Annotated in this window: 53 protein-coding genes, 2 tRNA genes and 3 rRNA genes (1 of these 58 running past the window's edge); 28 read left to right on the top strand and 30 right to left on the bottom strand. The window is 46.9% G+C overall.

Translation table 11 applies throughout. The features are described from left to right. Nucleotides 1–1,067: the 3' portion of an NCS1 family nucleobase:cation symporter-1 gene (locus tag P253_RS00295; protein WP_016659832.1), read on the top strand. The gene continues 379 nt to the left of window position 1, outside the view; only the last 1,067 of its 1,446 coding nucleotides appear in the window; its start codon lies off the left edge, out of view; the stop codon is at nt 1,065–1,067. Nucleotides 1,068–1,354: 287 nt separating this feature from the next. Next, entirely contained in the window at nt 1,355–2,167 is an 813-nt protein-coding gene (locus P253_RS00290; RefSeq protein WP_016659831.1) for a tetratricopeptide repeat protein, read from the top strand. 57 nt (nt 2,168–2,224) lie between these two features. Here the strand turns inward: P253_RS00290 and P253_RS00285 are convergent, their stop codons facing one another. The 8 genes from P253_RS00285 to otsB form a co-directional block, all read right to left on the bottom strand. Beyond that, nucleotides 2,225–3,160, bottom strand: a complete 936-nt coding sequence (locus P253_RS00285; RefSeq protein WP_016659830.1) for an AEC family transporter — start codon at nt 3,158–3,160, stop codon at nt 2,225–2,227. A 59-nt stretch (nt 3,161–3,219) separates the two neighbouring features. Beyond that, nucleotides 3,220–4,344, bottom strand: a complete 1,125-nt coding sequence (locus P253_RS00280; protein ID WP_016659829.1) for an NADH:flavin oxidoreductase/NADH oxidase — start codon at nt 4,342–4,344, stop codon at nt 3,220–3,222. Nucleotides 4,345–4,517: 173 nt separating this feature from the next. Further along, nucleotides 4,518–5,198, bottom strand: a complete 681-nt coding sequence (locus P253_RS00275; RefSeq protein WP_016659828.1) for a glycosyltransferase family 2 protein — start codon at nt 5,196–5,198, stop codon at nt 4,518–4,520. Continuing rightward, nucleotides 5,195–5,809, bottom strand: coding sequence for an SAM-dependent methyltransferase (locus P253_RS00270; protein WP_016659827.1), 615 nt, complete (start codon nt 5,807–5,809; stop codon nt 5,195–5,197). Before P253_RS00270 ends, P253_RS00275 begins: the two co-directional genes overlap by 4 nt. Further along, nucleotides 5,790–6,584, bottom strand: coding sequence for a PIG-L deacetylase family protein (locus tag P253_RS00265; protein ID WP_016659826.1), 795 nt, complete (start codon nt 6,582–6,584; stop codon nt 5,790–5,792). Before P253_RS00265 ends, P253_RS00270 begins: the two co-directional genes overlap by 20 nt. Then, a complete protein-coding gene (locus P253_RS00260) occupies nt 6,572–7,549 on the bottom strand; it encodes a hypothetical protein (RefSeq protein WP_016659825.1) in 978 nt (325 codons plus the stop codon). Before P253_RS00260 ends, P253_RS00265 begins: the two co-directional genes overlap by 13 nt. Nucleotides 7,550–7,742: 193 nt before the next feature. After that, nucleotides 7,743–9,173, bottom strand: coding sequence for an alpha,alpha-trehalose-phosphate synthase (UDP-forming) (locus P253_RS00255; protein ID WP_016659824.1), 1,431 nt, complete (start codon nt 9,171–9,173; stop codon nt 7,743–7,745). Continuing rightward, entirely contained in the window at nt 9,124–9,963 is an 840-nt protein-coding gene (gene otsB / locus P253_RS00250; protein WP_016659823.1) for a trehalose-phosphatase, read from the bottom strand. The genes P253_RS00255 and otsB overlap by 50 nt, the downstream gene beginning before the upstream one ends. A gap of 274 nt (nt 9,964–10,237) precedes the next feature. Between otsB and mutM the strand changes: the two genes are divergently transcribed. Then, the gene (gene mutM, locus P253_RS00245; RefSeq protein ID WP_016659822.1) at nt 10,238–11,098 is read left to right on the top strand and encodes a bifunctional DNA-formamidopyrimidine glycosylase/DNA-(apurinic or apyrimidinic site) lyase; all 861 of its coding nucleotides are present in this window, start codon (nt 10,238–10,240) and stop codon (nt 11,096–11,098) included. A gap of 5 nt (nt 11,099–11,103) precedes the next feature. Continuing rightward, on the top strand, nt 11,104–11,388 hold the full coding sequence (locus P253_RS00240) for a peptidylprolyl isomerase (RefSeq protein ID WP_005175832.1): 285 nt from the start codon (nt 11,104–11,106) through the stop codon (nt 11,386–11,388). A 113-nt stretch (nt 11,389–11,501) separates the two neighbouring features. Here the strand turns inward: P253_RS00240 and mscL are convergent, their stop codons facing one another. Then, nucleotides 11,502–11,939: a large conductance mechanosensitive channel protein MscL gene (mscL, locus tag P253_RS00235; protein ID WP_016659821.1), complete on the bottom strand. Its 438-nt coding sequence runs from the start codon at nt 11,937–11,939 to the stop codon at nt 11,502–11,504. 175 nt (nt 11,940–12,114) lie between these two features. Next, nucleotides 12,115–13,947, bottom strand: coding sequence for a translational GTPase TypA (typA, locus tag P253_RS00230; RefSeq protein WP_005175828.1), 1,833 nt, complete (start codon nt 13,945–13,947; stop codon nt 12,115–12,117). Nucleotides 13,948–14,120: 173 nt separating this feature from the next. Between typA and P253_RS00225 the strand changes: the two genes are divergently transcribed. The 3 genes from P253_RS00225 to P253_RS00215 all read left to right on the top strand — a co-directional run bounded on the left by P253_RS00225 (nt 14,121) and on the right by P253_RS00215 (nt 18,054). Further along, nucleotides 14,121–15,491 (top strand): uracil-xanthine permease family protein, encoded by a 1,371-nt coding sequence (locus P253_RS00225; protein WP_016659820.1) that lies wholly within the window; start codon nt 14,121–14,123, stop codon nt 15,489–15,491. A gap of 65 nt (nt 15,492–15,556) precedes the next feature. After that, on the top strand, nt 15,557–16,591 hold the full coding sequence (locus tag P253_RS00220) for a class I SAM-dependent methyltransferase (RefSeq protein WP_016659819.1): 1,035 nt from the start codon (nt 15,557–15,559) through the stop codon (nt 16,589–16,591). Continuing rightward, nucleotides 16,591–18,054, top strand: a complete 1,464-nt coding sequence (locus P253_RS00215) for an amino acid permease (RefSeq protein WP_005175817.1) — start codon at nt 16,591–16,593, stop codon at nt 18,052–18,054. The genes P253_RS00220 and P253_RS00215 overlap by 1 nt, the downstream gene beginning before the upstream one ends. A 79-nt stretch (nt 18,055–18,133) precedes the next feature. Here the strand turns inward: P253_RS00215 and P253_RS00210 are convergent, their stop codons facing one another. Beyond that, a complete protein-coding gene (locus tag P253_RS00210) occupies nt 18,134–18,664 on the bottom strand; it encodes a hypothetical protein (RefSeq protein ID WP_035362888.1) in 531 nt (176 codons plus the stop codon). A 98-nt stretch (nt 18,665–18,762) separates the two neighbouring features. Continuing rightward, complete coding sequence (gene omp38, locus P253_RS00205) at nt 18,763–19,827, bottom strand: outer membrane protein Omp38 (RefSeq protein WP_016659817.1); 1,065 nt, start codon at nt 19,825–19,827, stop codon at nt 18,763–18,765. A 377-nt stretch (nt 19,828–20,204) separates the two neighbouring features. On the opposite strand from omp38, the gene P253_RS00200 reads away from it, so the two are divergent. After that, complete coding sequence (locus P253_RS00200; RefSeq protein WP_016659816.1) at nt 20,205–20,729, top strand: GspH/FimT family pseudopilin; 525 nt, start codon at nt 20,205–20,207, stop codon at nt 20,727–20,729. Between the two features lie 122 nt (nt 20,730–20,851). Next, nucleotides 20,852–22,027 carry a thiolase family protein gene (locus tag P253_RS00195; RefSeq protein ID WP_005175806.1) on the top strand — a complete coding sequence of 392 codons (1,176 nt, stop codon included), beginning with the start codon at nt 20,852–20,854 and terminating at the stop codon, nt 22,025–22,027. A gap of 201 nt (nt 22,028–22,228) precedes the next feature. Here P253_RS00195 and P253_RS00190 read toward each other — a convergent pair whose 3' ends face one another. From P253_RS00190 to P253_RS00175, 4 genes are all read right to left on the bottom strand, one after another. Beyond that, a complete protein-coding gene (locus P253_RS00190) occupies nt 22,229–23,215 on the bottom strand; it encodes a diaminopimelate dehydrogenase (RefSeq protein ID WP_016659815.1) in 987 nt (328 codons plus the stop codon). A 241-nt stretch (nt 23,216–23,456) separates the two neighbouring features. Further along, the gene (locus P253_RS00185) at nt 23,457–23,942 is read right to left on the bottom strand and encodes a DUF934 domain-containing protein (protein ID WP_005175797.1); all 486 of its coding nucleotides are present in this window, start codon (nt 23,940–23,942) and stop codon (nt 23,457–23,459) included. Further along, on the bottom strand, nt 23,935–25,578 hold the full coding sequence (locus P253_RS00180) for a nitrite/sulfite reductase (RefSeq protein ID WP_016659814.1): 1,644 nt from the start codon (nt 25,576–25,578) through the stop codon (nt 23,935–23,937). The genes P253_RS00185 and P253_RS00180 overlap by 8 nt, the downstream gene beginning before the upstream one ends. Before the next feature lie 277 nt (nt 25,579–25,855). Next, nucleotides 25,856–26,974, bottom strand: a complete 1,119-nt coding sequence (locus P253_RS00175; protein WP_016659813.1) for a CaiB/BaiF CoA transferase family protein — start codon at nt 26,972–26,974, stop codon at nt 25,856–25,858. A 217-nt stretch (nt 26,975–27,191) separates the two neighbouring features. On the opposite strand from P253_RS00175, the gene P253_RS00170 reads away from it, so the two are divergent. The 4 genes from P253_RS00170 (at nt 27,192) to P253_RS00155 (ending at nt 32,242) form a co-directional block, all read left to right on the top strand. Further along, a complete protein-coding gene (locus P253_RS00170) occupies nt 27,192–28,202 on the top strand; it encodes an AraC family transcriptional regulator (protein WP_034597576.1) in 1,011 nt (336 codons plus the stop codon). 181 nt (nt 28,203–28,383) lie between these two features. Beyond that, nucleotides 28,384–29,589: an acetyl-CoA C-acetyltransferase gene (locus tag P253_RS00165; protein ID WP_016659812.1), complete on the top strand. Its 1,206-nt coding sequence runs from the start codon at nt 28,384–28,386 to the stop codon at nt 29,587–29,589. An 11-nt stretch (nt 29,590–29,600) separates the two neighbouring features. Continuing rightward, nucleotides 29,601–31,733, top strand: coding sequence for a 3-hydroxyacyl-CoA dehydrogenase NAD-binding domain-containing protein (locus tag P253_RS00160; protein ID WP_016659811.1), 2,133 nt, complete (start codon nt 29,601–29,603; stop codon nt 31,731–31,733). A gap of 176 nt (nt 31,734–31,909) precedes the next feature. Then, the gene (locus P253_RS00155; RefSeq protein ID WP_016659810.1) at nt 31,910–32,242 is read left to right on the top strand and encodes a hypothetical protein; all 333 of its coding nucleotides are present in this window, start codon (nt 31,910–31,912) and stop codon (nt 32,240–32,242) included. Nucleotides 32,243–32,279: 37 nt separating this feature from the next. On the opposite strand, the gene P253_RS00150 is transcribed toward P253_RS00155, so the two are convergent. The 3 genes from P253_RS00150 to P253_RS00140 are packed head-to-tail and all read right to left on the bottom strand — an operon-like array spanning nt 32,280 to nt 34,661. After that, a complete protein-coding gene (locus P253_RS00150; protein WP_016659809.1) occupies nt 32,280–32,996 on the bottom strand; it encodes an endonuclease/exonuclease/phosphatase family protein in 717 nt (238 codons plus the stop codon). 5 nt (nt 32,997–33,001) lie between these two features. Next, a complete protein-coding gene (locus P253_RS00145; RefSeq protein ID WP_016659808.1) occupies nt 33,002–33,430 on the bottom strand; it encodes a GNAT family N-acetyltransferase in 429 nt (142 codons plus the stop codon). A gap of 10 nt (nt 33,431–33,440) precedes the next feature. After that, nucleotides 33,441–34,661 carry a class I SAM-dependent methyltransferase gene (locus P253_RS00140; protein ID WP_016659807.1) on the bottom strand — a complete coding sequence of 407 codons (1,221 nt, stop codon included), beginning with the start codon at nt 34,659–34,661 and terminating at the stop codon, nt 33,441–33,443. A gap of 107 nt (nt 34,662–34,768) precedes the next feature. On the opposite strand from P253_RS00140, the gene trhA reads away from it, so the two are divergent. The 3 genes from trhA to P253_RS00125 all read left to right on the top strand — a co-directional run bounded on the left by trhA (nt 34,769) and on the right by P253_RS00125 (nt 37,418). Further along, on the top strand, nt 34,769–35,410 hold the full coding sequence (gene trhA / locus P253_RS00135) for a PAQR family membrane homeostasis protein TrhA (RefSeq protein ID WP_016659806.1): 642 nt from the start codon (nt 34,769–34,771) through the stop codon (nt 35,408–35,410). Between the two features lie 143 nt (nt 35,411–35,553). After that, a complete protein-coding gene (locus tag P253_RS00130) occupies nt 35,554–36,873 on the top strand; it encodes an MFS transporter (RefSeq protein ID WP_016659805.1) in 1,320 nt (439 codons plus the stop codon). Between the two features lie 140 nt (nt 36,874–37,013). Beyond that, nucleotides 37,014–37,418, top strand: coding sequence for a hypothetical protein (locus tag P253_RS00125; protein ID WP_016659804.1), 405 nt, complete (start codon nt 37,014–37,016; stop codon nt 37,416–37,418). 18 nt (nt 37,419–37,436) lie between these two features. On the opposite strand, the gene P253_RS00120 is transcribed toward P253_RS00125, so the two are convergent. Beyond that, nucleotides 37,437–38,447 (bottom strand): metallophosphoesterase, encoded by a 1,011-nt coding sequence (locus P253_RS00120; RefSeq protein WP_005175772.1) that lies wholly within the window; start codon nt 38,445–38,447, stop codon nt 37,437–37,439. A 107-nt stretch (nt 38,448–38,554) separates the two neighbouring features. On the opposite strand from P253_RS00120, the gene P253_RS00110 reads away from it, so the two are divergent. Then, nucleotides 38,555–40,189, top strand: a complete 1,635-nt coding sequence (locus tag P253_RS00110) for a phospholipase D family protein (RefSeq protein ID WP_171066729.1) — start codon at nt 38,555–38,557, stop codon at nt 40,187–40,189. Between the two features lie 21 nt (nt 40,190–40,210). Here the strand turns inward: P253_RS00110 and P253_RS00105 are convergent, their stop codons facing one another. Next, nucleotides 40,211–41,026, bottom strand: coding sequence for a lysophospholipid acyltransferase family protein (locus tag P253_RS00105; protein WP_034597361.1), 816 nt, complete (start codon nt 41,024–41,026; stop codon nt 40,211–40,213). A 368-nt stretch (nt 41,027–41,394) separates the two neighbouring features. On the opposite strand from P253_RS00105, the gene hflX reads away from it, so the two are divergent. The 6 genes from hflX to P253_RS00075 all read left to right on the top strand — a co-directional run bounded on the left by hflX (nt 41,395) and on the right by P253_RS00075 (nt 45,581). Further along, complete coding sequence (hflX, locus tag P253_RS00100) at nt 41,395–42,753, top strand: ribosome rescue GTPase HflX (protein ID WP_034597358.1); 1,359 nt, start codon at nt 41,395–41,397, stop codon at nt 42,751–42,753. A gap of 35 nt (nt 42,754–42,788) precedes the next feature. Beyond that, nucleotides 42,789–43,160 (top strand): hypothetical protein, encoded by a 372-nt coding sequence (locus P253_RS00095; RefSeq protein ID WP_016659802.1) that lies wholly within the window; start codon nt 42,789–42,791, stop codon nt 43,158–43,160. Nucleotides 43,161–43,171: 11 nt separating this feature from the next. Continuing rightward, nucleotides 43,172–43,846 carry an LrgB family protein gene (locus tag P253_RS00090; protein ID WP_016659801.1) on the top strand — a complete coding sequence of 225 codons (675 nt, stop codon included), beginning with the start codon at nt 43,172–43,174 and terminating at the stop codon, nt 43,844–43,846. A gap of 91 nt (nt 43,847–43,937) precedes the next feature. Then, nucleotides 43,938–44,384 carry a DUF2147 domain-containing protein gene (locus P253_RS00085; RefSeq protein ID WP_016659800.1) on the top strand — a complete coding sequence of 149 codons (447 nt, stop codon included), beginning with the start codon at nt 43,938–43,940 and terminating at the stop codon, nt 44,382–44,384. A 153-nt stretch (nt 44,385–44,537) separates the two neighbouring features. Then, entirely contained in the window at nt 44,538–44,987 is a 450-nt protein-coding gene (locus tag P253_RS00080) for a DUF2147 domain-containing protein (RefSeq protein WP_016659799.1), read from the top strand. A gap of 144 nt (nt 44,988–45,131) precedes the next feature. Beyond that, nucleotides 45,132–45,581: a DUF2147 domain-containing protein gene (locus tag P253_RS00075; RefSeq protein ID WP_016659798.1), complete on the top strand. Its 450-nt coding sequence runs from the start codon at nt 45,132–45,134 to the stop codon at nt 45,579–45,581. Between the two features lie 78 nt (nt 45,582–45,659). On the opposite strand, the gene P253_RS00070 is transcribed toward P253_RS00075, so the two are convergent. Genes P253_RS00070 through pdxA form a run of 3 tightly spaced genes read right to left on the bottom strand, consistent with a single transcriptional unit; the run spans nt 45,660 to nt 48,321 of the window. Continuing rightward, nucleotides 45,660–46,502, bottom strand: a complete 843-nt coding sequence (locus tag P253_RS00070; protein WP_016659797.1) for a symmetrical bis(5'-nucleosyl)-tetraphosphatase — start codon at nt 46,500–46,502, stop codon at nt 45,660–45,662. Between the two features lie 7 nt (nt 46,503–46,509). Next, the gene (rsmA, locus tag P253_RS00065) at nt 46,510–47,322 is read right to left on the bottom strand and encodes a 16S rRNA (adenine(1518)-N(6)/adenine(1519)-N(6))-dimethyltransferase RsmA (RefSeq protein ID WP_005175739.1); all 813 of its coding nucleotides are present in this window, start codon (nt 47,320–47,322) and stop codon (nt 46,510–46,512) included. Nucleotides 47,323–47,352: 30 nt separating this feature from the next. Beyond that, nucleotides 47,353–48,321, bottom strand: a complete 969-nt coding sequence (pdxA, locus tag P253_RS00060) for a 4-hydroxythreonine-4-phosphate dehydrogenase PdxA (protein ID WP_016659796.1) — start codon at nt 48,319–48,321, stop codon at nt 47,353–47,355. Between the two features lie 330 nt (nt 48,322–48,651). Here pdxA and rplM point away from each other — a divergent pair, with 330 nt between their 5' ends. The 5 genes from rplM to P253_RS00035 all read left to right on the top strand — a co-directional run bounded on the left by rplM (nt 48,652) and on the right by P253_RS00035 (nt 51,569). Beyond that, on the top strand, nt 48,652–49,080 hold the full coding sequence (gene rplM / locus P253_RS00055) for a 50S ribosomal protein L13 (RefSeq protein WP_004857442.1): 429 nt from the start codon (nt 48,652–48,654) through the stop codon (nt 49,078–49,080). Between the two features lie 12 nt (nt 49,081–49,092). After that, on the top strand, nt 49,093–49,479 hold the full coding sequence (gene rpsI, locus P253_RS00050; RefSeq protein WP_004785251.1) for a 30S ribosomal protein S9: 387 nt from the start codon (nt 49,093–49,095) through the stop codon (nt 49,477–49,479). A 323-nt stretch (nt 49,480–49,802) separates the two neighbouring features. Continuing rightward, nucleotides 49,803–50,456 carry a glutathione S-transferase N-terminal domain-containing protein gene (locus P253_RS00045; protein ID WP_005175728.1) on the top strand — a complete coding sequence of 218 codons (654 nt, stop codon included), beginning with the start codon at nt 49,803–49,805 and terminating at the stop codon, nt 50,454–50,456. 9 nt (nt 50,457–50,465) lie between these two features. Then, nucleotides 50,466–50,894, top strand: coding sequence for a ClpXP protease specificity-enhancing factor (locus P253_RS00040; RefSeq protein ID WP_005175725.1), 429 nt, complete (start codon nt 50,466–50,468; stop codon nt 50,892–50,894). 21 nt (nt 50,895–50,915) lie between these two features. Then, nucleotides 50,916–51,569, top strand: a complete 654-nt coding sequence (locus P253_RS00035) for a hypothetical protein (RefSeq protein ID WP_005175723.1) — start codon at nt 50,916–50,918, stop codon at nt 51,567–51,569. Nucleotides 51,570–52,048: 479 nt separating this feature from the next. On the opposite strand, the gene P253_RS15830 is transcribed toward P253_RS00035, so the two are convergent. From P253_RS15830 to P253_RS00005, 6 genes are all read right to left on the bottom strand, one after another. Beyond that, nucleotides 52,049–52,444 (bottom strand): hypothetical protein, encoded by a 396-nt coding sequence (locus tag P253_RS15830; protein WP_016659794.1) that lies wholly within the window; start codon nt 52,442–52,444, stop codon nt 52,049–52,051. A 101-nt stretch (nt 52,445–52,545) separates the two neighbouring features. After that, nucleotides 52,546–52,660 (bottom strand): 5S ribosomal RNA (rrf, locus tag P253_RS00025). 191 nt (nt 52,661–52,851) lie between these two features. After that, nucleotides 52,852–55,741 (bottom strand): 23S ribosomal RNA (locus P253_RS00020). A gap of 353 nt (nt 55,742–56,094) precedes the next feature. Then, nucleotides 56,095–56,170, bottom strand: a tRNA-Ala gene (locus P253_RS00015). 63 nt (nt 56,171–56,233) lie between these two features. After that, nucleotides 56,234–56,310, bottom strand: a tRNA-Ile gene (locus P253_RS00010). 61 nt (nt 56,311–56,371) lie between these two features. After that, a 16S ribosomal RNA gene (locus P253_RS00005) occupies nt 56,372–57,671 on the bottom strand; the annotation flags it as partial.

Raw genomic sequence — 57,671 nt, 5'->3', positions numbered from 1 at the left:
TAATTCTATTAAAATTTTTCCCAAGTCTCAGTCCACTAACTGAGTCCAGCTTTGCAGGGCTTTCGGCAATTGGCTGGATCTGTTTTGGCATTATGTGGTTCTTACAGGCCTTAGTGTTCTGGAAAGGGATGAGTACAATAAAGGTATTTATTGATTGGGCAGGCCCATTGGTTTATGTGGTCATGCTGGCTTTGGCAGGATGGCTGGTCATGCAAGTCGGCTGGTCCAATATTTCCTTTAATTTAGGCAGTAAAACATTAAGTGTTTCTGAGCAAGTTATGCAAATACTGGTTGCCATTGCACTGGTCGTGTCTTACTTCTCAGGTCCATTACTGAACTTTGGTGACTTTTCACGCTATGGAAAATCTATGCAACATGTGAAAAAAGGTAATTTCTGGGGCCTGCCATTTAACTTTATTTTCTTCTCACTTATTACTGTGGTCACGGTATCAGGTACATATAGCCTGTTTGGTAAGATGGTCACTGATCCGCTTGAAACAGTCGTCATGATTGATAATACTTTTGCTGTTGTTCTAGGCCTATTCACCGTCTTAACAGCCACTATTGGAATTAATATTGTGGCAAATTTCGTTTCTGCTGGTTTTGATTTCTCGAATATCTTCCCGCAAAAACTCAGTTTCCGTACAGGAGGCATGATTGCAGCCATTGGTTCAGTATTGATTACCCCATGGAATCTATTTAACTCACCAGAACTGATTCACTACACGCTTGATGTACTGGCCGCCTTTATTGGACCATTATTTGGTATTCTGATTGCTGATTTCTATTTTTTGAAAAAACAAAAAGTTATTGTGGAAGATCTATTTAATGAGCAAAAAGAAGGCGCTTATTGGTATAAAGGTGGCTTCAATCCGAAAGCGATTGCTGCACTTGCTCCTGCCGTTGTCATTGGATTAGTCTTTACTCTTGTCCCAGCTTTACAGCATTTAGCCCCTTTTAACTGGTTTATTGGTGCATTCCTGGGTGCTACTTTCTATTATTTCCTGGCACGTGTGCCTGTTCTTACGGCACAAGAACCTACTCTTACTGACCTTCAACCCAAATAATCAATCGCTGCAAGTTAATCTTTTTGAAACCAGATTTAAATCAAATCTGGTTTCATGCCTTCAATAGAATAGAACAACATCCTTCTTTTCAGCTTCAATTTACAAATTGAAGCAATCCTTAAATTCAGGATTTTTTTATTATTGTTCCTACGTGGTTTGAAAAAATTACCGGATTCCGATACATCTATATTTACATTCTTTGATTTCATCTTATGATGATGAGTGACAATTTATTCCCCACACATAAATGGAATTATGTGGTCATTGATACAAGGTTTTATACAACGATGAAAAAACTGATTTTGGCAAGTCTGATTGCCCTTTCGACTCAATTTACCCTCGCCAACAGCAATAACAGCATTCCAACCGATCCGGCTTTCGCCAAAATTGAAGCCATGGTCAAAGCCAACAACCTGAGCGGTGCCTATCAGGAATTAGACAAACTGGCCAAAACCGGTAATCCGCAAGCGATTTATAATCTGGGCTATTTGACCCAAACCGGCCAAGGCACGGCCAAAAATGAAAAGAAAGCCATCGAGCTATATGAGCAGGCCGCGAAAAAAGGCTATCCTGTGGCGAATTATGTACTCGGTAAAAACCATCTGACCGGTACCTTGGGTCTAAAACAGGATACCAATAAGGCCAAACAGTATCTGCAAAAAGCTTCATCACAAGGCTTTCATGATGCCACCATTGATTTAGCCGTAGTGTATTTCTCGGAAAACAAAGCCGATTCAGATAAAAAAGGCCTACAATTACTGGAACCCCTCATTAAAAAAGGCAACAATCAGGCCATTCATGCCAAAGCCTTATATGACATTAGCCTGGGCTTTAAAAACAAAAATGAAGCACCCATTCAGCAAGGCTTAAAGAGCATTCAGGATTTAGCACAAAAAGGCTATATTCCAGCGCTGATGGCGGTTGGCAATATGTTTACCAATGGCAACATCGTGCCGCAAAACCTGCCGGAAGCGAAAAAGATTTTCTCTGCCCTAGCCAAGGAAAATGTCCCGCAAGCCAAAGAATCGCTGGCTGTGGTGGACAAGATGATTGCCGATCAAGCCAAGAATCCACCAAAAGCAGCAGCCAAGAAAAGCTAATGCGGCTGACCGAAAAAAGCCCGATGACCGGGCTTTTTTATTTGGGATACATAAGATTTAAAGAAAATGCGATGACTGACTTAACCAGAAAGCCACCCCGATTAAACCCAGGACCGTACTCATAATTAAAGGCTGGAGTGCCTGTTCATTCAGGCCATAATTCTGGCCAAAAATCCCAAAGGCCACAGGCATCGGCAATGCCGCCAGCAACGTACCAACAAACAGCATTTCTGAGCTGACATTGGGCAAACTCCACAACAAGGTGAAAATAACCAGCGGCATCAGCAGGACTTTCATCCCGACCAGCAGCACACTTTGCAGATTGACCGAATGCAGGCGCATTCCGACCAGACTGCCGCCAATCACAAATAAAGCCAACGGCGATGCAGTTTTGCCGAGCATCTCCAGAATCTGATTGATGCTGTCCGGTAGTTTTAAATTGAGCAAGACACAGGCCATCCCGGCAATAATCGACAGAATCACCGGATTTTTTAGCAAACTTTTTAAGGTTTTCAGATATAACGCCGAAAGATGATGGTTTTGCTTTTGCAAACCGGCTTCGGCCAGAAACAGCACCATCGCCACAATAATCAGGTTTTCAATAATTAGAGTTAATGACAGATAAATGGCGGAATGACTGCCAATCAGCAGGGTTAAAATAGCCGTGCCAATAAAGCCGGTATTGGACATCGACGCGCCCATCGACAGCACACTGGCGTGGGTCAGGCTATGCCGGAAGTAGGTTTTATAAATAACTAACGCCAGAAAAAACAGGATCAGCGAGCCCAGCCCATAACCAATAAAATAACCGGGATGCCAGATTTCGGCCAGGTCTTTACTGGCCAGGGCATACAGTAAAAAGGCTGGCAGTGAAACCTTCATCACAAACTGGCTCAGCGCCTGAATATGCGTGGCCGCCAGAAAATTGGTACGTACGCTGCTATAGCCCAGCGCCAGTACTGCCACCAAGGGCAGTAAAATATTAAGCAACAAAAGTGCCTTCCTTCTCTAGAACGAGATCTAAAATGCATCATCCCTGATGCTGCTGTTGCTTATTCCTGAACAGGAAATGGATGGAATAAATCTTTTAAACCATGCGGCTGACAGCGCAAGTATTGCGGCGCGATGGCAATCTGCCCGCCCAGTTCAGCGGCAGCATGCCACGGCCAACGTGGATCATAAAGCATCGCTCGTGCCAGTCCAATGGCATCTGCATACTGATTTTGCAGAATTTCTTCAGCCTGCACCGCTTCGGTAATCAGGCCCACTGAAATCACCGGAATACGGTGCACCGCCTGTTTAATGGCATGAGCAAAAGGCACCTGATAGCTTGGCCCAATCTCGATACTCTGCTGGGCATGCAGACCGGCACTGGACACATGAATATAGGCCGCACCCAACTGTTCCAGCGCTTTAGCTACCCCGACCGTAGACTGGATATTCCAGCCGCCCTGCGCATCCATCCAGTCGGTAGCAGACAGACGCACCCCAATCGGATAACCTTCTGGCACCACCTGTTTCATGGCCTGGAATACCTCCAGGGTTAAACGAATCCGGTTTTCAAAACTGCCGCCATATTCATCATCTCGGACATTGGATAACGGCGACATAAACTGATGCAGCAGATAGCCATGGGCAGCATGGATTTCAATTAAATCAAAGCCGGCATCCACTGCACGCACCGCAGCACTGGCAAAGTCGGCAATTACCTGTTCAATTTCATTCAGACTTAGTGCATGGGGGGCATGATCGGTCGGGTTAAACGGCAAATTACTGGCCGATACGGTTTGCCAGCCCTGGGCATGATCCGGCGCAAACTGGTCTTTGCCCAGCCACGGTTTATCGGTAGATGCCTTACGTCCAGCATGCGCCAGCTGCACTGCAAATGGCATTGGTGACAAGGTTTTGACTTTGGCCAGCAAGGCTTTCATCTGCGCACGCTGCAAATCATTCCACAGGCCTAAATCGGCATAGCTGATCCGCCCTTCTGGCTGCACCGCCGTGGCTTCAATAATACATAAACCGGCACCCGACAAGGCATAGTTGGCCCATTGCTGCTCATGCCAATAGCTGAGCTCGCCTTTGTCATTGGCCGAATATTGGCACATGGGGGCAATAATAATTCTGTTGTCTAATTCAAGCGTGCCAAAATGGATAGGTTCAAATAATAATGCCATGGGGCGATCCTGCCTTATGATTTTCATGAAAATTATTCTAACCGAGATAGACGGCCGAATTGGCTAAAAGCTGTTTATTTTTACCGCTTTATGTAACCGAATTAAACTGTGGGGTTGATCAAAATACGCTGTGTTTTTGTCAGCCCGATGACAGCCATTTTTTGCACGATCGATCACACTTCAGACGCAGCGCGACAAGCCTGTTCCAGCCGGTTCAAATAGGCGGCAAAACCATCACTGACCCGGCTGTCCAGACGACTGCTGGTGGTGACCCGTACCTGGTTGCTCCAGACAATCGGCAGGTTTAAGCACTGCATCTGCTTGACCAGCTGCACATCTTCATGACAGCTGCTGGCCTGAAAACCACCGGCTTTTAAATAGGCCGCAGCAGAAAAACTGAGATTGGCCCCATGCACATGCCGATGGTCCATTTTATCCTGATAATGGCGCAGATATTTCTGCCGGGCGGCCGCAGATAAAGGCGACCAGTCTTTAATTTCAACCACGCCACAAATCAGTGCTGCCGGCTGATGGGCATATTGTGCAGATAACCACTGCGCATCAACCTGGGTATCGGCATCGGTACAGGCAATCCAGTCAGCACCTTTGGCAATCATGGCGCGCACGCCCAAATCCCGTGCCTTACCAACACAGCGTACTTCACAACACAAGTAGTCGATTCCGGCCTGTTGTACAATTTCAACAGACTGATCATCACAACTGTCCAGCACCACCAGCACCTTTACTTCAGACACAACGGGCGGTAATTGTGCAATGGCCTGCTGAATAGCCGCCAGACAGGCGCCCAGCGTTTCGGCTTCGTTATAGGCAGGCACCACCACCGCCATCCTCATTTCAGTCCCTCCCGCGCAGCCACAGATTGTGCATCTTGAGTCCAGAGATCGAGCAGAAAATCCGGATCATTCATCTGCAAATAATGATGCAGTGCCAGTTGTTGCCTTAAACAGGCATGTACCTGATCGCCATTCAGCTCAAAGCCTGCAATCGGGTAACGCCAGTGACAGGCCAGCAGCGTACCGTCTGCACTTAAACACTGCTGCAGCTGCTGCATTAGCTGCACTAATTCGGCCGGACGCAGGTAATAGGCCACTTCACTGAGAATAATCAGATCAAATAGACTATCATTTTCCAGCGCCAGATGGGTTTCAGGGACACGTTGTTGCCGCACCTGCACATGCGCAAACCTCGCCAGACGGGCCTGTGCCAGTTCAACCGCACGACGGTTGGCATCTACACAGATGAGCTGCTGACAACGCGGAGCCAGCAATTCACTGAAGATGCCATTGCTGCAGCCAATTTCCAGTACCCGCTGAAACCGCGCCTGCGGCAAGGCCGCCAGACACAGCTGCCGTTTACGCTGCTCATACCAGCGCTGCTGATAGTGCCAGGGATCATCATTGTCCTGATACAGCTGGTCAAAATAGTCATCCGTGTTCAGTCGCATCAATATAGACCTCGTACGGGATTAAGAGTCGTGAAATAGTTTTTGCCGATAAAATTGGCGGCTGGTGAATAGTATCATCAGCCTTGATCTGGGTTTTAAAACACTGAATCGCTTGCTGTTTTAAGGCCAGCTGCTGCGCGGTTAAATGGATTTTTCGTGCCTGTGCCCAGGGAATCCGTGCATCTGCCGGTATGGCCCAATGCCAGGCCCAAATCAGCACCTGATAACAGCGCTGCCGGTGCTGTCTGGCCCAGTGCTGCACCACCCGTCCGGTGGCTTCATGATCGGGATGGCCATCTTGAGCGAAGGTGGTCACCAGAATATCCTCAGGCTGCACCCAGTTTTGTAGCTGCTGCAACAGTTCGGATTCAGCCTGCATCACCTGGCCATCTGCAATGTTCAGGGCAATGCGCTGGACCTTATGTTCCAGTCCCAGCACCGCCAAGGCATTCAGACTTTCTTGTGGCCGCAGCACATTCAGCTGCTCAACGCTATAACGTTTTGACCGAGGATGGCTGCCGGTACCATTGGTTACTGCAACCAGCAGCAGTTCACGCCCTGCCGCGGCCAGTTGCTGCATCAGACCCGCACAACCGAGAATTTCATCATCGGGATGTGGCGCGAAAATTAGTACCCGGCCACGCTCAGGAAAGTGCTGCGTCAGATTCAAATCCGGCAGCCCGGTCAGTCCGGACCAATTGAGCCACTGCGCCTGATCGGTACCGCTACCATAGATTTTCCGGTCACCGACTACCGGATCGATCAGAGTTGCCATGTTTGCCCCTCCTGTAGCGATAAGCGGCCAATTGCAGCCAGATCAAAAGCAGCATGACTCTGGCGCAAAAATACCGGCAAGTCGGCAGCCAACCGGGCAAAATGTGCCTGCTCGCAAAAAGGTCGTGCGCCTAGCGCTTTTCCGACCTTTTCCAGTACCAATAGCGCAGTATCCTCAACTTGGGCGCGTAACATCCGGATGATCAGTTCATGGCTGTGTGCCGGCGCTGCATCTATCTGGGCAGCCACATGGGTAAAAAACTGTCGTGTCACGGCCAGTCGGGTACTGACTTCGCCCAAATACAATTCATGATAGGCATGGGTTTTCTGCTGCACATGCTGCTGTAAATATTCAGCCAGACGTACTGTAGCACCATACCAGCAGGCCGCAACACCGGCTGCACCATGCCAGAAGCCCGACCGATTCAGATAATCTCCGGGTTGTGCAATGCGTGTGGCTGGAGTGTGCTGAAAATGAACAGTTGCTGTGGCCGTCTGCTGCATACCGATGGCTTGCCAACTGCTATCATCTACTTGGATTGAAGGCTGCTGCATCTCGACCATCAATAATTGTGACTGGCCATCTGCACCGCGATAAGTCATTAAACCAAAATCCACCGCATATGCCGCCGAGCACCAAGCCTTATAACCGGAACAATAGCCCTGCTCATACTGTACAGGTTGTGGATGGCCTTCCGCGGCCCAGACTGCCCACCAGCCCGCCGGAACGGACTGAATCTGTAGTTCGTTTAAAATACTCAGCGCATCGAAATGTGATTCCAGCCATTTCACCAAAGTTAAATCGGTGGCCGCAACTTTGGCCAGCAGTTGCCAGCGCAGCAGGGTTTGCCCCCTGCCCGGATGAGGAAATTCAGGTGATACTGCCAGCAAACGGCGTAGTGTGGTGACGTAATCTTCGGCGGTAGGCGCTGTCTGCTGTTCAAATTCAGCCAGAATCTGGTCCATAGTGGTTCTATATTCCAAATATATAATTGTTCTCAATCTATCCGGTTGTCATCATTGCCAGCACAGTGACCACAAGCGGGCATGAGTAGCCAAACTTGCAGTCACGGTACGGCGATGTTGATGTTTTTAACTGATGACCCTGTTTAGATTTAGCACGTGGCTGGGCAGATAAATATTGAAAATTGTTAACGTATTAGTGAATCACCGGCGAGACCTGGGCGCGAAGCGGCATCTTGTAGTGATACAGGAAGCTGTTATGGCGCAGATCATTTAAGAAAGTAGTACGCCAGTCGACAATATCAAATTTTTTCAGACCATCCATTAAGCGACTGTAACGCTGTATCCGCTCTGCTCGCGGCATCTCCAGTGCCTGTTTCAGGGCTCGCGTCATGGCCTCGCGGTCATGTGGATTCACAATTAGTGCATCCGGCATCTGGTCTGCGGCACCGGCTTTATCGGACAGAATCAGCACGCCCGGATTATCGGCATCCTGAGCGGCAATATATTCTTTGGCCACCAAATTCATACCGTCTTTTAACGAAGTGACCCAGCAAATATCCGACTGGCGGTAAATTTTCATCAGCACTTCATGTGCCAAGGTCTGATGACTGCAATTCACCGGCAACCAGTCTGCTGTAGCATATTGGCTGTTAATGGCGGCAATCTGGTCTTCTAAACGCTGGTACAGGCGCTGATAGGCGGGAATATCCATGCGGCATGGACAGGCAATTTGCAGGTCCACCACCTGCTGGTGATATTCAGGATAAGAAGCCAGGAAATGGGCAAAAGCATCAAAACGTTCTAGCAGCCCTTTGGAATAATCAATCCGGTCAACGCCGATAATAGTTTTTTGTTGGGCCAGGGAGTCAAAATCAAAGATATCTTGGGTGCTCGTTAAGGGCTGAGCGGCCGCGTGCTGGATGAGGTCTGGATTCACCCCGATGGGGTAACTCTTCATCATGGTCAGCTTATTCTGATAACGCAGGATATAAGGATGAATTTCCTCACCACTGAGCATGGTCTGGCAAATGCGCATACATTGCTGCTGATCGCGCTGGGTTTGCAGTCCAACTACATCATATTCACACAGGTCTTGCAGTAAACGTGATGCCACCGGAATTTCCCGCCACACCGCTTCATGGGCAAAAGGAATATGCAGGAAAAAACCAATCTTGTTATGCATGCCTAACTGGCGGCAATGCCGGGCGATACTGAAAAAATGATAGTCATGCACCCAGATCACATCATCCGGCTCAGCAATCGCCTGTAGCTGTTCGGCAAACATGCGATTGACTTCCTGATAAGTCAGATATTCGTCTGTGGAGTATTCAATTAAATCGCTGCGATCATGCATGGCCGGCCACAAGGCATTGTTGGCAAAGCCACAGTAATATTGCTGGTACTGCTGTTCAGTTAAGGGGCTGGTCAGATATTCCACACCCTGATGCTGCACCGAGTCGAATTTCAGCTGGGAAAATTGCTCGACTCTTTCACCATTCCAGCCCACCCAGACCCCGCCAATATCATGCAGTGCATCTTGCATGGCCACCGCCAGACCACCTGCGGCTTTTTTTTCAGGATTCGGTAAACTGACCCGATTGGATAACACGATTAGCTTTGACATTTTTACCCTCACATCCTCTTTTGATGGTCATTGCTCCTGTTTCGCAATGTATTTTTATTAAATGCAGCAACTCCGCCACCGCTTGGGTATTGGCCAGCCGATAGCGGGCCAGTGTCTCGCCTTCACCAACTTTAATACTCAAACCCTGATGCTGATTGACCACGGCAAATCCATCTTCATCCGTCACATCATCACCAATAAAAATGGGAAAAGTGCTGTTTTCTGGCATTGCTTCCAGTAAGCGACTAATTGCAAAACCTTTACTCGCTTGCTGAGGCAAAAGCTCGACCACACACTTGCCCTGCTTGAGCTTAAGTTGAGGATAACGCACTTGCAGCACCGCCATAATCTGCTGTGCAACCGGCGCAAGCTCTGGATATTCCCGGTAGTGCAGGGCTACCGAAAACTGCTTATCCTCAATACGTAAATTCGGGTAGGCGCGACAGGCCTGACTCAGGTCTGCCCGGAGCTGCTTATAATTAATATGACTTAAATCAAGTTGTAATTTCTTTGTACTATTCCACCAAATTTGTAATCCATGTAACTCAGCAATCGGCAGCGGTAACTGCTGTAACAGCTGTCTGGCCATCTCAATGGAACGGCCAGTAACCACACTCACCGGAATCCCCAACTGCAATAATTCGGCCAGGGTGTTTAAAGTCGAGGTGGGAATAAAACTGTGCTGCGGGTCAAGCTGAAAATCGGCCAGAGTGCCGTCTAAATCGAGAAACAGATTCAATTGACGTTGCTGCTGCTGACAGATCTCGATGATGTGTTGCGGCGTATGCATGTTGCTCCTCATCTGGATAACTCATTTTTGTTTTGCCCTATCTTGGCGTTTTTTTGTGGGCGGCATGTGATTTTCAACATTAATGATGTGCAGGCTTACATTTTTTTACCTGGACGCTGAATCGCTTTTATTTTTCTGTGAATGTTCAGTTTGAGCCGCAAGACTGATCCGGCTGCGCGGTACGGCAATTCACTTTATAATGCAGCCTTGCTCTGTCTTGTATTTTTCAAGATTCAACCCGATATTAGCTGCATCCTCATGCCGAAGCCTGCCCATGCCTGAATTACCTGAAGTTGAAACCACCAAAACCAGTTTATTACCGCTGCTAGAACAGCGTGTGCACGCCGTGCAGGTACGCCAGTCCAGCTTACGCTGGCCAATTCCAGACGATCTACACAAACTGGTCGGGCAAAAACTACTGAACCTGACCCGTCGCTCCAAATATATTCTGGCCCAGTTTGAACAGGACAGCATGCTGTGGCATCTGGGCATGTCCGGCAGCTTCCGCCTATGTGAGCCCGAGGCCGAACTGCGCAAACATGATCATCTGATTATCCAGTTTGATGATATTCAGCTGCGCTACCACGACCCGCGCCGTTTTGGCTGTATTCTCTGGCTAGATGAAAACTCGCAAAGCAAACTGATTGATACGCTCGGGCCTGAACCTTTAAGTGATGCTTTCAATGCTCACTATCTGGCCGATAAACTGAAAAACAAAAATGTCGGCATTAAAATTGCAATCATGGATAACCATGTGGTGGTGGGCGTGGGCAATATTTACGCCACAGAAAGTCTGTTTAATCTGGGCATTCACCCGGCACAACCGGCGTCGAGCTTAAGTCTGGAACAGATTGAACAGCTGACCCTGGAGATCAAGCGGATTTTAAAACAGGCCATTGATTTGGGTGGATCGACCTTACGCGACTATAGCAATGCCATGGGCGAAAATGGCTATTTTCAGCAAACCCTGCTGGCCTATGGTCGTGCCGGTGAAATGTGTGTCAACTGTGAAACCACACTGGAAAATCTCAAGCTTGGTCAGCGCGCCTCAGTGTTTTGCCCGGAGTGTCAACCGCTGAAGAAAGTCAAACTGGCTCGTCCTAAAACCAGCAAGCCAAAACATACAGCGAGGTAATACCCATGAAAACGGCCATCGTCCGTCATATTCTGGTAAAAGATAAAGATACTGCCGAGCAGCTGAAAAAGAAGCTGCAAGCAGGTGCAGACTTTGCCAAAATTGCCAAACAGTATTCCACCTGCAACTCAGCCAAACGTGGCGGCGAACTCGGTGAAGTGAAAAAAGGCCAACTGGTCCCAGTGATTGATAAACTGGTCTTTACGGCTGCTGAACGGGTGTTGCATGGTCCGGTCAAAAGCCAGTTTGGTTTTCATTTGGTGGAAATTAAATTCCGGATGGATTTTTAATCCCTCTAAATCCCCCTTTGGCAAAGGGGGACTTCTCCTCTCTTTATTAAAGGGAGGTTGGGAGGGATTCTATAAAAAAACGGCGCCTTTGCGCCGTTTTCTTTTGCTTTCAATTACGCCTGCGGACGTTTTTTCAATTCGTCACGAATTTCACGCAGTAATTCGATATCTTCTGGAGTTGCTGCCGGTTCTGGCTCTGCTTCCTGCTTACGGCGCATTTTGTTCATCAGTTTCACCAACCAGAACACCACCCAGGCCAATAACAGGAAGTTAATGAAGATGGTCAGGAAATTACCATAATGGAAAATGTTCAGACCGGCTTCCTGGGCTGCAGCCAGGGTTTGCACATTGTTCGGGTTATCGCCCAGAATCAGGAATTTATTGGTGAAGTCGACCTCACCCCCTAAAATCCATGAAATCAGCGGCATGATCACGTCTTTTACCAGTGAATCAATAATCTTACCGAATGCACCACCAATGATGACACCAACTGCCAGGTCCATCATGTTGCCTTTAATAGCAAACTCTCTAAATTCTTTTAAAATGCTCATATGCGCTCCAGAATATATCTTTATTTATGTGATGAAGTATACATAATTACTAGGATTTGATTTCTGCTTAATGTACGCTTTTTTCAATTATTTCCCAGTAGTTTTAGAACATTTAATACAAAAAAAAACCGCCAAGTGGACCTGGCGGTTTCTTTTTTCGTCTTAATTTTTAAAATTAAGATTTGTTACGCTTACGTTCGTTTTCAGTCAGGTAACGCTTACGGATACGGATTGACTTCGGCGTTACTTCAACCAGCTCGTCGTCTTCAATGAATTCAAGTGCTTGTTCAAGTGTGAATTCAATTGCAGGAACCAGAGTTAACGCATCATCCGTACCAGATGCACGTACGTTGGTTAACTGTTTCGCTTTGGTTGGGTTCACCACCATATCATCTGAACGAGAGTTAATACCCACGATCATACCTTCGTAAACTTCTAACTGAGGTTTAGCGAATAGACGGCCACGGTCTTGCAAGCTGAACAGTGCATAGCCCAAGCAAGTCCCTTGAACCATAGAAATCAGTACACCGTTTTGACGTTTTGCTACAGAACCCTGTTTCATTGGACCGTAGTGCGAGAAGCTAGAGGTCATGATACCGGTACCAGACGTCATGGTCATGAATTCAGAACGGAAACCAATCAGGCCACGTGAAGGAACAGTTGCTTCAATACGGATACGGCCTTTACCATCCACTTCCATATTGGTCATCTCACCTTTACGGTTACCCATTTGTTCCATCACAGCGCCTTGGTGCTGTTCTTCAACGTCAAAAGTCACGTTTTCGTACGGTTCTTGCATTTCGCCATCAATCTCTTTCAAGATCACTTGCGGACGAGATACACCCATCTCGAAACCTTCACGACGCATGTTTTCAATCAGAACTGACAGGTGAAGTTCACCACGGCCAGACACTTTGAAACGGTCAGGACTGTCAGTATCTTCAACGCGCAGTGCAACGTTGTGAATCAATTCGCGGTCTAGACGTTCACGGATGTTACGTGAGGTCACGAACTTACCTTCTTTACCCGCGAACGGCGAGTTGTTGACCTGGAATGTCATCGATACGGTTGGTTCGTCTACAGAAAGCGGTGGTAATGCTTCAACATTTTTCGGATCACAGATGGTGTCAGAAATATGCAGCTCGTCCATACCGGTTACACATACGATGTCACCCGCAGATGCAGAATCTACATCAATACGCTCTAAACCGTGGTAACCCATGATTTTTAAGATACGGCCGTTACGTGTTTTACCGTCTTTGTCGATGACAGTGACAGGTGTGTTCAGTTTTACAGAACCACGCTGGATACGACCAACACCGATTACACCCACGAAGCTGTTATAGTCAAGTGAAGATACTTGCATTTGGAATGGACCATCAACATCAACTGCTGGTGGTTCAACAATGTCTACGATGGTTTCGAACAACGGTGTCATGTCTTCAGCCAGTTCTTCTGGAGATGGACCAGCAACACCACGTAAACCAGACGCATATACCACCGGGAAGTCTAGCTGCTCGTCAGTACCACCCAGGTTGTCGAACAAATCGAATACCTGGTCAATCACCCAGTCAGGACGCGCGTTTGGCTTGTCGACCTTGTTGATGATCACGATTGGCTTCAAACCACGTGCGAACGCTTTTTGCGTTACGAAACGGGTTTGTGGCATTGGACCTTCTTGTGAGTCAACCAGAAGAAGTACGCAATCCACCATCGACATGACACGTTCAACTTCACCACCGAAGTCGGCGTGTCCCGGGGTATCCACGATGTTGATACGGTATTCAGTATCGGTACGTTTATCTAACCATTTGATTGCAGTGTTTTTTGCAAGAATGGTAATACCACGTTCACTTTCAATAGCGCCTGAATCCATGACACGCTCAATCTCGCCCGCTCGTTCACCGAGAGCACCTGATTGTTGTAAAAGTTTATCTACAAGAGTGGTTTTACCGTGGTCAACGTGCGCGATAATCGCGATGTTGCGGAGAGTTTTAATATCTGACATGTAAATTCGATACGCTTTAAATTTGAGGGCAAATTATACAGAAAAATACTCTCATTTAGTAGTGACACTTTATTGACAATCGAACTTTTTTCGACAGAAGCGACGATTTAAAGTTTGTAAAGACGTGTAACTCGATTAGAATACCGCCACCTAGCCTAATTTGCTTTTGACTTATGTCTGAATTTAATTCATCTCCTGATCAAAAACCGCAACTGGATTTGGTCTATGGTCTGAATGACCGTCCTAAACCGTTTATTGCTTTTCTTGCTGCCTTCCAACACTTATTGGCCATTATTGTCCCGATTGTGACACCAGGTCTGTTGATCTGTCTGGCCTTGGGTGTTTCCAAAGAAGACACCAACATGATTTTATCGATGTCTTTGGTGATTTCGGGGATTGCAACCTTCCTGCAAGCTAAAAAAGTAGGTCCTTTTGGTGCCGGACTGTTAATTGTTCAGGGCACCAGCTTTAACTTTATTGGCCCAATCATCGGGATTGGTTCTGCAATGGTCGCAGCAGGTACACCAGTTGAGTCGGTTATGGCTGCTATTTTTGGTGTGGTGATTGCCGGTTCATTTATCGAGATGGGTGTTTCACAAATTCTGCCATGGGTTAAAAAACTGATTACCCCGCTGGTGACCGGGATTGTGGTCCTGCTGATTGGTTTAACCTTAATTAAAGAAGGTTTAATCAGTATGGGCGGTGGCTATCAGGCCATGTCGGACAAGACTTTCGCCAATGCCGATAACCTGATCATGTCTTGTACCGTTTTAGCGTTAATCATTATCCTGAACCGGATTAATGTGACCTGGATTAAAAGCTCCGCCATCCTGATTGCCCTGATCGTGGGTTATATTGTGGCTGGTTTTATGGGTCATCTGGACTTCTCTGGTCTGCAGGAAGCGCCACTGGTACAAGTGCCAACTCCAATGCACTTTGGTCTGGAATTCTCCTGGAGCCTGTTCATTCCAATGGCCTTTATTTACCTGGTCACGTCTTTAGAAGCGATTGGTGACATCACTGCAACCTCAAAACTGTCGAACCAGCCTGTGGATGGTCCAAAATGGATGGAGCGTATTAAAGGTGGCGTACTGGTCAATGGTGCCAATTCATTCCTGGCCGGTATCTTTAACACCTTCCCAAGCTCGGTATTTGCACAAAACAATGGTGTGATTCAGTTAACCGGTGTGGCTAGCCGTTATGTGGGGATCTGGATTGCCGCGATGCTGGTGATTTTAGGTTTATTACCAGCCGTTGCTGGCGTGATTCAGGCGGTGCCTCAAGCCGTTCTGGGTGGTGCAGTGATGGTCATGTTTGGTGCGGTAGCCGCATCGGGAATTAACATTTTATCGGGTATTCATCTGGATCGTCGTGCCCTGCTGATCATTGCCATTTCTCTGGCACTGGGTTTAGGCGTTGCACAAGTGCCACAAATTCTGGAGCATCTGCCAGAATTATTCCGTAATATCTTTAGCTCAGGTGTTGCGACCGGCGGTATTGCAGCGCTGATTCTGAATATTGTATTACCTGAAACCAAGAAGTAATTTCATGTCCAGAAAACACTGTCTGAGCCGGACTTGGACAGTGTTTTTCTATTGGAGAGCGACTCATGGATGCTAAAAGCGAAGTGCTATTACGACAATATGATTATTTATCAGGTCGTGTGTTACTGATCAATGCGCCTACAGACCAGCTGTTCGCTGAATTCGGTGAATCGGTCCAGCCTTTTTTCTGGACATGGAATTTTAACGATTACCACTATTTTCAGAACCAGACTGCCCCCGTTCATTTTGGTGCCGACTTTCCAGAAGGCGAATTTGATCAGGCGGTTATTTTTGTGCCGAAATCCAAAGAACTGCTGAATTATGTGCTGCACAATGTTGCCGCCCATCTGCAAACCGGCAGCAGTGTTTTTCTGGTCGGTGAGAAAAAAGGCGGCGTCGAACGTGCGGCCAAACAGCTACAGCCTTATGGTAAAGCCTTAAAACTCGACAGTGCCCGTCATTGCCAACTCTGGCAATTAACACTAGACTGCAGCGTCGAGAAAAAAGCACTGGCCGACTGGGCGCAGCGTTATACTGTAGCGACGCCGAAAGGCGATCTACAGATTTGTGCCCTGCCAGGTGTGTTCAGCCAGAACCGGCTTGATATCGGTACAGCGGTCTTCCTGCCTTATTTAAGCCAAGTGCCATCGGGTAAAATTGCCGATTTTGGTTGTGGCGCCGGCATTATCAGTGCCTATCTGGCCAAGCTGAATCCAGATAACCGTATCTTCGCGCTGGATGTAGATGCTTTTGCACTTGCTTCAACCCAAATGACTTTTGAGCACAACCAGCTCAATCCGCAGCAGCTTGAGATTAAAGCCGTCAGTGGCATTGAAGATGCACCGCTGTTTTTGCATGCCATTGTCAGCAATCCGCCTTTTCATCAGGGGATTCAGACCGACTATGATGCCAGCGAAAAACTGTGTAAAACTGCGCGCCGCCACCTGAAATCGGGTGGTGAACTGTGGATTGTGGCCAACCGCTTTTTAAATTATCCCCTGTTGATTGAACAGAGTTTTGGCCAGTGTACGGTCAAGGCAGATCAACAAGGTTTTAAAGTGCTGTTCGCGAGCACTCAAAAAAATGTTAAGGAAGTATGATGAGCGAGACTCAACACAGCCGACAGCTGCAGCGTAAGCTTGGTGCTCGCCACTTAAATATGATCGCCATTGGCGGATCGATCGGGACCGGTTTATTCCTGGCCTCCGGTGCGACCATTGCCAATGCCGGTCCGGGTGGTGCATTACTGGCCTATGCCCTGATTGGCGTCATGATCTATTTCTTGATGACCAGCTTGGGCGAATTGGCGACCCACAATCCGACCTCAGGTGCATTCTTTACCTATGGCAGCAAATATGTTGAAGGTGGTTTTGGTTTCGCGCTAGGCTGGAACTACTGGTATAACTGGGCCATTACCGTGGCATTTGAACTGGTTGCGGTACAGTTCATCATGAAGTTCTGGTTCCCGGATATTCCCGGTTTCTACTGGAGTGCCCTGTTCCTGACCGTGGTGTTTGCGATTAATGCCCTGACAGTCAAAGGCTTTGGTGAGTCCGAGTTCTTCTTCTCTTTAGTCAAAGTGCTTGCGATTATCATCTTTATTATTATTGGTCTGGTCATGATCGCCAAGATCATGATGACCCCGGATGTTGCAACTTTTGGTAACTGGAGCCAAGGTGAAGCACCCTTTGTCGGTGGTTTATCAGCCCTGATTGGTGTGGCGATGATTGCCGGTTTCTCCTTCCAGGGCACAGAAATGGTCGGCGTGGCTGCAGGTGAATCCAAAGATCCACAGAAAACTATTCCGATTGCAATCAAACAGATTTTCTGGCGTATCCTGTTGTTCTATATCGTGTGTATTTTCATTATCGGCACCCTGATTGCTTATGATGATCCACGATTACTCCAGGCCGCTGCAACAGATGATGTGGCACTGTCACCGTTTACCTTACTGTATGAACAGGCCGGTTTTGCCTTTGCAGCCAGCGTCATGAATGCAGTCATTCTAACGGCGATCCTGTCTGCGGGTAACTCAGGCATGTATTCATCTACGCGTATGCTGTTTGATATGGCACGTAAAGGCAGTGCACCAAAAGCCTTTGCCCGCCTTGATCCACGTGGCGTACCGATGAATGCGCTGTATGCCACTACAGCCATTGCTGCATTATGTTTCTTGACCACCTTTATTGGTGAAGAACAGGTCTTTAACTGGCTACTAAATATGTCAGGCATGTGTGGCTTTATTGTCTGGCTGGGTATTGCGGTTTCTCATTATCGTTTCCGCAAAGGCTATCTTGCTCAGGGCTATAAACTTGAAGATCTGGCGTATCGTGCCAAGTTCTTCCCGTTCGCACCATGGTTTGCCTTCACTTTATGTGCGATTGTGGTCTTGGGCCAGAACTATCAGGCGGTACTTGATGGTGAGTGGCTGGCTGTGCTTTCCACCTATATCGGGATTTTATTGTTCCTGGCCATCTGGTTAGGCTATAAATGGAAATACAAAACCAAGCTGATTCCTTATCAGCAGATGGATGTCCAGCCGATGAAGATCGACCGTGAATAATTGATTCAGCTTTCTTTAAAAGCACGAAACAAAAAAGCAGTCCAAGTGACTGCTTTTTTATGATCTCGATAAATGTGGCTTAGCTATAACGCATCACAAAATTTCGGTCATCAATCACAATGGCCTGACGGCAAATGCCCTCTGCCTGACGCTGCTGTTCAAAAACCTGTGCTGGCATTGCATCAAAGCTGTCAAAGAAACAGATCTCTTCTGCATCCATCGAATAGATTAAGGAATGATTCCCCACGCCTTCTAGCGTGTCATAGAACACAATCACAAAGCGGCCCTGCTCAACACATGTCTGCAAAGCGCTATAGCTGAGTGCCGGCTGTAGCGGAATCTGTAATTGCTGCGCTTCCTGATAACACAACACTTCCGTCGGGTGCTGGTGCGGATCAGGATCGGTATGAAAGCTCACCTCAAGCCCCAGCTTTTTCAACCCCACTGCTAGCGCAATTCCGAAAGTGCCATCTTCATTATTATGCCGGCACAGCTGGACCAGATCGGCAATTTCCAGATCAATCCCATAGTGCTGAAAAATCTTCCAAATAGCAAAAATACCACCATTGGCTTCAAGTTGAAGGAGTTGATCCGGAATTTCTGTGCTCATAATCCATCTTACCCAGACTGCGGGATTTTTAAGGCAATAAAATTCCATTATAAAAAAAAACGACTCCGAAGAGTCGTTTTTTCTAAGGTCTACTCAAATTATTGAGCAGCTGCTTCTGGTTGTACAGTAACTGTACGGCTACCAGTGATTGTCGCGAATACACGACGGTTCATAGCACGACCTTCTTTGGTGTTGTTGTCAGCAATCGGTTGATCCCAAGCGAAACCTTGAGTTGACAGACGAGCTGGGTCAACATTGTATTCGTTTACAAGTGAAGATTTCACAGAGTTCGCACGAGCTAAAGATAAACGCTCGTTCAGTGCACGTGGACCAGTGTTGTCTGTGTGACCTTCGATACGCGCTGTTGCGTTTGGATACTCAACCAGTTTCTCAGCAACTTTAGCGATTTCTGGCTTGTATTGATCTTTGATGTTTGATTTGTTGGTATCAAAGAATACGCGAAGTTCCATGTTCAGGTCTTCAGTCAACTCTTGTGGAGCTGGTTGAACTGGAGCAACTGGCTCAACTGGAGCAACTTCTACCACTGGAGCAGCTGGTTTTAAACGGCCGCCAAGAACAACGTTCAGACCTGCTAAAGCAGTGTAGTTCCAGAATTTTTCGTCAAAGTGGTAAGTACCACGTGCTTCAGTACGCAGCGCTAATGCATCGTTTAAGTGCCAGAATGCACCCACACCAGCATTACCTAAAGTACCTTCTTCTTTAAAGCCACGACCTACACGGCCTAATTCAGCTTCTGTAGCACCATCAAACTCATACTTGTAGTGACCAGCACCTAATAATACGTATGGCTTAACTTTGCTGTCATAGTTTTTAGTGAATACGTCTGAAGTCGCGTAGAAGTTACCCGCGATGTTTTGACCTTTGTATTCAGCACCAGCCAAATCAGTCATATCGCCTTTAACTTGGCTATATTCAGCTTCGAAACCTAACCAAGGAGTAAGTTCAACACCAAGTGCAGCACCTACAAATAAATCATCTTCCATTTGACCAGAAGTAGTTAACTCACCTTCATCACCACCATTGTTGTGCTGAGTGTCTTGGAAAGTGTAACCAAGCATTAATGGAGTAACAGTTACGCCTGCGTTTGCAGCTGCTAAAGGCGCAGCTACGAGCATTGCCAATGCAATACGACTCATTTTCATGGATTTATCCTCCAGAGATAACAAATTGTTGTTCAAGCTCAAGCCTAAAGTTCTGGCTATCCTGAGATAGGCTTTTTTTACCCCAGTTTTCTTTTTAAGCTAGTCACTTTGAATCATACAAACACTTTATTCTTTTTCCAAGTGCTTGATAATTTTAATCAAGTAAATTATTGACAAAATTACTTACAATTTCCGTTGTAATTCGGTAAATTTTTACTCAATTTTTTGTTGTGGATAGCTTATTGTCACTTCCACTTTATTTTAGCAGCTTTATAGAAAGATGCATAAAAATAATGACAACCTAGAAAAATATTACAAAACAATATTTTGTATTACAGAAACATAATAAAAATATAAAAATTATAGGTCTACTTAGTATGTACCCAATTAAATCTCACACTTCAGGCTTTAGTCTGTTTGAACTCATTGTGGTGATGGCAATTATTGGCATCATCAGTGCGATTGCTTTGCCCCATTTTCAGCAATACTTAGCCCAGCAAGAAGCCAAGCGTATCCGTTATTTACTGCAATATAGTATTAACCTGGCCAAATCCCAAGCGCTCACCTATCGCGCCAATATTGTAATTTGCCCCAGTGCCGATCTGCAGCAATGTCAGAATAATCAATGGAACAGCGGTTTTATTATTTTTATCGATCATAACCGCAACCGAAGCCTCGACTCAGGTGAATCTATTGTCTTAACTGAAAAGACCCGCCTGAAATACGGTAACCTGGAATGGAAAGGCGCCCTGTCTCTGCCCAGTCTCAGATTTAACGCCCAGCAGGGTTTACCTTTAGGCTCTAATGGCAGTTTTTATTATTGTTCAGGTTTTACCCCCAATCAGCGTATTTTCCTCAGTAATCGTGGTTTTCTACGCATAGAATTTCCCAATAGCTGCTAAAACTTATGCGTCTAAAGATGTATGAAAATTACGCTTTATTCTGTGGATTTTTCCCCTATACTGCTAGGGCTTAAGCTCAAAATAAATATTGAATTGATTAGAAACAAATTGGAGATACAACGATGACGGATATCGTAATTGTTAATGGTGCACGGACAGCAATGGGTGGTTTTCAGGGTAGTCTTGCCAGTTTAACCGCACCCGACTTAGGTGCAGCCACCATTCAAGCCGCTATTTCTCGTGCTGGCTTACAACCGACCGATATCGAAGAAGTCATTATGGGCTGTGTTTTACCGGCTGGCTTAAAACAGGGTCCTGCACGTCAAGCCATGCGTAAGGCAGGCTTACCGGATTCAACCGGTGCCGTAACCATTAATAAACTGTGTGGTTCAGGCATGAAAGCGGTCATGCAAGCCGCAGATATGATTAAAGCCGGTTCAGCAACTTACGTGGTTGCAGGTGGTATGGAATCAATGACCAATGCGCCGTATATCCTGCCAAAAGCACGCGGCGGTTTCCGTATGGGCCATGGTGAAGTCAAAGACCATATGTTCCTAGATGGCCTTGAAGATGCAGAAACCGGCCGTTTAATGGGTTCTTTTGCACAGGACATGGCCAATACCAAAGGTTATACCCGCGAGCAAATGGATGACTTTGCTATTCGTTCATTAAAACGTGCGCAAACTGCAGTGAATGAAGGTTATTTTACCGATGAAATCGTGCCTGTAACGGTGTCTACCCGTAAAGGCGATGTCGTGGTCGATAAAGATGAACAACCATTCAACGCCAATATTGAAAAAATTCCAACACTACGCCCAGCGTTTGCTAAAGATGGCACCATTACTGCGGCCAATGCCAGCTCTATTTCGGATGGTGCATCTGCACTTGTATTAACCTCAGCAGACAACGCTGCAGCAAAAGGTTTACAACCGCTAGCCAAGCTGATTGCCTATGCTTCGAATTCACAGCATCCATCTGAATTTACCATTGCGCCAGTCGGTGCAATTCAAAAAGTTCTGGATAAAACCGGCTGGACGGTTGCAGATGTGGATCTGTGGGAAATCAATGAAGCTTTTGCCATGGTGACCATGTGTCCAATGGACGAGTTCAAACTGGACCCAGAAAAAGTCAACATCAATGGCGGTGCCTGTGCACTTGGTCACCCAGTTGGTTCGACCGGTTCACGTATTATTTTAACCCTGATTCATGCCCTGAAACGTACCGGCGGCAAGCGTGGTATCGCAGCCCTGTGTATCGGTGGTGGTGAAGCAACTGCAGTGGCGATTGAGTTAATTTAATCTTTTAAACCCCTCTTTACCTTGCACTTCGTTAAAAGCAATACTTTTAATTTGTTCAGGGTTTGGGGAGATTTAATTCAGTCAATCCTCCCCTAACCCCTCCTTTATTAAAGGAGGGGGATTTTAAAAGACAAAAATAAAAAGCCTTCACTTGGAGGCTTTTTATCATCACAATTAAAGTAACCGTTTAAATTTTAATACTTAAAGAATTTCTTTACGCAGTTGTTCCGGTGACTTCATCGACAATAAACCTGGTGCAACATCAAATGCGGTTTTCGCACCGTACTGACCCATCTGGTTCATGCGGTAACACGCACGTGCATAAGCCACCAATACGCTTGCCGTAAACTCAGGATTACTCTCCAGTTTCAAAGAGAATTCCATGACTTGATTATGGGCATCGCTGGTATTGCCACTACGAATCACGAATCCACCATGTGGCATACGATTGTGTTCATTACGAAGAGTTTCTTCATCAATGAAGTTTACCGTTGTATTGTAGTCCGCAAAATAATCCGGCATGGTCACAATGGCCTGTTCAACCTTGGCTGCGTCTGCACCCCCTTCAAGTACCACATAGCACTCACGCGTATGCTTATCTCGGGTGCTTAACTCTGGACGTGAACCACTACGCACCTTGTCCATCGCATCGGTGGAGGGAATGGTATATTGCACACCCGCTTTCACACCCTCAACACGACGAATCGCATCTGAGTGACCCTGACTCAAACCTTTACCCCAGAAGGTATAGGTTTCACCGTCTGGAAGTAATGCTTCACCGAACAAACGATTGATAGAGAACATACCCGGGTCCCAGCCAATCGAAATCATGGCTGTTTTCTTGTTCGCAAGTGCTGGCGCATTTACAGCATCAAAGAACTCTGGAATACGTGCGTGTGTATCAAAGCTGTCGACAGTATTAAATTTACTTGCTAATTCAGGGGTCTGTTTAGGCAAATCATCTTTCGATCCACCACATAAAATCAGTACATCAATCTGATTCTGGAAGTCAACCAATGCATCCATATGAAAAACTTTGGTTTCAGTAAAGCAGGGTGAAACAGTTTCAGGCGCACGGCGAGTAAAAATACCCACAAGCTGTAAATCTGGGTTCTTTTGAATGGCAGTTTCCACACCACGCCCTAAACTGCCATAACCAGCAATACCAATACGAATAGAATGTTGCATACAGACAAGTCACTTCAAGCTAATAGTTAAACTTTTCCAAATCAGATTCATAAAACGAAGATGATTGGGTGCTTCTTCTGTGGATTCAAGCCATGATTCAGCCTGCTCACAGAATGCACCATATTGTGCCACAATGTTGTATTTGCACCAAATTAAAGCAAAGTCAGTCGCGATGCTGATCTAAATCTATCGCATAAAAACAAAAAAACCTCCTGACGGAGGTTTTTCGCAACGGGTGAAATTAAGCACCCGTTTGATAACGTGCCTGAGCCACGGCCGTCGAAGCCTGATAAGGATGGGTAAAATCACCCAGACCGGCTGCCGCTTCCTGAATATCTTTACCTTCTTTAATCACGAAGGTATCGAAACCGGAACGCTTCATATAGTTCAGTACATCTTTAAATACATCACCTGTTGCACGAAGTTCACCTTCAAAACCCTGACGGCGAAGCAGTGCAGCAAATGAATAACCACGACCATCGTTAAAGCCGGCAAACTCAATAAAAATGGCATCGAGTTGATCTAACGGAAACTCATTGGTTTCAGGCGAAGCATCTACGGTTAAGTACAATGCTTTTTTACCTGAAACATTAGCAAGTTGATCGAGCTGCTCAACCGTTAAAACCACATCACCTTGTGGTAACACGCCATCTTCACCAATAATTTGGTAAGTATTGTCTGCAATCGTGCCATCTTTAGAGAGCACTTGTAGTGCGGTATTAAGCATATGCACGCTCCTTAAATGGTTGAATGCCAACACGGCGATAGGTATCAATAAACTCTTCACCTTCCTGGCGCAGGTCAAGATAGGTATTTAAAATTTCTTCCACCACATCTGGCACTTTTTCCGCAGCAAATGATGGCCCTAAGATGTCACCGATTGAGGCGTCATGGTCTGCATTACCACCCAAGGTAATCTGGTAGAATTCCGCACCTTTTTTATCAACACCTAAAATCCCGATGTTGCCGACATGGTGATGACCACAAGCATTCATACAACCGGAGATGTTCAGATCCAGTTTACCCAGGTTGTAAATGGTATCAAGGTCATCAAAACGGCGAGAAATCGCTTCAGAAATTGGAATTGATTTGGCATTGGCCAGCGAGCAGAAATCACCGCCTGGGCAGCAGATAATATCAGTCAAGAAACCAATGTGCGCACGCGCCAGATTGTGTTGATCCAGGGTTTGCCATAAGGCAAACAGGTCTTTTTGTGGTACATCTACCAGGGCAATATTCTGCTCGTGTGTAGTACGTAATTCACCGAAAGTGTACTGATCAGCCAGGTCAGCGATCAGGTTCATTTCTTCCGTGGTGACATCACCCGGGGCAATACCGGCACGTTTCAGTGAAATGGTGACAATACGGTAGCCTTTCACTTTGTGTGCATTGGTATTGATGTTAAACCATTGCTTGAACTTCGGATATTGTGCAAACAGCGCGGTGAAGTCCTCATCTGCATAGTCCTGATAATCGAATGGCGTAAAGTTCTCATCCATTTTTTTCAGGGTGTCTGCATCGACTTTTAAGGTTTTCACCGTATGTGCAAATTCAGCTTCAACTTTCTCGGCAAATACTTCTGGCGTGAGTGCTTTTACCAGAATCTTGATACGTGCTTTATATTTGTTATCACGACGGCCGTGCAGGTTATAGACACGCAGCACTGCTTCCAAGTAAGCAATTAAGTCTTCACGTGGCAGCCATTCTTTAATCACTGCACCGATGATTGGGGTACGCCCCAAACCACCGCCAACCATGATTTTATAGCCCATTTCGCCGGCTGCATTGCGTACAATATACACACCAATATCATGGAAAGCAGTTGCCGCACGGTCAATTTCTTCAAGTGCAGATACCGCAATCTTGAATTTACGTGGCAAGAAGGCAAATTCTGGATGGAAAGTCGACCATTGACGGATCAGCTCACAGGTCGGACGCGGATCGGCAATTTCACCAGCGACCACACCGGCATACTGGTCCGTGGTGGTATTCCGGATACAGTTACCTGAGGTTTGAATCGCGTGCATCTGAACTGTGGCCAGTTCAGCCAGCATATCTGGCACGTTTTCTAGTGCAGGCCAGTTAAACTGAATATTTTGACGTGTTGAAACGTGGGCATAACCACGGTCATAGGCCTTGGCCAAGGCAGCGACTTTACGCAGCTGGGTCGAGCTCATTAAACCATAAGGCACGGCAATACGTAACATTGGCGCATAGCGCTGTACATATAAACCATTTTGGAGACGAAGTGGACGATATTCATCTTCTGTCAATTTGCCCGCTAAATAACGTTCCGTCTGGTCACGGAACTGCGCAACACGTTCATTAATCAGTTGCTGATCGAAATCAGTATATAAATACATGGCGTACAGCTAGTAGTTTCATTATAACGACCGACAGGATAGCGACATTTTATCTATCAACAAAATGCGTTTTTTACATATTTCATAGCGATTTTATTGATAAGTCAGCTGGACTTGCGCTGTAAGCAAGCCTTTGCAGCCATTCATTATTATTTTCTGGATCTTTCATTATTTTTTGCGTTATTTAGCATTTTTTTTCATAAGATGTTTATCCTCACTTTTGGGTCTGGATAAACATCTTATATTGGCTGATAAACCTCTTTTATAGACCGGCGCGTTACCAGTTCCCCTGCCCCAAACCTTGGCCACGGAAATCATAACGGGCTTTGGAGCGCGAGAATTTAATCGGGCAGGCCAACTGCGCTTCAGTGTCTGGGCTGTCCTGTTCCAGTGGCACTTGAACCACCCATTCGCGTTGCTGGGCCAGTGGTGAATGCAGTGCTTCTTCTAAATACAGCACCGGTTCGACACAAACATCCTGCTCGGCAAATATTTGCTGCCATTCTACCCAGCTTTTGGATTGAATTTTATTGCCAATGGCCTGTTTCACCGCCTGCCGGTCGTCTGAATCAAAAGAACTTCCTTTTTCCACAATTAGTGGCAACTCCAGGACCGCGGCCAGACCTTGCATAAATTGTGGCTCCAAACCACCGATCGAAAGATAGCGGCCATCTGAGGTACGATAGTAATCATAAAAAATCGCGCCATTTAAATGGCCAGCTTCGGGACGCTGCTGTTCCTGTCCGGCCAGGCTGGCTGCCGCAGCCATATTGTTTAAGGCCGCCACACAGTCAGTCATGGAAATATCAATATATTGTCCCTGTCCGCTGCTTTGCCGTTCAATGACGGCGGCCAATATACCGACCAGCGCATGTAGTGAGCCACCTGCGACATCGGCAATCTGAATGCCCATTGGCGGTGGCCCAGACTGTGCCCGGCCACTATGCCCGGCAATACCGGAAAGCGCTAAATAATTGATATCATGTCCAGCCTTGGCCTGATAAGGACCGCTTTGTCCATAGCCGGTAATGGAACAATAAATCAGTCCGGGATGAATTTCTGCCAATGTGGCATAATCCAGCCCCAAACGCTGCATTACCCCAGGGCGAAACTGCTCAACCACAATATCGTAATCTTTAATTTTGGCTTTAATTTGTGCAATGCTGTCCGGGTCTTTTAAATCCAGCGTCACCGACTGTTTATTGCGGTTCAGGTAACTGTGCGAAGTCGCCTGGCCATTGGCATAGGGCGGAAATAGCCGGACCAGATCGGGACGGTTCGGTGATTCAATATGCACCACTTCTGCGCCTAAATCGGCCAGATAAAGCGTGGCAAATGGTCCGGGTAACAAGGTGGAAAAATCTAAAACTTTGAGTCCGTTTAAAGCGTATGACATTGGAGTTTTTACTCTATTTGTGTTGATTTTTTCATCATCTTAGAAATATAAAAGCATAAACACAATGTCATGTTCAGCCATTTACCTTGATCATTTCGGCAATTTAATATGTGAAAATGGCAAAACAACTCAAGTAAATTGCCAAAAACTTTATTTTTAATGTCATTTAGGTCAAACATACGTGATTACCAAAGACAAAGAGTCAGAAGGCTTTAATATGAGCCGCGATACCATCAGTATCCACTTCGTAAATGCGGCTCTAACCGGTGTCAAACGCCTAGGCATGGACGTCGAGACCTTATTATCACACGTGGGTATTGAGGCCGAGCTATTACGCCAGCCCAAAGCGCGAATCTCGCCAGAACAATATACCCGTTTTATTAAAATGCTGTGGATGGTGACTCAGGACGAGCACATCGGCTTTGATGTTCAAGGCCGCCGTCTGGGTACTTTTGCCATCATGTGCCAGCTGATCATCCACGCCAAAACCTTGGGCGATGCCTTAGAACTGTCCTCCCAGTTCTATAAACTGTTTGGCGATGAATGGTCGGTGACGCTGGAACGTGACAAACACGAAGCCCGTCTGGTGCCGTTAATTCCTAAAAGCATGGACCCGGACCACTTTATTACTGAAAGTATGCTGATGATCTGGCATGGTCTGGCGTCGTGGTTAATTGAACGCCGACTGCCGCTGGAACGTGTCCACTTTGGTTATGAGCGCCCTGCCCATGCCGATGAATATGATGCGCTGTTCTTCGCCCCGGTGATGCAGTTTGATATGCCACGTACCGAAATTACCTTTGCGGCCGACTATCTGGACTTGCCAATTCGCCAGAATGAAGAAACCCTGGAAGAATTCCTGAAAGCGGCACCGGCACAGTTATTGGTGAAATTCAAGAATACCAACTCTTTAACTTCACGAATTCGTGATGTCCTGAAGAGCCAGATTGGCGAAGAAATGCCAACCTTGAATGATGTTGCCTCAATGCTGTATCTGTCGCCGCAAACCCTGCGCCGCCGTCTGGCAGCCGAAGGTAAAAGCTATCAGGGCGTCAAAGATGCCTTACGTCGTGATGCCGCGATTCACCTGTTGCTGAATCCGGAACTGACGCTAGAAGATGTAGCGCAACAGGTCGGCTTTAGTGAAACCAGTACCTTCCACCGTGCCTTTAAAAAATGGACTGGAGTGACACCAGGGCTATATCGCCAGTTACACGGTTATCACTAAACATTTTTTAGACAACGTCTTTTCAGGTTTGATCTTCCTCTCCGCCCTCACCGCCAAGTGAGGGCTTTTTTTATTGGCGAAAAGCATCATCTGACCTCGCCCGTTCTCGTCATTGCACTTCATCAATTAATCATTACACTCAAAAAGCATAACAATTTAAAACTCATCAAAGGGATAGCACATGAGCGAGGCTTATATTATTGATGCCATTCGCACACCACGCGGAAAAGGAAAAAAAGATGGTTCACTCTATGAAGTGAAACCGATCAGTCTGGTCACCACCCTGTTGCGTGAATTAAAACAGCGCCATCAGCTGGATACTGCCCAGGTCGATGATATTGTGCTGGGCTGCGTCACACCGGTCGGTGATCAGGGTGCCGATATTGCCAAAACAGCAGCGATTGCTGCCGGCTGGAACAATGATGTGGCAGGTGTGCAGATCAACCGTTTCTGTGCCTCCGGTCTAGAAGCCGTGAACTTGGCCGCGCAAAAAGTCCGCTCTGGCTGGGAAGATCTGGTCGTCGCCGGTGGAGTGGAGTCAATGTCCCGCGTACCAATGGGTTCAGATGGCGGCCCGTGGGCGCTGGACCCGGAAACCAACATGGCCTCGAAATTTGTCCCGCAAGGCATTGGTGCCGATTTAATTGCCAGCATTGATGGCTATAGCCGCGCCGATGTCGATGCCTTTGCCGAGCAGTCACAAAAGAAAGCCGCGGCTGCGCAGGCCAATGGTCATTTTGAGCGTTCAATTGTGCCGGTCAAGGACAAAGCCGGTGTTGTAATTCTAGCCAAAGATGAATTTATTAAGCCGAATACCACCGCGGAAGGCCTGGCCAAACTCAATCCAAGTTTTGAAATGATGGGACAGATGGGTTTTGATGCCATTGCACTGCAAAAATATCCTGAAGTCGAGAAAATTCAGCATGTGCATCATGCCGGTAACTCCTCCGGTATTGTCGATGGTGCCGCGCTGGTGTTATTGGCCTCGGAAAAAGCCGTACAGGAACAGGGTTTAAAACCACGCGCCAAAGTGCTGGCCACGGCACTGGTTGGTGCTGACCCGACCATCATGCTCACCGGTCCTGCACCGGCAGCCCGTAAAGCTCTGGCCAAAGCTGGCTTAAGCATTGAGGACATTGACCTGTTTGAAGTCAATGAAGCTTTTGCGGCGGTGGTGATGCGGTTTATTAACGAGATGCAGGTCGATCCGGCCAAAGTCAATGTCAACGGCGGTGCAATTGCCATGGGTCATCCACTCGGGGCCACCGGTGCCATGATTTTAGGCACCCTGCTGGATGAGCTGGAACGTCAGGGCAAAAAACGTGGTCTGGCCACCTTATGTGTCGGTGGCGGTATGGGTATTGCCACCATTATTGAACTGGTTTAAGGAGGAGCCGCATGAGCGCTATTCAATTCGAAAAAAACGCCGACAATATTGTAATCTTAACGCTAGACTCGCCAAACCAGTCCGCCAACACCATGAATGCAGATTTCCGTGCCGCTTTGGCGGAAACCGTGGAAAAACTCAAAGCCGATGAACAGATTGCCGGAATTATCTTCTGTTCGGCCAAAAAAACCTTCTTTGCCGGCGGTGATCTCGATGAACTGATTCAGGTTCAACCGGAACAGGCCAGCGATTTTTTCCAGATGGTGGAAGGCATGAAAGCCCAGCTGCGTTATATCGAAACGCGTGGTATTCCGGTGGTGGCTGCCTTAAATGGCACAGCTCTTGGCGGTGGCTGGGAACTGGCGCTGGGCTGCCATCACCGCATTGCCTTGAATGACCCGAAAACCAGATTCGGTTTACCCGAAGTGACTTTAGGGTTGCTACCAGGTGGTGGCGGCATCGTGCGAATGGTACGTCTGCTCGGCCTGCAAACCGCTTTTCCATTTTTAATCGAAGGCAAACAGTTTGGGGTAGAAAAAGCTCTGTCTTTGGGCTTGATCCATGACACGGCCGACTCAGCAGATGAAATGCTGCAAAAAGCCATCAACTGGATTCAGGCACATCCGAAATCACAACAACCGTTTGATGTAAAAGGCTATAAAATTCCGGGCGGTGATCCGAAACATCCAGCGGTGGCGCAGATGCTGGCGATTGCTCCGGCGATTTTACGTGACAAGACCAAAGGCTGTTATCCAGCACCGGAAGCAATTATGTCGGCCGCGGTCGAAGGTGCACAGGTTGATGTCGATACCGCACTGACCATTGAATCACGTTATTTTACCTATCTGGCGACCGGTCAAGTCTCTAAAAATATGATTGGTACCTTCTGGCATGGCCTGAATGCCATTAAATCCGGTGCCAGCCGTCCACAGAATATTCCGCAGTGGCAGGCGAAAAAAGTCGGTATTTTAGGTGCCGGAATGATGGGTGCCGGAATTGCCTATGCTGCAGCCATTAAAGGTATTGCGGTTATCCTGAAAGATGTTGCTATAGAAAATGCTGAAAAAGGCAAAGCCTACAGCCAGAAACTGCTGGATAAAAAAGTTGCTCAAGGGCGGATGACTGCGGAAAAACGTGACCAGATTCTGGCACGCATTACCCCAACGGCCTCAACCGCAGATCTGGCTGGTTGTGACCTGATCATTGAAGCGGTGTTTGAAAATCAGCAATTAAAAGCACAGGTGACCCAGGAAGCCGAAGGCTATCTGACTGCCGATGGCGTGATGGCCTCCAATACCTCGACCCTGCCCATTAGCGGTCTGGCGCAAGCCGCGAAAGATCAAAGCCGTTTTATTGGCCTGCATTTCTTTAGTCCGGTCGATAAGATGCAACTGGTTGAAATTATTAAAGGCCAGAACACCAATCGTGAAACCGTGGCCAAGGCCTATGACTTTGTCCAGCAGATTGGCAAGACGCCTATTGTGGTCAATGACAGTCGTGGTTTCTTTACCAGCCGTGTGTTTGGTACCTTTGTGCAGGAAGGTCTGCGTATGCTGGCAGAGGGCATCCATCCGGCCAAAATTGAAATGGCCGCGCTCAAAGCCGGGATGCCTGTTGGACCGCTGGCGATTCAGGATGAAGTCTCGCTGACCTTATCCGAGCATGTCGCGGCAGAAACCCGCAAAGCCTTGCAGGCGGAAGGCAAAGAACGCCCACGCTCAGGTGCAGATGAAGTCATTGAAACCATGATCCATCAGTTTAACCGTAAAGGTAAAGCAGCCGGCGCTGGGTTCTATGACTATCCTGAAGGTGGCAAAAAATCGCTCTGGGAAGGCCTCAGTTACTGGAAAAAAGAGCAGACTGTCGATGAGCAGGAACTGATTGACCGCTTCCTGTTTGTCCAATCGCTGGATACTTTGCGCTGTCTGGAAGAAGGCGTGCTGGAATCGGTGGTAGATGGTAACGTCGGCTCGATTTTCGGGATTGGTTTTGCCCCGTGGACAGGTGGTGCCCTGCAGTTCCTGAATCAATATGGACTAAAAGATGCGTTAAACCGAGCACAAGCTCTGGAACAACGCTATGGTGAGCGTTTTGCCCCACCGCAGTTATTGAAAGATAAAGTCGCGCAAGGCGAACAAATTTAAACCCATCCATCTGGGTAGCATTCAAGAGGCCTTTAGGGCCTCTTGTCTGTTCTGGCGACAGTATTGAGCCGCGCCTCGGCGCAAGGAAAGCATTTTCTTGGCTTGGACTTTGAAATAATTATGTTATAAAGTTTCAACAGATTCAGTTTTCTTTTTATCCAATTGGGCAGTTTGTTATGACCGACCACTCATCTCCAGAAAAATCTCCTTGGGGTTGGAAAGCACTTATTATTTTCTCGGTTTTAGGTGCGTTATTTCTTGGCCTGTTCTATCTTGCCGTGAGCAATGAACCGGACTATATGCCAAGCCAGCAGAATAAACACAACACCCAGCAACATGCGTTTAAAAATGCGCCTGCCATGTCTGAAGAGGCTTTGGCCAAAGCTCAGGCTGACCGCGAAGCGCGTGAAGCTCGTGCGGCGGCCAGCGCAGAACAGCATCAGATGACCGAAGCGGAACACGCTGCCATGGATGAAAGCCATGAGCAAGCACCTGCACATGGGCACTAATTAAATACCATTTGAAAATAGACTCTACTCTTAGGGTCTATTTTTCAAACTTGGGTGCTAGATCAAAATATAGTGGTAAATGATCACTCAAACTTAGCCAAGGTGTTTGATCTCCCACCTGCATGCTAGCTTGATCTATTTTCCAAAATTGCTCAGAAGCAAACATATAATCAATATGATATGCCTTCGCTAAATTTCGCTGTAAAAAGAATGTTGCTTGACTTTCCTGCCCTTGTTTCTCATTAGAAATGTGATGGTAAAGACTCTTTATTTTTAGATCATTAAATATACGTATGACATCGGAGTGATTCCACCACCGATCCCAAACATCCCACTGTGAGTTGCTGTTAAAATCTCCACCAATAATGAGCGGAATATTTTGCATTTTTAGTTGATGTAACTGTAAATATTTCCAAATTTGACCAATATATGCAAAAGTTGGAGAGTTTGCATGTTTTGCCCATACAGCAAGGAGCGTAAAGGATTGATTAACTTGAATAGGTAAAAATAGTTCTAGTTTGTTGTCTTGCCAATCTAATACTTCTAGTGATAAAGCATCTTTTGTAAAAATACCTATGCCTTTATTCTTATTATTTCCTTTCCAAACAAAATTAGAAAAATATTGTCGATAAATTTTCTTTGCCTGTTCCGTATGCTCACATTCCTGAATAATATAAATATCGGCATCAAATTGAAGAATAGGCTCAATTTTATTTCTAAAAGCACCATTACAATTCCATGTCACAATCTTCATTGTATTCAACTTTCAAACACTAAACGCATGTCTACATGCGCAATACCACAATCTAAATACGATTCACCCTCCACTTGAAAACCCAAGCTTTGATAAAACGGAATCGCGTGTTCCTGCGCAGACAACTTGACCCACGGACGTTGCTGCTGCTTTGCCATCTGAATAATATGCTGCATTAGAACACGTCCCACACCTAAACCACGCTGTGACTTCAGTACCGCGACCCGCCCAATACTGTGATTTTCCAATAAGCGTGCTGTTGCAATCGCCTGCTTTGCTATATAAACCACAAAATGCAAGGCAACTGCATCCTCCTGATCCCATTCATCTTCCGGGGCAATTGCCTGCTCCTGAATAAAAACCGCTTCACGAATTACTTTGGCATCGGCCTGCAAGTCCTGCCAGCTGCCGGCATGAATACTGATCTGGCTCATTGTTTTATCCTTAACATTTACGTCCGATATCCTGCTGGTCCCACTGATCATTCAGCAATAGCTCCAGCGAATGTTTTTGAATGCCATAGAGTTCTTTTAAGGCCTGAATCTGGGCCAGCACTGCCGCATCTGGCGCAGTATAGTCTTTGCGTTTGGTGGCCAGAATCATCTTGTTTTTGCTGGTATGTTCCAAAGAGACAAACTCAAAAACTTTGGTGTCATAACCATAAGCTTTGAGCAATAACGCACGAATGGTATCGGTCAACATTTCTGCTTGTTGTCCTGCATGAATACCAAATTGTAGCATCGGTTGCAAAACGCTTGGGCTTTGTAATTGTGGACGTAACTCTTTATGACAACACGGCGCACACATAATCATTTGTGCATTCAGGCGAATGCCGGTGTGAATGGCAAAGTCGGTGGCGACATCACAGGCATGCAAGGCAATCATCACATCGAGCTGTTCCGGGGCATAGGTACGGACATCGCCCTGGAAAAAGTCCAGTTGCTGAAAGCCGGAATCTTGCGCCACCTGCTGGCAGAACGCGACCATTTTCGGATTCAGTTCCACACCGGTCACATACGGCGTCTGCTGATGCTTGGCCAGATAGTCATACAGGGCAAAAGTTAAATAGCCTTTGCCAGAACCAAAATCGACAATATGCAAAGGCTGATCTTGAGTGTTGAGCTGCTCCACTGCCCCGGAGAAAATTTCCACAAATTTATTAATCTGTTTCCATTTTCGCGCCATGCTCGGAATGATCTGGCCGTGCTGATCGGTAATGCTTAAATGCTGCAAAAATGGGCTGTCCTGTTCGACATAACGCTGTTTGCTGCGGTCATGACCTTGCGTAACAGTTGCCGGTGCAACCTCAGCTTTTTTCTTGTTCACCATCAGTATGGCTATTTTCTTGTTCTTTTTCAGCTGCAGGTCTTTATCTCGCGTCAATAAATTGGCCTGTTTGCAGCAGCCTAGCAGCGCGCTGACCTGAGCCACAGCCTCAGATAAAGGATAGTTTTTGGTAACATCCTGGGTTTTATATCGGTACACACAGTTCAGTACAGCTTCATTTTGCAAAGAAATGACCCGGAAGGTCATTTTTTCCAGCTGTTCAAGTTCGCCTTTGTACTGACTCAGAATTAAACGCTCAAAACGCTGTGTTTCAATGGCTTGCTGAAACGCATCTAGAAATTGTTGTTCCGGATTGGGAGAAGTCGCCAATTGAGACATGAGTAAAACCTGAAATGAATTGCAGCTAAAGTGTAAAGCGTCTTACGCGAAATGCAAAATTGAATTACTATACATTCGTATATTTTAATTATAACGATCCCACGCTTATGAATGCACCCTTGGCACCTGACTACGATCCGGTTGAAGAACGAATGAACTTCATCAGCCATGCCATAGGCGCGGCTTTGGCGCTGGTGGCCGGTATTTTTTTAGTGATTAAAGGCAGTTATTTAAGTATTGGCCCTTGGATCGGGCTGTGGGTCTATGCGCTGAGTATGTTCCTATTGTTTTCGGCGTCCAGTCTGTACCATTATGCCGACAGCCCACAGCGCCGCGGCTGGTATAAAAAGCTCGATCACACCGCCATCTATTATTTAATTGCCGGCACCTATACCCCTTTTCTGTCTATCGCCATTCCCACCGCCAAAGCGCAATATCTGTTAATTGCACTGTGGATTATTGCCCTGATTGGCACCGTATTTAAGCTGGTGTTCATCAACCGGTTCCAGAAAATTTCGCTAATTGCCTATCTGGTAATGGGCTGGTTAGCACTTCTGGTGATTGATGTTATGCAACGCTTTTTAAGTCCACCTGCGCTGACTTTTTTATTGATTGGTGGAATTTCTTATACGATTGGTGCATTGTTTTATGCGTTAAAACGGGTAAGATACACACACGCTATCTGGCATATTTTTGTATTGATCGGGGCAGGATCACATTTTCTGTCTATCTATCTGTACGTGATTTAATTGTTTTGATTCTCCATTTCAGTGACCCTGAGCGCGTTGAATCGAAACGATTGCCGTTGTTTTTTTTAAGAAATTACGCCTTTTTTTAAAAAGATTACGCTTGTAAAACTAATTTTTTATTTTTAATAAGTGTAAGGTCATTCATGGCGTCATCAACTTCTGCTGCAATCAATGAAGAAGCAGCACCAACGAACTCAAAATTTCGTGTCCTCACCGCGAGTCTGGTAGGCACTACCATCGAATTCTTCGATTTTTATATTTATGCGACTGCTGCGGTCATTATTTTCCCGTACCTGTTCTTCCCGACCAGTACCGATCCAATGACCGCCACCATTCAGTCTCTGGCCACCTTTGCCATTGCCTTTATTGCCCGCCCGATTGGCGCGGCACTGTTTGGTCACCTCGGTGACCGTATTGGCCGTAAAGCCACCCTGGTCGCTGCGCTGCTGACCATGGGGATTTCCACTGTAGCCATTGGCCTGTTACCCACCTATGCACAAATCGGCATTGCTGCACCGTTACTGCTGGCCCTGTGCCGTTTAGGTCAGGGGCTGGGCTTGGGCGGTGAATGGTCAGGTGCGGTTTTACTGGCCACCGAAAATGCACCGGAAGGCAAACGTGCCTGGTACGGCATGTTCCCGCAACTGGGGGCTCCAATTGGTTTTATTCTGGCCACCGGCTCCTTCCTGTTGTTGGGTGCGTTCATGAGCGAAGAAGCATTCATGAGCTGGGGCTGGCGTATTCCCTTTATTTCCAGTGCCTTACTGGTAATTGTTGGTCTGTGGATTCGTTTAAAACTGCATGAGACACCGGCTTTCCAGAATGTTTTAAACAAACAGAAAGAAGTGAATGTACCGTTTAAAGAAGTCATGACCAAACATTGGGGCATGCTGATTTTAGGCACCATTGCCGCGATCTGTACGTTCGTGGTGTTCTATCTGACCACGGTATTCGCGCTCAACTGGGGCACCACCCAGCTCGGTTATAGCCGCGCCGACTTCCTGGAATTACAGCTGATTGCTACCCTGTGCTTTGCAGCGTTTATTCCACTCTCAGCGATTTTGGCAGAAAAATTTGGCCGTAAAGCCACGTCTATTGGTGTGTGTGTTATATCGGCGCTCTTTGGTCTGGTTTTTGCCAGTATGCTGGAATCCGGTAATACCTTGGTGGTGTTCCTGTTCCTGTGTATTGGTCTGGCGATTATGGGGCTGACCTATGGTCCAATTGGGACCGTTCTGTCAGAGATTTTCCCGACTTCGGTACGTTATACCGGGTCTGCGCTGACCTTTAACCTGGCCGGTATTTTCGGTGCCTCTTTTGCACCGCTGATTGCCACCAAACTGGCGACCGAATATGGTCTGGCTGCCGTGGGTTATTACCTGACAGCTGCATCTATCTTGTCACTTCTGGCCTTCTTGGCGATTCGTGAAACCAAGCATGATGATGTCAACAGCCAGATTTAAAATGTTCATCTGACTGAAAAAAACCAGTGTAGAGAACGCTGGTTTTTTTATCTATGATGCAAAATCATACACAAACACACTATTGCATCTGGCCAAGTTTAGAAACAATAAAAGCTTATCCCCCACCAGCAGGTCATTGTATGGATCGTCTGATTGAAACCCTTCGGGAAGAACAACTGGTGAAAGTTATTTTGTTGCTGGATGATGGCAAACGCCATGAAGCGGTGCAGTACCTCAGAACAGACAGTCATTTGACTGAAGCAGAAGCCCAGCAGCTGATTGATGAACTGATTCGCCAGCACGGTCTGGCCATGGATGCCTCCAAGGGTGAATGTGCCCCCAAACCGATAGACGACATCAGCACACCCTATTTTGATACTGAAGATCCACCGCGCCCGCAGCTACATACCGAAGCACAGGCCCCGGTCGAAACACCGGCAAATGGCATTGAAGATTTAAACCGGAATAATCACCGCCTGAATATTGGGGTATTGGTCTTGATTGGCGTCGTGATTCTGATTGCCTTGCTGTGGTGGGTCTTTTAAAACGCCCACCTTTTGGCATTAGCAGAGTTCAATAATATCAATGGTCGGTGGCACCCGAAAACGAAATGGCACACCCACCATCCCAGTACCAACAGTGACAAACACATCGGCATGTTCATGCCGGTACAGGCCTTTTTTATGGCCGACAATCGATACGCGTTTCATTACATAATCGGTCAGCCACGGCAATTCCACCTGACCGCCATGGGTATGCCCCGACAGCATTAAGGGATGGGTCGGCAATTTTGGCACCATATCAACCGTATCGGGGTTATGCGATAGAATCAGCCACGGCTTGTCTTGCGGTAAATCCGGCATATAGCGCATATCGGTACGGCCGGACCATAAGTCACCAATCCCAATCAGGCGAAACTCGTCAAATTCGACAATCTTCCCTTCAATATCAATCACATGATTGACCTCAAGCGCATGTTTGAGCAGTTCCTGAATCGGCGGTCCGGGATACTGTTCATCATGATTGCCGGTCACGGAATAAATTGGCGCTTTAATCTCTTTTAGTATTGCCAGTTCATCGGCCAGTTTATTTTCCGGCTCATAGGTCCAGTCACCTGCCACCAGCACCATTTCCGGTTCTTCCTGGTTAATCTTGGCGACAATCTGCTTGAGCTGGCGTTCATGCCCGGAAAACAGACCAATGTGCAGGTCGGCAATCAGGGCAATTCGGACCGGGCGTTGTAGCGGCTGATCGGGCAGCATCTGATAGCGGGTGGTTTTGACCAGAATCAGATGTGGCTCAATAAAACGCGCATAGACCAGCACACCACTGACCAGCCCGATAAAAATGGCTTCATGCAAGGAGTAATAGCCAATCCAGCCGGCATAAATACTAAAGAAAAACAGCGGAATTAATAAGTAAGACAGATAAAAGGCCAGCAGATGCACAAAGGCTTTAAAGGGATGAATCGTTTCTGTATTGGCCTGACTACGCCATGCCTGCGACACAGCCCAAACTGCCAATATGGCCAGGCCGATATAGAAATACAGTATAATTGATTGGCTATCCCACATAGTTATGCCCGACTCTCCCCCGGCGACTAAATTCGTCCGTTCTTATATTTATCTTTTCACAGCTGGCAATTATACTCAAACCAAATTTTGGACTTGTTTTAGACAATATGATACATCCTGACAAATTTAATTTGCAATCAAATACATACGCGAGAAGTTCTGCGTCTGCTTCTATCGCGGCCATGCTGTTGAGTTGCAGTTTAGTGTTGGGAGTCAGTGGCTGTTCAACCCTGCCCAAGCAGATTGAACATCCGGTTCAAATGGCCTTTGAAACGCCAACCGAGCATACTCATCTGGCCCAGATTGTATTGCCGCTGCGTGAAAAAAATCCGCAGCTGACCGGTTATCGGGTGCTGTATGATCCGCTAGAAGCCCTGTCAGCACGCTTGTATTTAATTGATAAGGCAGAAGAAACCCTCGACCTGCAATATTATATCTGGGACAACGACAAAATCGGGGCGCTGGCGCTACATTCAATTATTCGCGCGGCTGATCGCGGCGTGAAAGTGCGCTTACTGGTCGATGATAACAATGCCAAGAAAATGGAAGGTATTTATCTGGCGCTGGACCAGCACAGCAATATCGACGTCAAGCTATACAATCCGTACCGCTTCCGTAAATACCGCGCCATGGACATGGTGCTAGATTTAAAACGTATCAACCGGCGCATGCACAATAAAAGCTTTATTGCCGATAACCAGATTGCCCTGATTGGCGGGCGCAATATGAGTAACCAGTATTATAACGTCAGCGACAGCTATCAGTTTTCCGATGTCGATGTGATGCTGGTCGGTTCTGCCTCCGATGAAATCATTCACTCCTTTGATGAATACTGGAATGATGATTATGCCTATTCGGTCAAGCAGCTGGTCAATCCACAGCAGCATCATCTGCGTTATGAAAGCCTGAAACAGCAGCTCGAAGACCATTCTGCAGAAGTGGCGGTACAAAATTATCTTGATTTAGCCACACGCTCCCAAGCCATTGAACAGTGGTTCAACCACAAAATCCAGTTTGACTGGGTCAAAGCAGAAGTGGTGAAAGACTCGCCAAGCAAGATTAAAGACCGCGCACCGAAAGAAGAATTACTGAATTTCCAACTGCTCAGTCATCTGGAAAAACCGACTGAAAGTGTGGATATCATTTCGGCCTATTTTGTGCCGGAAGAATCCGGGGCCGACCGCTTAAAACAGCTGGCCAATGACGGCGTACAGGTGCGGGTACTGACCAATTCCTATAAGGCCAATGACGTTCCGCTGGTACACGCATTTTATGCTAAATACCGTCAGGACTTACTGGAAAATGATGTCGAGCTGTATGAATTCTTGTATGCACCCGAGGCCGAGCATCTGAACAGCAATACCGAAGAACTGTCGAAAAAAGCCAAAGTCAGCTTAAAAGGCCTGAGCCGTTCCAGCCTGCATGCCAAACTGATGGCACTGGATGAAAAACAGGTCTTTATTGGCTCTTTTAACTTTGACCCGCGCTCAGCCTATTTAAACAGTGAAATTGGCGTATTGCTCAACAGTCCGACGCTGGCGAAATCGGTGCATCAGACCATGGATGCCAATTTATCCAAATATGCCTACCGTCTGGTGCTGGATGCACAAAACAACATTAACTGGCGCGTCGTGAACAGCAAAGGCGAAGAACGCGTATTTGTTAAAGAACCGAAAATGAAATGGTATGAAAAAGCAGCCATGAAAATCATTTCCTGGCTGCCAATTGAAGGCTTTATGTAAGCCTGCAACACAGGTTAAAGCTTAAGCACTGGCCTGCTGAATCAGGACTTTTTGATGCAGCTGCTCTAAGCCCTCAATCATCTTGTTTTGAACCAGCGAGGTCAGGCTTTCCACCGTATGCCCTTCTACCGAAATCGGGTTTAGAGCCATTAAATGTGCGGTGACTTTCGGCATTTCCAGCACATTTTTAACATGCTCAATAAAGGTCATTTCATTGATAAACGGCGCTACGGTATCCAGCTCGCCCTGCTGGTTGATATAACAGATCAGGCAGATTTGCACCGGACGCTGCGCTTCAATTGCCGCGCCCAATAAACGGCCATGTACTTTTTTAATTTTAGTCCCATCCGAAGTCGTGGCCTCCGGGAAAAACAGTACCGGCACATCCTGTTTTAAAAACTGGGTAATCTGGTCGCGGATTTTAATTGAATCTCCCGAACCGCGTTTAATAAATAAGGTCCCGCCACCTTTGGCCAACTTTCCAAACACCGGCCATTGCTCAATTTCAGCTTTGGCCAGAAAAAATACCCGCGCACCTGAACCGAGCACTGGCACATCCAGCCACGACACATGGTTGCTGACCCATAAGGCCGGCTGGGTGGGAATTTCTCCATGCACTTCGACTTCAATATTGAACACCTTGCACAACTGACGGCAAAAATGCTGCACATAACGGGTATTCTGCGGATTATTCGGCTGCTTATACAAGCTGTGACGATACACCAGATAAAAGCCTTCGCTCACCGCTGCCAGACCGGCAGTGATTTTTTTAGAATAGAGAAAAAATTTGGACAAACTATTCATTGAAGCGGATGAAGATAAAGAAACTTGAGACATAGCATAATCGTGAATTGCGAAAATCACAGCAAGAATTGTTCAGAGAACTGTATTCTATCTTGAAGCAATTGACCAGACATTGATCATAAGCACCGAAAAACTGTCCAGATCGCTCAATTGAAATGCGCTATACCAATTCTTCTACAGTCTTGCTGCAATGGATAAATCCACAGCAAATCCCTTGATGTAATGATCATGCTGATGAATCAGATACAACGATCAAGCTTTCCATGCCTCCCTCTCACAAAGAGGATGATACTGATTCCAAATTGAGGATTGTGAGGATTCGCCTGCTTTTTGTCATGCTGCTGTAATCATCTTCATCTAGTTCACGCAGCTGGCGCTTTTTGCTCTAGAATAGAATTTTCATGAGGAGAAATGCCCAGGTGCCAGATTACCAGCAACATCAAGGTGGTGAACGCGTTGTGCTCGTGAGCGTCAGCGTACAGATTTTAGAAGACCTTGATGCAGAAGAATTTCATCTGCTTGCAAAATCTGCAGGTGCTGAAGTTTTGCAGCATGTGTTTGCCCAGCGGATTAAACCCGATGCCAAGTTATTTATCGGTTCTGGTAAAGCGGACGAAATTGCTGCGCTGGTTGCAGAACTCGAGGCTGAACTGGTGATTTTCGATCATGCGTTGACGCCGGCACAGGCACGTAATCTTGAAAAAATCATGAAATGCCGTGTGGTCGACCGGACCGAGCTGATTCTGGATATTTTCGCCCAGCGCGCCCGGACCTATGAAGGGAAATTGCAGGTCGAGCTGGCACAATTGCATCACCTCTCCTCACGCCTGATTCGTAGCCGCGGCAATCTGGACAGTCAAAAAGGCGGGATTGGTTTACGTGGTCCGGGTGAAACCTTGCTGGAAACCGACCGCCGCCTGTTAAGAATTCGTATGGGCCAGCTGAAAGCCAAACTGGATAAAGTCCGCCAGACCCGTATGCAGGGTCGTGTGGCCCGTCAAAAAGCCGCCGTTCCTACCGTATCACTGGTTGGCTATACCAATGCCGGCAAATCGACGCTGTTTAATATTCTGGCCAATAGCGATGTCTACGCTGCCGATCAGCTCTTTGCTACGCTCGACCCGACCTTACGCCGGCTGGAATGGGATGGGATTGGTACGCTGGTGCTGGCCGATACCGTGGGTTTTGTCCGTAATCTCTCGCACTCGCTGGTGGAATCATTTAAGGCCACGCTGGAAGAAACTCTGGAAGCGACCTTGTTGCTGCATGTGATTGATTCCAGCAGTCCGGACATGCTGGAACAGATTGAAGCAGTTGAGCGCGTCCTGAAAGAAATTGGCGCAGATGTGCCGGTGCTCAGGGTTTATAACAAAATCGACTGCACCGGCGAGCAAGCCAAAATTGTCTATGCCAAGCCACATCAGCCGGAGCGGGTTTATATTTCTGCGCATTCCGGTCAGGGACTGGAGCTGTTACGTCAGGCCGTGCATGAATGTCTGATGGGCCAGATTCAAAGTTTTGATGTGGTGTTAAAACCGGCCTATGGCAAATTACGCAACCAGTTTTATGAACTGAATGTAATCCAGTCCGAGCACTATGATGAGCAGGGACAACTGAATCTGCGCGTAAATATGGCCCCGGCCAAACTGGAACAGATGATCCGTCAGGCGCACTTGCCGCTGGACGAAATTCTGGGTGCCAAGGCTCAGCAATTTAAACGGCCTTTAGAAGAATTTGAAATTGATGATGAGATCAGTTAAAACTTGAACAGTAAAATATGACCGACTGATAAAAAATGAACAGGCTTAAACGTATCGACTGGCCAGCTTGGATTGGCACACTGCTCTTAATTATTGTATTTCGTGAAACAGCCGTCTGGATTGCGACCTATTTCAACCATCCTGAACTGGGCAACCTGATGGGTTTACTCAGCCTGCTGGTGGTGCTTTTCCTGTGGCGCCGACTGCATAAAATTCCAGCCCGGATTGTCGATACCAACAATAAAATCATGAAAGAAAGTGCGTTTGCCTTTTTACCGATTAGTGCCGGCTCACTGCTGATGCTGACCCATATGGGCAATAAAATTCCGGCTTTTCTGGTGGTGCTGTTTCTCAGCACCCTACTGCCGTTATGGCTGTATGCCAAAATAGCCAAACGCTGGCTCTAGGAGATTAAAACATGCTCGCAATTGTTTATGGCTTTTTAATCACCCTGGTGGCCTATCTGCTTGCCAAACCCTGTAACCAGAAACTGCCGCAAATTCCGGTCATTGTCTTTGGCATGATTTTTATTGTGCTACTGCTGTATGTATTTGGCATTCCCTATGAAGATTATATGGCACAGGTCAATCCGCTGTTTAACCATCTGCTGGGTTATGTGACCGTGGCACTGGCGATTCCGCTGGCGGCCATGCGCTATGATGATCTGCCGCTCAAAGCCATTCTGGGCATTTTGCTGTTTGCCAGCATCAGTGCCGTAGCCTTGCCAATGGGACTGGCCTATCTCTTACATATGGCCGGCGATGACATCATGGCATTTGCCACCCGTGCCGTGACCACACCAATTGCCATTAATATTGCCACCCTACTGGAAGCACCGGTCAGTCTGGCCATTCTGATTGTGATTTTATCTGGGGTGATTGGTGCCGCTTTCTCGCCGCTGCTGCTGCGTCATATTAATGATGAGCGCGCCTCAGGACTGGCCTTAGGCCTTGCTGCGCATGCAATTGGCACAGCGCAAGCCTGGCAACGCGGTAGTGTGGCCGGACGTTATGCTGCATTTGGAATGGCGGTGAATGCCGTGTTTACCGCAGTCTGGCTGCCAACATTTATACTCTTTATTCAAAAAATGTGACTCAAGAATCAATATTTACATCTTGTGTTGATGAAAAAATATTCTTAAGATGAAAATTGAATTTTTTGAAGTGTATTAAAGGGATAGAAACATGGGGAAATTTAAATATACAGTGGCACTTCTGGCAGCCACATTCAGTGCCGGCGTTTTCGCGGAAGATCTCTCCGGTACCTGGCGCAATATTGATGATAAAACCGGTTCATCCAAAGCCATTTTAGAGATTCGTCAAGAAGCCAATGGCACCTATACCGCTAAAATTGTCAAAATTACACCACGTCCGGGGTATACCCCGAAAACCACCTGTGTGGACTGCCCTGCACCCTATACCAATCAGCCAATTTTAGGCATGGATGTACTAAAAGGACTGGCGTATAAGGGCAAACTCAACTATAGCGGCGGCAAGATTATTGATCCGCTGTCTGGCAATATTTACAGCACCAAAGCCAAACTGAGCAGCAACGGTAAACGTCTAACCCTCAGAGGTTATGTCGGCGTATCTGCGCTTGGCCGTAGCCAAACCTGGATTAAAGCAGACTAAGCTACATTCGAACATGCCACAGGAGGTGGCATGTTCTACTAATATATTGAAAAATAGAAATTTATAAAAATAAGGGTTGACTCTCTGCGCCGCAGGTCTTATACCTGAAAACAGGGATAAAAAATAAAAGTTGTACCCGGTAAAGGAATTGAAATGAAAAAGAATATTTTACTCACCGCATTCACCAGCCTGTTATTCTCAACTGCAGCATTCGCCAATGACCTAAGTGGTGTTTGGCAACAAATTGATGATAAAACCGGCTCTGCCAAAGCAATTATTGAAATACGCAAAGAAGCCAACAATACCTATACCGGTAAAATCATTAAAGTGACTCCGCGTCCGGGCTATACGCCACGTGAAACCTGTAATAACTGCCCTGCGCCGTATACCAACCAGCCAATTCTGGGCATGGAAATCTTAAAAGGCCTGAAGCATGTTGAAGGCACCAACAATTATGAAAAAGGCCGGGTTATCGATCCGCTGGCAGGAAAAATCTATAACGCCAGAATCCGGATGAATTCAACTGGCAAGCGTCTGACCCTGCGCGGCTATATCGGCGTATCGGCACTTGGCCGTAGCCAGACCTGGATTCGTATGGAATAAGTCCGTTTTTAATCTGTTAACGAAGCCACATTTGTGGCTTTGTTTTTGCGCTAATCCCAGTTCTGGTAAGGCTTTTATTGACTCCTGGAGTAATTAACCTAATATAGCAGCCTCTAAAAACAAGGGGATGCAACAGGGTTAATTATGTTGAAGAAATTATTGCTGACGATGGCGACCGGAACGCTCTTGAGCAGCAATGTCTGGGCCGATGATCTGTCTGGTACCTGGCAGCAGATTGATGACAAAACCGGCGCGGCCAAAGCCATTATCCAGATTCGCCAGGAAGCCGATAAAAGTTATAGCGGCACTATTGTGAAAGTCACACCTCGTCCCGGCTATCAGGCACGCGAACTCTGCCAGAACTGCCCTGCACCGTTTACCAACCAGCCCATTTTAGGGATGAAAATCCTGCAAGGCCTTAAGCATGTTGCAGGCACCGGCACCTATAACCACGGACGTGTTATCGATCCGCTGGCCGGCAAAATCTATAATGCCAAAATCCGTTTAAACAGCAGTAAAAGACGCCTGACTTTAAGAGCCAATCTTGGGGTGTCCGTACTGGGACGCAATCAGACCTGGATTCGTATCGACTAAGCTGCACATCGACAAAGACCAATCGGTACAGACAAAAAAAGCCACATCATGATGTGGCTTTTTTTATGGCAATTACATTTAGAAACCTGCCAGCGGGTTATCCACCTGAAAAATCGCTGCATCTTCCAGACGGTAAGCCACCAGTTGATGCCCCCAGACACAGCCCCCATCGACATTCTGAATCTGGGCGGAAATGGTTTTGCCTTGCAGCGCGGCCCAATGCCCAAAAATAATCTTATGCGTTTCAGCCGCAGCCGAGGCATATTCAAACCATGGTTTAAACCCGACCGGCATCGGATCGTCCAGACTGTCTTTAAAGCTGAATTCCAGACGTCCATCTGCATCAGTCAGGCGCATGCGGGTTAAATAGTTGACGATACAGCGTAAGCGTTCATTGCCTTGCAAATCATCTGACCAGAGGGCCGGCTCTTTGTCAAACATCTCGGCCAGAAAATGATCCATTACCGCAAAATCGTCATGCTGAATCACCGCTTCAACTTCTTTGGCCAGCGCCTGAGTTTTTTCCGCGCTCCACAAATGCGGAATACCGGCATGGGTAATGATGGTCGATTCATTCGGACAGACACATAACGGCTGCTTGCGTAACCAGTCAATCAATTCATCGCTGTCGATGGCATCAATCACATCGCGAGTTTGGTCTTTGTCTTTAATCTCTTTCAGGCCACGCGCACCAGCCAGCAAGGTCAGGTCATGATTGCCCAGCACTGTGGTGGCAACACCACGATCGGCCAGCTTTTTGACAAAACGCAACACGCCAAGCGAGTTTTCACCACGTGCCACCAGATCACCGGCAAACCAGATAAAGTCCTGATCCGGATCAAAGCGGATTTCCTTGAGCAAGGCTTTCAGGGCTTCAAAACAGCCCTGTACATCGCCAATCACATAGTTATAACGTGCCATCGTTGTTTTACACCACCATTTGATCTGCCAAAGCCACAAATTCGGCCAGGGTCAGGGTTTCCGGGCGTGCCATCGGATCGACACCGGCTTTTTCAAAACCATCTTCTGCCAGCATGCCTTTTAAGCTATTGCGCAAGGTTTTACGACGCTGGGTAAACACATGCGAAACCAGACGCGATAAAGCCTTTTCATTTTTTGCCACAATCGGTTTCACCTCATACGGCTCTAAACGAAACACCGCAGAAGTCACTTTTGGTGGCGGGTTAAAAGAGCCCGGTGGCACTTCAAACAGGAAAGTTGGTTTGCAGTAATACTGAATCATCACCGACAAACGGCCGTATTCTTTGGTATTTGGCGCAGCAGTAATCCGGTCGACCACTTCTTTTTGCAGCATGAAGTGCATGTCTTTGACTTTGTCACCAAACTCCAAGAGATGGAACAACAGTGGGGTCGAAATGTTATACGGCAGGTTACCCACCACACGGAGTGGACGGTCATCTTCAAACAGATTGCTAAAATCATATTTCAGCGCATCGGTTTCAATAATGGTTAAACGTTCCGGATGTGGCACACGCCCCGGCAAACCGGCAGCCAGATCACGGTCCAGTTCCACCACGGTCAAGGCATCACATTCACCAATTAATGGTGAAGTTAAGGCCGCCAGACCCGGGCCAATTTCAACAATATTATCGCCCGGACGCGGATTGACCGAGCGTACAATTTTCGCAATCACACGTTGGTCATGTAAAAAGTTTTGACCAAAACGCTTGCGCGTGTGGTGCCCTTCATCTTTCGGGTTTAAGGCATTAATCTGATACATAAAGATTTCCAACGTGTAATAAAGACAAGATCAGTGACGCGCTAAATCCAGCGCCAAATCAACAGCCACATTCAGGCTTGAGCTTTTCGCAAGACCGCTGCCTGCGAGGGAGAGTGCTGTGCCATGATCAACTGAAGTGCGAATAAACGGCAAGCCCAAAGTAATATTGATGGCTTCACCAAAGCCTTGCGATTTTAGCACAGGTAAGCCCTGATCGTGATACATCGCCAGAACCGCATCGGCATCTTTTAGGTTTTCCGGAGTAAATAAGGTATCAGCCGGCACGCTTAAACTCATCTGGATGCCCTGCGCGCGATAGCTTTCCAGCACCGGATTAATCACCTCAATTTCTTCCATGCCCAAATAACCGCCCTCACCGGCATGCGGATTTAAACCACAGACCAGAATATTCGGCTGCTCAATTTTAAATTTGGATTTTAAATCGTGGATGAGAATATCAATCACCTGATGCAGACGTTCAGCGGTAATCGCATCAGCCACTGCACGCAGCGGTAAATGCGTAGTGGCCAGGGCCACTCTTAGGGTTTTGGTGGCCAGCATCATCACCACGCGCGGCACGCCCGCAAACTCCTGGTAATATTCGGTATGGCCACTAAAGGCTATACCAGCGTCATTGATAACTGACTTCTGTACCGGCGCAGTCGCTACCCCGACACTTTTGCCTGACATGGCATAATCGGCCGAACGACGTAGCTGTTCCAACACATAAGCGGCATTTTGCGGATTCAGCTCGCCCATCACCACAGCTTGCTGTAAAGGCACATGCTCGACATAGAGCTGCCCTTTTTCTGAAGAAGCAGTTTGCCCGCTGTATTCAATCAGTTCTACCGGCATCTTCAACACTTGCGCACGCTGGGCCAGCATGGCCAGATCGGCCAGAACCACAACGGGACGCTCATCTACACGGTCGGCAAGATGCAGACAAATATCCGGGCCAATGCCGGCAGGTTCACCACTGGTCACATATAAAGGCAGCATGATTGATCCTAAACAATAAGGCATCTCCCATTATAAGCAGACTTTGACCGCAGCGGCCGTGAATTCTGCTGAAGATTCGGGCAGATTGGCCGGTTTTGGGGCAATCTAAACTGCTTTTGAAGGCGGATATTTAGCTGAAAGTTGATCAGTACTAGGCACGGCAGATGGATGTTCTTGGCAAGTCTTTTCTTTTCTCAGGATTTTGATTAAAATACAGCGCTTGAAATTTTATATTTTCATTGTGGTTCTCGACAATTTCGTTTAGAATCTCGTCTCCTTTTTGTTTGGACTGATTCACCGTCCAAACCAACTATAATAGGTAGTGGTTTAATGAAAACTCTCAGCGCTAAGCCAGCTGAAGTTCAACACGACTGGTACGTTGTTGATGCTTCTGGCAAAACTTTAGGTCGTCTTGCGACTGAAATCGCTCGTCGTTTACGCGGTAAGCATAAGACTTCTTATACTCCTCACGTTGACACTGGTGACTACATCGTTGTTATCAACGCTGAACAAGTTCAAGTAACTGGTAACAAGTCACTTGACAAAAAATACTATCGCCACACTGAATTCCCAGGCGGTTTAAAAGAAACTAACTTTGAAAAGTTAGTTGCTCACAAACCTGAAGAAATCTTCCAACGCGCTGTGAAAGGCATGTTGCCAAAAGGTCCTCTTGGTTATGCAATGATCAAGAAAATGAAAGTGTACGCTGGTAGCGAGCATCCTCATACTGCTCAACAGCCACAAGTTTTGGATATCTAAGGGATACAGCACATGGCTACTAACTATGGTACAGGTCGCCGTAAGACCGCAACTGCACGTGTTTTCTTATCTGCTGGTACTGGTAAACTCGTGATCAACAACCGTTCATTAGAGCAATATTTCGGTCGTGAAACTGCTCGTATGGTTGTTCGTCAACCTTTAGAGCTTCTTGAAGCAACTGAAAAATATGACCTTTACATCACTGTTGCTGGTGGTGGTATCGGTGGTCAAGCAGGCGCGATCCGTCACGGTATTACTCGTGCATTAATCGCTTCTGACGAGACTTTAAAACCTGCTCTTCGTCAAGCTGGTTTCGTTACTCGTGACGCTCGTGAAGTTGAACGTAAGAAACTTGGTTTACGTAAAGCACGTAAACGTCCTCAATTCTCTAAACGTTAATTCGTTTACAGAGTTGGACGAAAAGCCTTGGTTTATCCAAGGCTTTTTTATTGGCTGTTATTTTAAAGATAAAGGACTTTATTGTTCAGGTACATCTTTACCCCAACTGCCCTCATGCAGCCAGAAGGCCTTGCTGAAATAATAGTTCACTACCCCAATTCCTAAGCAGAACATCAGAAACACAAGTTTTATCTTCATACTGCGCCGCTCCTGTTATTTTTTTATAATCTAACCCATTTTCACCCGATTCATCCTTTTTCGCTTCGTGCTTTTTAGGTTAAATTTTAGTATCCTAACTGATTCATTTTGCTGCTTACTGATTTATGTCCTTGGAAAATACGCCGCTACAGGGAATTACACTATACAGTCATGCAGACGATTTCCGCTCGCACTGGATTCGCCTGGTACTGGCTGAGAAGAATATTAAATATCATCTGGTCCTGGTCGACCATGAAGATGAAGATTTAGCCAGCCTGAATCCTTATAATCGCTTACCCATGCTGGTAGAGCAAGATTTAAAACTGTTCCATGCCCCAATTATTTCCGAATATATCGATGACCGCTACCGGCAAAACAAGCTCTATGCCGATGCACCAGCACCCCGCGCAGAGCAGCGCCAATACATCTGGCGTTTTGAGCAGGACTGGCTAAAGCTGGCCGATATCCTGCTTTGCCATGAAGATACCCTGAATAGCGCAGCACAGGCCAAGGCACAAAAGCAGCTTCGTGATACACTGGTCTCACTCACACCATTATTTCAGCATTTCCCTTATTTTATGGCGGAAAACTTTGGCATCCTGGATTGTATGCTGGCCCCAATTTTCCTGCGCCTGAAAGCCATGGGCATTGAACTGCCAAAACAGCATTGTCGCCCGATTCATTTATATTGCCAGCGAATTTTTAGTCGCCCTGCATTTGTAAAATCCTTAACCGTGCAGGAAAAAAACCGCTATAGCGAATTTTTAATAAATAAGTAGAGAGTAGATATGTCTGAACAGGAACTCAACTTAAGCCCAACCCGTCCCTATCTGGTGCGTGCCATTTATGAATGGATTTGCGACAACCAGCTTACACCGCATATTCTGGTCGATGCCACCCAACCCAACACCATGGTGCCAGAGCAGTTCATTCAGGATGGCCAGATTGTGTTAAATATCGTGCCACATGCAGTCCATGGCTTGCACATCTCCAATGATGCCATCAGCTTTTCGGCGCGCTTTGGTGGCGTAGCACGCGATATTTATGTACCCATTGCTGCAGTTCTGGGGATTTATGCTCGCGAAAATGGCCAGGGTTTATTCTTTGATCCAAGTGAATATGAACATATCCAAAATGATCCAAATGCTTTAAAATCAAGCACAGAGGAACAAACTGAAACACCAAAGAAAAAACCAAGCCTAAGATTATTAGATTAAAAAAGAAATAGGAGTAAATGCATGGCTTTTGATTTAGTACAATACTTTAGCGATCAGGTTAAAATTCAAAAGCCTCAGCTTTTGCAGCAGTACGATGCTGATAGCCGCAATGCATATATCCAGGAACTCAATGCGCTAACTCTAGGCAAACTGATTCGTCTGTGGCGCGAAGATGACAATAAGCTCTATCAGGAAATCAAGACCCTCGATCCGCTGTATATTCAGGAAGTGTCCCGTCATCTGACCACTTCGGTACACAACCAGTCTGAACTGCCTAAACCTGAACTCGAACACGGTATTAGTGAAATTTTAAGCCTGCAACTGACCGAATTAAAACAGCTGGATGAAACCGGTAACTTTGGCAGCAACGGCTTAAAAGAGCTGCTACAGGGTCAAATTGAACATCTGTCAGGTCAGGCAGATGATTGGGTTTGGTCAACAAACGAACTAACAGAGTTAAAGGGCTCTAAACCCCTTCCCCAAGAAGAGCTATCATTAGATGATACGATGAAGGAGTTTAATCAAATGTTACATCAACAAGCCGATCATGCGCCGGTAGAAAGCACAGTCGCAGCAGAACCGACTGTTCCAGGCTGGGCCAAAGTTCTGGAACCTGTCGTAGCAATTGCGATTCTATGGATTCTATATTGCGCAGCAAGCCAAATGTTTGCTTAAGCAGTCTGATTCCAAACCGCCTGACATAGGCGGTTTTTTATGGCTGAAATTTTCCAATAAATAGTTCAGTCTCCTTGTACGTTTTGGCTTACATTGAATGAAGATAATTGAGGCTAGGCGTACACACAGAATTTTCGTATTCTAAATTCATCAGGAAACAGGATGTTTCCCAAACGAAAAACAACAATAATAAGTTTGTACACCAGGATCGTGAGGTACGACAGGAGTTATACCTACCTAAAGCACGAAATACGAAGAAACCCCGTCAGGATGATGGGGTTTCTTTTTATTTATTGCTTATCCTACTTTTGTAGCACCTTACCCACTACGGAAATAGACAGCTTTCACCTAGCTAAGCGGCGAAAGTATGACCTGAGATGAGCTGCTTACTAAACCTTTCTATCATCCTACTCTTAAAGAAGGATTAGGAACTACATTGAAAAATACTAGTCGGCAGTTCAATGAACCTTAGAGATGGTTTAGAGAGCATAATAAAAACTCATATTCCCTGTAGATAAGCCTGCAATAAACGCATATTCAACATAAAACTCTGTCATGTTGAATACATATAACACGGTACACACCAAGCCAAAGACCACTAATCCAGACATTACGGGTGCTGCCTTATACTCTGCATGCTTATATATTGGGGTTTGTACAATAGAATAATGTAATTTTTTTCGATTAATATAAAAGCGATTAAAAAGCGGTAAACGGATAATCAATATATACATCAGCACAATTCCGAGAATCCAATTTATTACCACCATCCAGTAGTTCAATAACACATGCTCAGGATATATACCAATAGCCACAAAAATAACTAAAATACAGAGATTTAACAGCAAATAGCTGGGATAAAATTTTCTATACATGGGTTATTTTTTAATAATTTTATTTATATTGAAGCACTATAACTTTATTAAAAGTATAAAAAAATCCCCCTCGCTTTTGCTTGGGGGATTTTGAATTAATGAGCTGGCGATGACTTACTCTCACATGGGTAACCCCACACTACCATCAGCGCTAAGAGGTTTCACTTCTGAGTTCGGGAAGGGATCAGGTGGTTCACTCTTGCTATTGTCGCCAGCACAACTGTTATGGACTTGTTCGGGTCTTAGTTACTTTGCTTAAGCTTGATGCTTTTGCATGTAATGCCTTACTTTGTTCCAAATGAGTTATTAACGGATTGGCCATTGGGTCTGAATTTTATTGTGTCGCATTAACTAAATCAAGGATTAGTTTAGAATTCAGCTTGATACAACAACTGTTTGGGTGTTGTATAGTCAAGCCTCACGAGCAATTAGTATTGGTCAGCTTCACATATCGCTATGCTTCCACACCCAACCTATCAACGTCCTAGTCTCGAACGGCTCTTTAGAGGAATAAATTCCTAGGGAAATCTTATCTTGAGGTAGGCTTCCCGCTTAGATGCTTTCAGCGGTTATCCCTTCCGAACATAGCTACCCGGCGATGCGACTGGCGTCACAACCGGTACACCAGAGGTTCGTCCACTCTGGTCCTCTCGTACTAGGAGCAGATCCTCTCAAATTTCCAGCGCCCACGGTAGATAGGGACCGAACTGTCTCACGACGTTCTAAACCCAGCTCGCGTACCTCTTTAAATGGCGAACAGCCATACCCTTGGGACCTGCTTCAGCCCCAGGATGAGATGAGCCGACATCGAGGTGCCAAACACCGCCGTCGATATGAACTCTTGGGCGGTATCAGCCTGTTATCCCCAGAGTACCTTTTATCCGTTGAGCGATGGCCCTTCCATACAGAACCACCGGATCACTAAGACCTACTTTCGTACCTGCTCGACTTGTGGGTCTCGCAGTTAAGCGCGCTTTTGCCTTTATACTCTACGCGTGATTTCCGACCACGCTGAGCGCACCTTCGTACTCCTCCGTTACTCTTTAGGAGGAGACCGCCCCAGTCAAACTACCCACCAGACATGGTCCTCGTCCCGGATCACGGGACAGAGTTAGAACCTCAACATTACCAGGGTGGTATTTCAAGGACGGCTCCATTGGAACTGGCGTTCCAACTTCAAAGCCTCCCACCTATCCTACACAAGTAAGGTCAAAGTTCAATGTCAAGCTGCAGTAAAGGTTCACGGGGTCTTTCCGTCTAGCCGCGGGTACACTGCATCTTCACAGCGATTTCGATTTCACTGAGCCTCTGCTGGAGACAGCGCCGCCATCATTATGCCATTCGTGCAGGTCGGAACTTACCCGACAAGGAATTTCGCTACCTTAGGACCGTTATAGTTACGGCCGCCGTTTACTGGGGCTTCGATCAAGAGCTTCGCTTACGCTAACCCCATCAATTAACCTTCCAGCACCGGGCAGGCATCACACCCTATACGTCCACTTTCGTGTTTGCAGAGTGCTATGTTTTTAATAAACAGTTGCAGCGGCCTGGTTTCTGCGGCTGTCAACCGCTCAGGGAGCAAGTCCCATCACCGTCAACAGCGTACCTTCTCCCGAAGTTACGGTACCATTTTGCCTAGTTCCTTCAGCAGAGTTCTCTCAAGCGCTTTGGTCTACTCGACCTGACCACCTGTGTCGGTTTCGGGTACGATTCCAGTGTAACTGAAGCTTAGAGACTTTTCCTGGAAGCATGGTATCAGCCACTTCGCTAGTAAACTAGCTTGCTATCAGCTCTCAGCATAGAGCACCCCGGATTTGCCTAAGATGCATGCCTACAGCCTTCCACCTGGACAACCAACGCCAGGCTGACTTAACCTTCTCCGTCCTCTCATCGCATTACACTGAAGTATTGGAATATTAACCAATTTCCCATCGACTACGCCTCTCGGCCTCGCCTTAGGGGTCGACTCACCCAGCCCCGATTAACGTTGGACTGGAACCCTTGGTCTTTCAGCGAACGGGTTTTTCACCCGTTTTGTCGTTACTCACGTCAGCATTCGCACTTCTGATACCTCCAGCAGACTTCTCAATCCACCTTCATCGGCTTACAGAACGCTCCCCTACCACGTATACAATGTATACATCCGCAGCTTCGGCACATAGTTTTAGCCCCGTTACATCTTCCGCGCAGGCCGACTCGACTAGTGAGCTATTACGCTTTCTTTAAAGGGTGGCTGCTTCTAAGCCAACCTCCTAGCTGTCTATGCCTTCCCACATCGTTTCCCACTTAACTATGATTTTGGGGCCTTAGCTGGCGGTCTGGATTGTTTTCCTCTTGACTACGGACGTTAGCACCCGCAGTCTGTCTCCCGGATAGTACTCATCGGTATTCGGAGTTTGCATCGGTTTGGTAAGTCGGGATGACCCCCTAGCCGAAACAGTGCTCTACCCCCAATGGTATTCGTCCGAGGCGCTACCTAAATAGCTTTCGGGGAGAACCAGCTATCACCAGGCTTGATTAGCCTTTCACCCCTATCCACAAGTCATCCCCTGGCTTTTCAACGACAGTGGGTTCGGTCCTCCAGTTAGTGTTACCCAACCTTCAACCTGCTCATGGATAGATCGCCTGGTTTCGGGTCTACACCCAGCAACTATACGCCCTATTAAGACTCGGTTTCCCTACGGCTCCCCTATGCGGTTAACCTTGCTACTGAATGTAAGTCGCTGACCCATTATACAAAAGGTACGCAGTCACATCACAAAGATGCTCCCACTGCTTGTATGCATGCGGTTTCAGGATCTATTTCACTCCCCTCACAGGGGTTCTTTTCGCCTTTCCCTCACGGTACTGGTTCACTATCGGTCAGTCAGGAGTATTTAGCCTTGGAGGATGGTCCCCCCATATTCAGACAAGGTTTCACGTGCCTCGCCCTACTCGTCATCATTATGTGTGCCCTTTCGTGTACAGGACTATCACCCACTATGGTTGCACTTCCCAGAGCATTCCACTAAAACACACATAACTTAATGGGCTGTTCCCCTTTCGCTCGCCGCTACTGAGGGAATCTCAATTGATTTCTTTTCCTAAGGGTACTGAGATGTTTCACTTCCCCTCGTTCGCCTTGCAACACTATGTATTCATGTTGCAATACCTACCTTATGGTAAGTGGGTTTCCCCATTCAGACATCTCCGGATCAAAGGATATTTGCCGCCTCCCCGGAGCTTTTCGCAGGCTATCACGTCTTTCTTCGCCTCTGACTGCCAAGGCATCCACCACATGCACTTAATTACTTGACTATACAACCCCAAACAGTCGTTAATCCCTACAAGTAGGATTAAGACAATTAAATAAATAATTAATTATCTATTTAATCTACAGTTCGAAGTCTCGTGCACTTAAGCACCGTACAGCTTCAATCTAAATTCATATACCAAAACGCTTGATTCAGTTAATTTGCTAGTTCTCAATTCAATCTACGTTCATCAACCCGTCATAACAACGCGTTAACGTATATTGATTGAGTGAACAATTTATTTCAGACTCAATTTTGCCAATCTGTTAATGATTCACTGCATCCTCGTCGGACTGCAGTCAACTGTGATAAATCACAGAGATTAATAAGCATAAACTTACTAAGCTCTATAATCTATGGTGGAGACTAGGAGAGTCGAACTCCTGACCTCCTGCGTGCAAAGCAGGCGCTCTACCAACTAAGCTAAGTCCCCAGCTTATCATTTAAGTCAATGTTCTGATTTCTATTCGCTCTGCAATTGCTTGCTTGTCGTTAGTGGTGGGTCTGACAAGACTTGAACTTGTGACCCCACGCTTATCAAGCGTGTGCTCTAACCAACTGAGCTACAGACCCTCAGATACATCGTCATGAAGAACAACTTGTTGTGGATTCTTACTAATCGTCAATCTTTCGTTAAGGAGGTGATCCAGCCGCAGGTTCCCCTACGGCTACCTTGTTACGACTTCACCCCAGTCATCGGCCACACCGTGGTAAGCGTCCTCCCTAAGGTTAGACTACCTACTTCTGGTGCAACAAACTCCCATGGTGTGACGGGCGGTGTGTACAAGGCCCGGGAACGTATTCACCGCGGCATTCTGATCCGCGATTACTAGCGATTCCGACTTCATGGAGTCGAGTTGCAGACTCCAATCCGGACTACGATCGGCTTTTTGAGATTAGCATCACATCGCTGTGTAGCAACCCTTTGTACCGACCATTGTAGCACGTGTGTAGCCCTGGCCGTAAGGGCCATGATGACTTGACGTCGTCCCCGCCTTCCTCCAGTTTGTCACTGGCAGTATCCTTAAAGTTCCCATCCGAAATGCTGGCAAGTAAGGAAAAGGGTTGCGCTCGTTGCGGGACTTAACCCAACATCTCACGACACGAGCTGACGACAGCCATGCAGCACCTGTATCAGAGTTCCCGAAGGCACCAATCCATCTCTGGAAAGTTCTCTGTATGTCAAGGCCAGGTAAGGTTCTTCGCGTTGCATCGAATTAAACCACATGCTCCACCGCTTGTGCGGGCCCCCGTCAATTCATTTGAGTTTTAGTCTTGCGACCGTACTCCCCAGGCGGTCTACTTATCGCGTTAGCTGCGCCACTAAAGCCTCAAAGGCCCCAACGGCTAGTAGACATCGTTTACGGCATGGACTACCAGGGTATCTAATCCTGTTTGCTCCCCATGCTTTCGCACCTCAGTGTCAGTATTAGGCCAGATGGCTGCCTTCGCCATCGGTATTCCTCCAGATCTCTACGCATTTCACCGCTACACCTGGAATTCTACCATCCTCTCCCATACTCTAGCTAACCAGTATCGAATGCAATTCCCAAGTTAAGCTCGGGGATTTCACATTTGACTTAATTAGCCACCTACGCGCGCTTTACGCCCAGTAAATCCGATTAACGCTCGCACCCTCTGTATTACCGCGGCTGCTGGCACAGAGTTAGCCGGTGCTTATTCTGCGAGTAACGTCCACGCATCTAGGGTATTAGCCTAGAGCGCCTCCTCCTCGCTTAAAGTGCTTTACAACCAAAAGGCCTTCTTCACACACGCGGCATGGCTGGATCAGGGTTCCCCCCATTGTCCAATATTCCCCACTGCTGCCTCCCGTAGGAGTCTGGGCCGTGTCTCAGTCCCAGTGTGGCGGATCATCCTCTCAGACCCGCTACAGATCGTCGCCTTGGTAGGCCTTTACCCTACCAACTAGCTAA

Source organism: Acinetobacter indicus CIP 110367 (assembly GCF_000488255.1).
Classification (GTDB): Bacteria; Pseudomonadota; Gammaproteobacteria; order Pseudomonadales; family Moraxellaceae; genus Acinetobacter; species Acinetobacter indicus.
This window is presented reverse-complemented; position numbering and strand designations above follow the sequence as displayed.

What these genes read in the sequence shown, in the direction of transcription:
- P253_RS00290 (WP_016659831.1), top strand. Translation starts at nt 1,355, where the DNA reads ATGAAAAAACTGATTTTGGCAAGTCTGATTGCCCTTTCGACTCAATTT.
- P253_RS00280 (WP_016659829.1), bottom strand. Translation starts at nt 4,344, where the DNA reads ATGGCATTATTATTTGAACCTATCCATTTTGGCACGCTTGAATTAGAC.
- P253_RS00275 (WP_016659828.1), bottom strand. Translation starts at nt 5,198, where the DNA reads ATGAGGATGGCGGTGGTGGTGCCTGCCTATAACGAAGCCGAAACGCTG.
- P253_RS00270 (WP_016659827.1), bottom strand. Translation starts at nt 5,809, where the DNA reads ATGCGACTGAACACGGATGACTATTTTGACCAGCTGTATCAGGACAAT.
- P253_RS00265 (WP_016659826.1), bottom strand. Translation starts at nt 6,584, where the DNA reads ATGGCAACTCTGATCGATCCGGTAGTCGGTGACCGGAAAATCTATGGT.
- P253_RS00260 (WP_016659825.1), bottom strand. Translation starts at nt 7,549, where the DNA reads ATGGACCAGATTCTGGCTGAATTTGAACAGCAGACAGCGCCTACCGCC.
- P253_RS00255 (WP_016659824.1), bottom strand. Translation starts at nt 9,173, where the DNA reads ATGTCAAAGCTAATCGTGTTATCCAATCGGGTCAGTTTACCGAATCCT.
- otsB (WP_016659823.1), bottom strand. Translation starts at nt 9,963, where the DNA reads ATGCATACGCCGCAACACATCATCGAGATCTGTCAGCAGCAGCAACGT.
- mutM (WP_016659822.1), top strand. Translation starts at nt 10,238, where the DNA reads ATGCCTGAATTACCTGAAGTTGAAACCACCAAAACCAGTTTATTACCG.
- P253_RS00240 (WP_005175832.1), top strand. Translation starts at nt 11,104, where the DNA reads ATGAAAACGGCCATCGTCCGTCATATTCTGGTAAAAGATAAAGATACT.
- mscL (WP_016659821.1), bottom strand. Translation starts at nt 11,939, where the DNA reads ATGAGCATTTTAAAAGAATTTAGAGAGTTTGCTATTAAAGGCAACATG.
- typA (WP_005175828.1), bottom strand. Translation starts at nt 13,947, where the DNA reads ATGTCAGATATTAAAACTCTCCGCAACATCGCGATTATCGCGCACGTT.
- P253_RS00225 (WP_016659820.1), top strand. Translation starts at nt 14,121, where the DNA reads ATGTCTGAATTTAATTCATCTCCTGATCAAAAACCGCAACTGGATTTG.
- P253_RS00220 (WP_016659819.1), top strand. Translation starts at nt 15,557, where the DNA reads ATGGATGCTAAAAGCGAAGTGCTATTACGACAATATGATTATTTATCA.
- P253_RS00215 (WP_005175817.1), top strand. Translation starts at nt 16,591, where the DNA reads ATGAGCGAGACTCAACACAGCCGACAGCTGCAGCGTAAGCTTGGTGCT.
- P253_RS00210 (WP_035362888.1), bottom strand. Translation starts at nt 18,664, where the DNA reads ATGAGCACAGAAATTCCGGATCAACTCCTTCAACTTGAAGCCAATGGT.
- omp38 (WP_016659817.1), bottom strand. Translation starts at nt 19,827, where the DNA reads ATGAAAATGAGTCGTATTGCATTGGCAATGCTCGTAGCTGCGCCTTTA.
- P253_RS00200 (WP_016659816.1), top strand. Translation starts at nt 20,205, where the DNA reads ATGTACCCAATTAAATCTCACACTTCAGGCTTTAGTCTGTTTGAACTC.
- P253_RS00195 (WP_005175806.1), top strand. Translation starts at nt 20,852, where the DNA reads ATGACGGATATCGTAATTGTTAATGGTGCACGGACAGCAATGGGTGGT.
- P253_RS00190 (WP_016659815.1), bottom strand. Translation starts at nt 23,215, where the DNA reads ATGCAACATTCTATTCGTATTGGTATTGCTGGTTATGGCAGTTTAGGG.
- P253_RS00185 (WP_005175797.1), bottom strand. Translation starts at nt 23,942, where the DNA reads ATGCTTAATACCGCACTACAAGTGCTCTCTAAAGATGGCACGATTGCA.
- P253_RS00180 (WP_016659814.1), bottom strand. Translation starts at nt 25,578, where the DNA reads ATGTATTTATATACTGATTTCGATCAGCAACTGATTAATGAACGTGTT.
- P253_RS00175 (WP_016659813.1), bottom strand. Translation starts at nt 26,974, where the DNA reads ATGTCATACGCTTTAAACGGACTCAAAGTTTTAGATTTTTCCACCTTG.
- P253_RS00170 (WP_034597576.1), top strand. Translation starts at nt 27,192, where the DNA reads ATGAGCCGCGATACCATCAGTATCCACTTCGTAAATGCGGCTCTAACC.
- P253_RS00165 (WP_016659812.1), top strand. Translation starts at nt 28,384, where the DNA reads ATGAGCGAGGCTTATATTATTGATGCCATTCGCACACCACGCGGAAAA.
- P253_RS00160 (WP_016659811.1), top strand. Translation starts at nt 29,601, where the DNA reads ATGAGCGCTATTCAATTCGAAAAAAACGCCGACAATATTGTAATCTTA.
- P253_RS00155 (WP_016659810.1), top strand. Translation starts at nt 31,910, where the DNA reads ATGACCGACCACTCATCTCCAGAAAAATCTCCTTGGGGTTGGAAAGCA.
- P253_RS00150 (WP_016659809.1), bottom strand. Translation starts at nt 32,996, where the DNA reads ATGAAGATTGTGACATGGAATTGTAATGGTGCTTTTAGAAATAAAATT.
- P253_RS00145 (WP_016659808.1), bottom strand. Translation starts at nt 33,430, where the DNA reads ATGAGCCAGATCAGTATTCATGCCGGCAGCTGGCAGGACTTGCAGGCC.
- P253_RS00140 (WP_016659807.1), bottom strand. Translation starts at nt 34,661, where the DNA reads ATGTCTCAATTGGCGACTTCTCCCAATCCGGAACAACAATTTCTAGAT.
- trhA (WP_016659806.1), top strand. Translation starts at nt 34,769, where the DNA reads ATGAATGCACCCTTGGCACCTGACTACGATCCGGTTGAAGAACGAATG.
- P253_RS00130 (WP_016659805.1), top strand. Translation starts at nt 35,554, where the DNA reads ATGGCGTCATCAACTTCTGCTGCAATCAATGAAGAAGCAGCACCAACG.
- P253_RS00125 (WP_016659804.1), top strand. Translation starts at nt 37,014, where the DNA reads ATGGATCGTCTGATTGAAACCCTTCGGGAAGAACAACTGGTGAAAGTT.
- P253_RS00120 (WP_005175772.1), bottom strand. Translation starts at nt 38,447, where the DNA reads ATGTGGGATAGCCAATCAATTATACTGTATTTCTATATCGGCCTGGCC.
- P253_RS00110 (WP_171066729.1), top strand. Translation starts at nt 38,555, where the DNA reads ATGATACATCCTGACAAATTTAATTTGCAATCAAATACATACGCGAGA.
- P253_RS00105 (WP_034597361.1), bottom strand. Translation starts at nt 41,026, where the DNA reads ATGTCTCAAGTTTCTTTATCTTCATCCGCTTCAATGAATAGTTTGTCC.
- hflX (WP_034597358.1), top strand. Translation starts at nt 41,395, where the DNA reads ATGAGGAGAAATGCCCAGGTGCCAGATTACCAGCAACATCAAGGTGGT.
- P253_RS00095 (WP_016659802.1), top strand. Translation starts at nt 42,789, where the DNA reads ATGAACAGGCTTAAACGTATCGACTGGCCAGCTTGGATTGGCACACTG.
- P253_RS00090 (WP_016659801.1), top strand. Translation starts at nt 43,172, where the DNA reads ATGCTCGCAATTGTTTATGGCTTTTTAATCACCCTGGTGGCCTATCTG.
- P253_RS00085 (WP_016659800.1), top strand. Translation starts at nt 43,938, where the DNA reads ATGGGGAAATTTAAATATACAGTGGCACTTCTGGCAGCCACATTCAGT.
- P253_RS00080 (WP_016659799.1), top strand. Translation starts at nt 44,538, where the DNA reads ATGAAAAAGAATATTTTACTCACCGCATTCACCAGCCTGTTATTCTCA.
- P253_RS00075 (WP_016659798.1), top strand. Translation starts at nt 45,132, where the DNA reads ATGTTGAAGAAATTATTGCTGACGATGGCGACCGGAACGCTCTTGAGC.
- P253_RS00070 (WP_016659797.1), bottom strand. Translation starts at nt 46,502, where the DNA reads ATGGCACGTTATAACTATGTGATTGGCGATGTACAGGGCTGTTTTGAA.
- rsmA (WP_005175739.1), bottom strand. Translation starts at nt 47,322, where the DNA reads ATGTATCAGATTAATGCCTTAAACCCGAAAGATGAAGGGCACCACACG.
- pdxA (WP_016659796.1), bottom strand. Translation starts at nt 48,321, where the DNA reads ATGCTGCCTTTATATGTGACCAGTGGTGAACCTGCCGGCATTGGCCCG.
- rplM (WP_004857442.1), top strand. Translation starts at nt 48,652, where the DNA reads ATGAAAACTCTCAGCGCTAAGCCAGCTGAAGTTCAACACGACTGGTAC.
- rpsI (WP_004785251.1), top strand. Translation starts at nt 49,093, where the DNA reads ATGGCTACTAACTATGGTACAGGTCGCCGTAAGACCGCAACTGCACGT.
- P253_RS00045 (WP_005175728.1), top strand. Translation starts at nt 49,803, where the DNA reads ATGTCCTTGGAAAATACGCCGCTACAGGGAATTACACTATACAGTCAT.
- P253_RS00040 (WP_005175725.1), top strand. Translation starts at nt 50,466, where the DNA reads ATGTCTGAACAGGAACTCAACTTAAGCCCAACCCGTCCCTATCTGGTG.
- P253_RS00035 (WP_005175723.1), top strand. Translation starts at nt 50,916, where the DNA reads ATGGCTTTTGATTTAGTACAATACTTTAGCGATCAGGTTAAAATTCAA.
- P253_RS15830 (WP_016659794.1), bottom strand. Translation starts at nt 52,444, where the DNA reads ATGTATAGAAAATTTTATCCCAGCTATTTGCTGTTAAATCTCTGTATT.